At 57.2% G+C, this 57,201-nt stretch carries 53 protein-coding genes and 1 pseudogene (2 of these 54 cut by a window edge); 24 read left to right on the top strand and 30 right to left on the bottom strand.

Annotation, left to right across the window (positions count from 1 at the left end; translation table 11 throughout):
* Positions 1–320: the final stretch of a sulfotransferase-like domain-containing protein gene (locus ACR0LZ_RS12100; protein WP_480750065.1), read on the top strand. Its footprint begins 394 nt before the window's first position; only the last 320 of its 714 coding nucleotides appear in the window; its start codon lies off the left edge, out of view; it ends in the stop codon at positions 318–320.
* A 49-nt stretch (positions 321–369) separates the two neighbouring features.
* On the opposite strand, the gene ACR0LZ_RS12105 is transcribed toward ACR0LZ_RS12100, so the two are convergent.
* The 3 genes from ACR0LZ_RS12105 to ACR0LZ_RS12115 all read right to left on the bottom strand — a co-directional run bounded on the left by ACR0LZ_RS12105 (position 370) and on the right by ACR0LZ_RS12115 (position 2,391).
* Complete coding sequence (locus tag ACR0LZ_RS12105) at positions 370–654, bottom strand: SCP2 sterol-binding domain-containing protein (RefSeq protein ID WP_480750066.1); 285 nt, start codon at positions 652–654, stop codon at positions 370–372.
* A gap of 73 nt (positions 655–727) precedes the next feature.
* Positions 728–1,132, bottom strand: coding sequence for a DUF1810 domain-containing protein (locus ACR0LZ_RS12110; protein WP_480750197.1), 405 nt, complete (start codon positions 1,130–1,132; stop codon positions 728–730).
* Between the two features lie 32 nt (positions 1,133–1,164).
* A complete protein-coding gene (locus ACR0LZ_RS12115; RefSeq protein ID WP_480750067.1) occupies positions 1,165–2,391 on the bottom strand; it encodes an argininosuccinate synthase in 1,227 nt (408 codons plus the stop codon).
* Between the two features lie 138 nt (positions 2,392–2,529).
* Between ACR0LZ_RS12115 and ACR0LZ_RS12120 the strand changes: the two genes are divergently transcribed.
* Positions 2,530–3,297 (top strand): hypothetical protein, encoded by a 768-nt coding sequence (locus ACR0LZ_RS12120; RefSeq protein WP_480750068.1) that lies wholly within the window; start codon positions 2,530–2,532, stop codon positions 3,295–3,297.
* A gap of 60 nt (positions 3,298–3,357) precedes the next feature.
* Positions 3,358–4,584: a threonine ammonia-lyase IlvA gene (gene ilvA, locus ACR0LZ_RS12125; RefSeq protein WP_480750069.1), complete on the top strand. Its 1,227-nt coding sequence runs from the start codon at positions 3,358–3,360 to the stop codon at positions 4,582–4,584.
* A gap of 3 nt (positions 4,585–4,587) precedes the next feature.
* Here the strand turns inward: ilvA and ACR0LZ_RS12130 are convergent, their stop codons facing one another.
* The 3 genes and pseudogenes from ACR0LZ_RS12130 to ACR0LZ_RS12140 all read right to left on the bottom strand — a co-directional run bounded on the left by ACR0LZ_RS12130 (position 4,588) and on the right by ACR0LZ_RS12140 (position 6,457).
* Entirely contained in the window at positions 4,588–4,914 is a 327-nt protein-coding gene (locus tag ACR0LZ_RS12130) for an Hpt domain-containing protein (RefSeq protein ID WP_480750070.1), read from the bottom strand.
* A 77-nt stretch (positions 4,915–4,991) separates the two neighbouring features.
* Positions 4,992–5,527: pseudogene (locus tag ACR0LZ_RS12135) on the bottom strand (IS6 family transposase).
* A 63-nt stretch (positions 5,528–5,590) separates the two neighbouring features.
* Positions 5,591–6,457, bottom strand: coding sequence for a MurR/RpiR family transcriptional regulator (locus ACR0LZ_RS12140; RefSeq protein WP_480750071.1), 867 nt, complete (start codon positions 6,455–6,457; stop codon positions 5,591–5,593).
* 184 nt (positions 6,458–6,641) lie between these two features.
* Between ACR0LZ_RS12140 and ACR0LZ_RS12145 the strand changes: the two genes are divergently transcribed.
* From ACR0LZ_RS12145 to ACR0LZ_RS12160, 4 genes are all read left to right on the top strand, one after another.
* A complete protein-coding gene (locus ACR0LZ_RS12145) occupies positions 6,642–7,160 on the top strand; it encodes a TRAP transporter small permease subunit (RefSeq protein ID WP_480750072.1) in 519 nt (172 codons plus the stop codon).
* Positions 7,160–8,665 carry a TRAP transporter large permease gene (locus ACR0LZ_RS12150; protein WP_480750073.1) on the top strand — a complete coding sequence of 502 codons (1,506 nt, stop codon included), beginning with the start codon at positions 7,160–7,162 and terminating at the stop codon, positions 8,663–8,665. Before ACR0LZ_RS12145 ends, ACR0LZ_RS12150 begins: the two co-directional genes overlap by 1 nt.
* Positions 8,666–8,726: 61 nt before the next feature.
* Positions 8,727–9,758: a TRAP transporter substrate-binding protein gene (locus ACR0LZ_RS12155; RefSeq protein WP_480750074.1), complete on the top strand. Its 1,032-nt coding sequence runs from the start codon at positions 8,727–8,729 to the stop codon at positions 9,756–9,758.
* Between the two features lie 99 nt (positions 9,759–9,857).
* Complete coding sequence (locus tag ACR0LZ_RS12160) at positions 9,858–10,202, top strand: RidA family protein (protein WP_480750075.1); 345 nt, start codon at positions 9,858–9,860, stop codon at positions 10,200–10,202.
* 9 nt (positions 10,203–10,211) lie between these two features.
* Here ACR0LZ_RS12160 and hpaH read toward each other — a convergent pair whose 3' ends face one another.
* The 8 genes from hpaH to ACR0LZ_RS12200 all read right to left on the bottom strand — a co-directional run bounded on the left by hpaH (position 10,212) and on the right by ACR0LZ_RS12200 (position 17,928).
* Positions 10,212–11,012 (bottom strand): 2-oxo-hept-4-ene-1,7-dioate hydratase, encoded by an 801-nt coding sequence (hpaH, locus tag ACR0LZ_RS12165; protein ID WP_480750076.1) that lies wholly within the window; start codon positions 11,010–11,012, stop codon positions 10,212–10,214.
* Entirely contained in the window at positions 11,009–11,863 is an 855-nt protein-coding gene (locus ACR0LZ_RS12170; RefSeq protein WP_480750077.1) for a fumarylacetoacetate hydrolase family protein, read from the bottom strand. Before ACR0LZ_RS12170 ends, hpaH begins: the two co-directional genes overlap by 4 nt.
* Positions 11,864–11,875: 12 nt before the next feature.
* On the bottom strand, positions 11,876–12,730 hold the full coding sequence (gene hpaD / locus ACR0LZ_RS12175; RefSeq protein ID WP_480750078.1) for a 3,4-dihydroxyphenylacetate 2,3-dioxygenase: 855 nt from the start codon (positions 12,728–12,730) through the stop codon (positions 11,876–11,878).
* A 30-nt stretch (positions 12,731–12,760) separates the two neighbouring features.
* Positions 12,761–14,269 carry a 5-carboxymethyl-2-hydroxymuconate semialdehyde dehydrogenase gene (hpaE, locus tag ACR0LZ_RS12180; RefSeq protein WP_480750079.1) on the bottom strand — a complete coding sequence of 503 codons (1,509 nt, stop codon included), beginning with the start codon at positions 14,267–14,269 and terminating at the stop codon, positions 12,761–12,763.
* The gene (locus tag ACR0LZ_RS12185; protein ID WP_480750080.1) at positions 14,266–14,655 is read right to left on the bottom strand and encodes a 5-carboxymethyl-2-hydroxymuconate Delta-isomerase; all 390 of its coding nucleotides are present in this window, start codon (positions 14,653–14,655) and stop codon (positions 14,266–14,268) included. Before ACR0LZ_RS12185 ends, hpaE begins: the two co-directional genes overlap by 4 nt.
* Positions 14,656–14,735: 80 nt before the next feature.
* Entirely contained in the window at positions 14,736–16,286 is a 1,551-nt protein-coding gene (locus ACR0LZ_RS12190; RefSeq protein WP_480750081.1) for a TRAP transporter large permease, read from the bottom strand.
* A complete protein-coding gene (locus ACR0LZ_RS12195) occupies positions 16,279–16,779 on the bottom strand; it encodes a TRAP transporter small permease subunit (RefSeq protein ID WP_480750082.1) in 501 nt (166 codons plus the stop codon). Before ACR0LZ_RS12195 ends, ACR0LZ_RS12190 begins: the two co-directional genes overlap by 8 nt.
* A 63-nt stretch (positions 16,780–16,842) precedes the next feature.
* Positions 16,843–17,928, bottom strand: coding sequence for a TRAP transporter substrate-binding protein (locus ACR0LZ_RS12200; protein WP_480750083.1), 1,086 nt, complete (start codon positions 17,926–17,928; stop codon positions 16,843–16,845).
* A 167-nt stretch (positions 17,929–18,095) separates the two neighbouring features.
* Here ACR0LZ_RS12200 and pepT point away from each other — a divergent pair, with 167 nt between their 5' ends.
* A complete protein-coding gene (pepT, locus tag ACR0LZ_RS12205) occupies positions 18,096–19,331 on the top strand; it encodes a peptidase T (RefSeq protein WP_480750084.1) in 1,236 nt (411 codons plus the stop codon).
* A 199-nt stretch (positions 19,332–19,530) separates the two neighbouring features.
* Here pepT and torT read toward each other — a convergent pair whose 3' ends face one another.
* Positions 19,531–20,235 carry a TMAO reductase system periplasmic protein TorT gene (gene torT / locus ACR0LZ_RS12210; protein ID WP_480750198.1) on the bottom strand — a complete coding sequence of 235 codons (705 nt, stop codon included), beginning with the start codon at positions 20,233–20,235 and terminating at the stop codon, positions 19,531–19,533.
* A 138-nt stretch (positions 20,236–20,373) separates the two neighbouring features.
* Here torT and ACR0LZ_RS12215 point away from each other — a divergent pair, with 138 nt between their 5' ends.
* Positions 20,374–21,654: a PP2C family protein-serine/threonine phosphatase gene (locus ACR0LZ_RS12215; RefSeq protein WP_480750085.1), complete on the top strand. Its 1,281-nt coding sequence runs from the start codon at positions 20,374–20,376 to the stop codon at positions 21,652–21,654.
* An 80-nt stretch (positions 21,655–21,734) separates the two neighbouring features.
* Here ACR0LZ_RS12215 and ACR0LZ_RS12220 read toward each other — a convergent pair whose 3' ends face one another.
* The gene (locus ACR0LZ_RS12220) at positions 21,735–22,178 is read right to left on the bottom strand and encodes an NUDIX hydrolase (RefSeq protein WP_480750086.1); all 444 of its coding nucleotides are present in this window, start codon (positions 22,176–22,178) and stop codon (positions 21,735–21,737) included.
* 76 nt (positions 22,179–22,254) lie between these two features.
* Between ACR0LZ_RS12220 and hslO the strand changes: the two genes are divergently transcribed.
* The 8 genes from hslO to ACR0LZ_RS12260 all read left to right on the top strand — a co-directional run bounded on the left by hslO (position 22,255) and on the right by ACR0LZ_RS12260 (position 31,500).
* The gene (gene hslO / locus ACR0LZ_RS12225) at positions 22,255–23,241 is read left to right on the top strand and encodes an Hsp33 family molecular chaperone HslO (RefSeq protein WP_480750087.1); all 987 of its coding nucleotides are present in this window, start codon (positions 22,255–22,257) and stop codon (positions 23,239–23,241) included.
* Complete coding sequence (locus ACR0LZ_RS12230; RefSeq protein ID WP_480750088.1) at positions 23,234–23,830, top strand: CoA pyrophosphatase; 597 nt, start codon at positions 23,234–23,236, stop codon at positions 23,828–23,830. Before hslO ends, ACR0LZ_RS12230 begins: the two co-directional genes overlap by 8 nt.
* Complete coding sequence (locus tag ACR0LZ_RS12235; RefSeq protein ID WP_480750089.1) at positions 23,827–24,987, top strand: CCA tRNA nucleotidyltransferase; 1,161 nt, start codon at positions 23,827–23,829, stop codon at positions 24,985–24,987. The genes ACR0LZ_RS12230 and ACR0LZ_RS12235 overlap by 4 nt, the downstream gene beginning before the upstream one ends.
* A gap of 185 nt (positions 24,988–25,172) precedes the next feature.
* Positions 25,173–27,011: an ABC transporter ATP-binding protein gene (locus tag ACR0LZ_RS12240; RefSeq protein ID WP_480750090.1), complete on the top strand. Its 1,839-nt coding sequence runs from the start codon at positions 25,173–25,175 to the stop codon at positions 27,009–27,011.
* Entirely contained in the window at positions 27,008–28,840 is a 1,833-nt protein-coding gene (locus tag ACR0LZ_RS12245) for an ABC transporter ATP-binding protein (protein ID WP_480750091.1), read from the top strand. Before ACR0LZ_RS12240 ends, ACR0LZ_RS12245 begins: the two co-directional genes overlap by 4 nt.
* A 39-nt stretch (positions 28,841–28,879) precedes the next feature.
* Positions 28,880–30,112, top strand: coding sequence for a class I SAM-dependent RNA methyltransferase (locus ACR0LZ_RS12250; RefSeq protein ID WP_480750092.1), 1,233 nt, complete (start codon positions 28,880–28,882; stop codon positions 30,110–30,112).
* Positions 30,109–30,918 carry an ion transporter gene (locus tag ACR0LZ_RS12255; protein ID WP_480750093.1) on the top strand — a complete coding sequence of 270 codons (810 nt, stop codon included), beginning with the start codon at positions 30,109–30,111 and terminating at the stop codon, positions 30,916–30,918. Before ACR0LZ_RS12250 ends, ACR0LZ_RS12255 begins: the two co-directional genes overlap by 4 nt.
* A 63-nt stretch (positions 30,919–30,981) precedes the next feature.
* Positions 30,982–31,500 carry a L,D-transpeptidase family protein gene (locus tag ACR0LZ_RS12260; RefSeq protein WP_480750094.1) on the top strand — a complete coding sequence of 173 codons (519 nt, stop codon included), beginning with the start codon at positions 30,982–30,984 and terminating at the stop codon, positions 31,498–31,500.
* An 8-nt stretch (positions 31,501–31,508) separates the two neighbouring features.
* Here the strand turns inward: ACR0LZ_RS12260 and ACR0LZ_RS12265 are convergent, their stop codons facing one another.
* From ACR0LZ_RS12265 to cysQ, 7 genes are all read right to left on the bottom strand, one after another.
* The gene (locus tag ACR0LZ_RS12265) at positions 31,509–32,942 is read right to left on the bottom strand and encodes a sulfotransferase family 2 domain-containing protein (protein ID WP_480750095.1); all 1,434 of its coding nucleotides are present in this window, start codon (positions 32,940–32,942) and stop codon (positions 31,509–31,511) included.
* A 6-nt stretch (positions 32,943–32,948) separates the two neighbouring features.
* A complete protein-coding gene (locus ACR0LZ_RS12270; RefSeq protein ID WP_480750096.1) occupies positions 32,949–34,649 on the bottom strand; it encodes a DUF5927 domain-containing protein in 1,701 nt (566 codons plus the stop codon).
* A complete protein-coding gene (locus ACR0LZ_RS12275; RefSeq protein WP_480750199.1) occupies positions 34,646–35,632 on the bottom strand; it encodes a glycosyltransferase family 2 protein in 987 nt (328 codons plus the stop codon). The genes ACR0LZ_RS12270 and ACR0LZ_RS12275 overlap by 4 nt, the downstream gene beginning before the upstream one ends.
* A 207-nt stretch (positions 35,633–35,839) precedes the next feature.
* On the bottom strand, positions 35,840–36,874 hold the full coding sequence (locus ACR0LZ_RS12280; RefSeq protein ID WP_480750097.1) for a glycosyltransferase family 2 protein: 1,035 nt from the start codon (positions 36,872–36,874) through the stop codon (positions 35,840–35,842).
* A 7-nt stretch (positions 36,875–36,881) separates the two neighbouring features.
* A complete protein-coding gene (gene galE / locus ACR0LZ_RS12285; protein WP_480750098.1) occupies positions 36,882–37,865 on the bottom strand; it encodes a UDP-glucose 4-epimerase GalE in 984 nt (327 codons plus the stop codon).
* Positions 37,866–37,905: 40 nt separating this feature from the next.
* A complete protein-coding gene (locus tag ACR0LZ_RS12290) occupies positions 37,906–38,706 on the bottom strand; it encodes a 3-deoxy-manno-octulosonate cytidylyltransferase (protein ID WP_480750099.1) in 801 nt (266 codons plus the stop codon).
* A complete protein-coding gene (cysQ, locus tag ACR0LZ_RS12295) occupies positions 38,706–39,503 on the bottom strand; it encodes a 3'(2'),5'-bisphosphate nucleotidase CysQ (RefSeq protein ID WP_480750100.1) in 798 nt (265 codons plus the stop codon). Before cysQ ends, ACR0LZ_RS12290 begins: the two co-directional genes overlap by 1 nt.
* A 169-nt stretch (positions 39,504–39,672) precedes the next feature.
* Here cysQ and ACR0LZ_RS12300 point away from each other — a divergent pair, with 169 nt between their 5' ends.
* A complete protein-coding gene (locus tag ACR0LZ_RS12300; protein WP_480750200.1) occupies positions 39,673–40,446 on the top strand; it encodes an ABC transporter permease in 774 nt (257 codons plus the stop codon).
* Here the strand turns inward: ACR0LZ_RS12300 and ACR0LZ_RS12305 are convergent, their stop codons facing one another.
* Complete coding sequence (locus ACR0LZ_RS12305; protein ID WP_480750101.1) at positions 40,447–41,052, bottom strand: alpha-ketoglutarate-dependent dioxygenase AlkB family protein; 606 nt, start codon at positions 41,050–41,052, stop codon at positions 40,447–40,449.
* A gap of 213 nt (positions 41,053–41,265) precedes the next feature.
* Here ACR0LZ_RS12305 and dnaK point away from each other — a divergent pair, with 213 nt between their 5' ends.
* From dnaK to radC, 3 genes are all read left to right on the top strand, one after another.
* On the top strand, positions 41,266–43,173 hold the full coding sequence (gene dnaK, locus ACR0LZ_RS12310; RefSeq protein WP_480750102.1) for a molecular chaperone DnaK: 1,908 nt from the start codon (positions 41,266–41,268) through the stop codon (positions 43,171–43,173).
* Between the two features lie 75 nt (positions 43,174–43,248).
* Positions 43,249–44,397, top strand: a complete 1,149-nt coding sequence (gene dnaJ / locus ACR0LZ_RS12315; RefSeq protein WP_480750103.1) for a molecular chaperone DnaJ — start codon at positions 43,249–43,251, stop codon at positions 44,395–44,397.
* A gap of 114 nt (positions 44,398–44,511) precedes the next feature.
* Positions 44,512–45,267, top strand: coding sequence for a RadC family protein (radC, locus tag ACR0LZ_RS12320; RefSeq protein WP_480750104.1), 756 nt, complete (start codon positions 44,512–44,514; stop codon positions 45,265–45,267).
* Between the two features lie 9 nt (positions 45,268–45,276).
* Here the strand turns inward: radC and ACR0LZ_RS12325 are convergent, their stop codons facing one another.
* The 3 genes from ACR0LZ_RS12325 to secA form a co-directional block, all read right to left on the bottom strand.
* On the bottom strand, positions 45,277–46,836 hold the full coding sequence (locus ACR0LZ_RS12325) for a phosphate ABC transporter substrate-binding/OmpA family protein (RefSeq protein ID WP_480750105.1): 1,560 nt from the start codon (positions 46,834–46,836) through the stop codon (positions 45,277–45,279).
* A gap of 24 nt (positions 46,837–46,860) precedes the next feature.
* A complete protein-coding gene (locus ACR0LZ_RS12330; protein WP_480750106.1) occupies positions 46,861–47,796 on the bottom strand; it encodes a hypothetical protein in 936 nt (311 codons plus the stop codon).
* Positions 47,797–47,898: 102 nt separating this feature from the next.
* Positions 47,899–50,604, bottom strand: a complete 2,706-nt coding sequence (secA, locus tag ACR0LZ_RS12335) for a preprotein translocase subunit SecA (protein WP_480750107.1) — start codon at positions 50,602–50,604, stop codon at positions 47,899–47,901.
* A gap of 175 nt (positions 50,605–50,779) precedes the next feature.
* On the opposite strand from secA, the gene ACR0LZ_RS12340 reads away from it, so the two are divergent.
* The 3 genes from ACR0LZ_RS12340 to mutT are packed head-to-tail and all read left to right on the top strand — an operon-like array spanning position 50,780 to position 53,259.
* Positions 50,780–51,631, top strand: coding sequence for a foldase protein PrsA (locus ACR0LZ_RS12340; protein WP_480750108.1), 852 nt, complete (start codon positions 50,780–50,782; stop codon positions 51,629–51,631).
* 6 nt (positions 51,632–51,637) lie between these two features.
* Complete coding sequence (argJ, locus tag ACR0LZ_RS12345) at positions 51,638–52,864, top strand: bifunctional glutamate N-acetyltransferase/amino-acid acetyltransferase ArgJ (protein WP_480750109.1); 1,227 nt, start codon at positions 51,638–51,640, stop codon at positions 52,862–52,864.
* Entirely contained in the window at positions 52,861–53,259 is a 399-nt protein-coding gene (gene mutT / locus ACR0LZ_RS12350) for an 8-oxo-dGTP diphosphatase MutT (RefSeq protein ID WP_480750110.1), read from the top strand. The genes argJ and mutT overlap by 4 nt, the downstream gene beginning before the upstream one ends.
* Before the next feature lie 374 nt (positions 53,260–53,633).
* On the opposite strand, the gene infB is transcribed toward mutT, so the two are convergent.
* The 3 genes in view from infB to nusA are tightly spaced (at most 22 nt apart) and all read right to left on the bottom strand, a layout consistent with a single transcriptional unit that may run on beyond the window.
* The gene (gene infB / locus ACR0LZ_RS12355) at positions 53,634–56,135 is read right to left on the bottom strand and encodes a translation initiation factor IF-2 (RefSeq protein WP_480750111.1); all 2,502 of its coding nucleotides are present in this window, start codon (positions 56,133–56,135) and stop codon (positions 53,634–53,636) included.
* Between the two features lie 4 nt (positions 56,136–56,139).
* Complete coding sequence (locus tag ACR0LZ_RS12360; RefSeq protein ID WP_480750112.1) at positions 56,140–56,769, bottom strand: RNA-binding protein; 630 nt, start codon at positions 56,767–56,769, stop codon at positions 56,140–56,142.
* Between the two features lie 22 nt (positions 56,770–56,791).
* A protein-coding gene (nusA, locus tag ACR0LZ_RS12365; RefSeq protein ID WP_480750113.1) for a transcription termination factor NusA crosses the window boundary here: on the bottom strand, positions 56,792–57,201 show its end. Its footprint extends 1,207 nt past the window's final position; the window shows 410 of its 1,617 coding nt (coding positions 1,208–1,617); its start codon lies off the right edge, out of view; it ends in the stop codon at positions 56,792–56,794.

The following is a 57,201-nucleotide window of genomic DNA, read 5'->3' on the forward strand; positions in this document are numbered from 1 at the left end:
CCGAACTGTTCGACGAGGTGTGCGACTGGGGCGGTGAGCCAGTGGTGATCGACAGCCACGACATTCGCGAAGACCCGGCTGGGATGTTGGAAAAACTGTGTGATGCGATCGGCGTCCCGTGGTCACCGCATATGCTGAACTGGCCCAGGGGCGGACATCCCGACGATGGCGTCTGGGCAGCGCATTGGTATGGTTCGGTCTGGAATTCGACCGGTTTTGCGGGTCCCGAAGGGGAATTGCCATTGGTACCGGAAAAGTTGCAGCCGGTGCTGGACGGGGCACTGCCGTATTATGAGAAGATGAAGGCGGCCAAACTCTGAGTCGCGTTGGGGGAACAGCCGCTGCCACATTGTGGAAAACCGAGAGCAGTTATTTTAACAATTGCCCAAGCTTCATGGCAACGCTCATATCGCCCGTGATCTTGAGTTTGCCCATCATCACCCCGGTCATCGGATTGAGTTTACCGGTCAGCAGTTTGGTCAGGTTTTCGGCTGAGATCCGGATCGTGCAGTCGGTGTCGCGGTCCTGAGTTGAGGCTGCGTTTTCCGCCAGAACAATGACGCCATCTGCGCCGCAGTCGAATTTCAGCGTACCGTCGAAGGTCTTGCCGGTCAGACCGGACTGGATGCCGTTTGCAATGTCTTCAAGCGCCATGGTGACCTCTTGTCGTTTACGCAAGCGTTAGAAAGACACCGGGAACAAGGCAAGGATGACCAAGCGGCAGCGTTCAGCTGTGCTGGATCGCGGTCAGGGTCAGGGGGCAAGCTTCGCCATTGTAGAAGCAATCAAGGATATCCTGAAACTCGCCGGGCGCGCCGGGGACGGCGGTGAAGAGCGTCATGCAGGAGCGCAGTTTCTTGGCGTCGATGCCGCCGAGGATATCGGAGGCGTTCTTGTCTTTGTGGGTCAGCACCAGACGACTGACCTCGACAAGGCGGCGGCGCAGTTCCGGGTGATCGAGATAGGCGGTGGCCTCGTCCAGATCCTCGATCCCGTAGAGCTGCGCCATGTGGGACCGGCCCAGTTCGGCCAATTGCGGAAATACGAACCACATCCAGTGGCTGGTTTTCCGGCCCTCGGTCAGTTCGCGCAGGACAGCGGCCCAAACCGTGTCCTGCGCCTCGATGAACATGTCGAGTTCGTCGTTTATGCCGTCGTCGTCGATCACTTGGCAGTGCGCTTGTTGCGCGTGGCCAGCAGGCGCAGGCGCAGGGCGTTCAGCTTGATGAAGCCCGCCGCGTCTTTTTGATCGTATGCACCGGCGTCTTCCTCAAACGTCACATGCGCCTCGGAATAGAGCGAGTGTTCGGACCAGCGGCCCACGGTCGAAGCCAGACCTTTATACAGCTTCACGCGAACGGTGCCGGTCACGTGTTCTTGCGACTTGTCGATGGCGGCCTGCAGCATCTCGCGCTCGGGGCTGTACCAGAACCCGTTATAGATGAGTTCCGCATATTGCGGCATCAACTGGTCTTTCAGGTGCATCGCGCCGCGATCCATGGTGATCGACTCGATCCCACGATGCGCTTCCAGAAGGATAGTGCCGCCCGGCGTCTCATAGATACCGCGAGACTTCATGCCCACGAACCGGCCCTCGACAAGGTCCAGACGACCGATACCGTGTCTACCGCCATATTCGTTCAGCTTGGTCAGGATCGTGGCCGGGCTCATCGCTTCGCCATTGATGCTGACCGCGTCGCCTTTTTCGAAACCGATTTCGATGAACTCGGGTTCGTTCGGCGCGTCTTCGGGATGGACGGTGCGCTGATAGACGTAGTCAGGCGCCTGAACGGCCGGGTCTTCCAGAACCTTGCCCTCGGACGAGGTGTGCAGCAGGTTCGCATCGACCGAGAACGGAGCTTCGCCGCGCTTGTCCTTGGCGATCGGAATCTGGTTCTGCTCGGCAAATTCCAGCAGCTTGGTTCGGCTGGTCAGATCCCATTCGCGCCAGGGGGCAATCACCTTGATTTCGGGGTTCAGCGCGTAAGCCGCCAGTTCGAACCGCACCTGATCGTTGCCCTTGCCGGTTGCGCCGTGAGCGACGGCATCGGCGCCGGTGGCTTGCGCAATCTCGATCAGGCGTTTCGAGATCAGCGGGCGGGCAATTGACGTGCCCAGCAGGTATAGCCCTTCGTAGACCGCGTTGGCACGAAACATCGGGAAGACGAAATCACGGACGAATTCCTCGCGGATGTCTTCGATATAGATGTTTTCGGGCTTGATCCCCAGCAGCTCGGCCTTCTTGCGGGCGGGTTCCAGCTCTTCGCCCTGACCGAGATCGGCGGTGAAGGTCACGACCTCGCACCCATACTCGGTCTGCAGCCATTTCAGAATGATCGAAGTATCAAGGCCACCGGAATAGGCCAGAACAACTTTCTTGGGCGCGGACATCTGACTTCCCCTTATGCGTAAGACGATTGGCCCCTAACGGGTTTTGAACGTGGGGGCAAGCGGAGTGCATTGACGCATGATAGTAAATCGGGTGAAACAAGCAGGAACTTACAACAAATGGTTGAGGGAGCGGTTTTTATGTTGGGTTGGAGTATTTTTCTGCATTCGGTACGTATGGTTTTCGGCAATCTCAAGCAGGTTCTTCAGATCACGATTGGGCCGGTTCTGGTAGCGCTGGTTTTGATAGTAGGTGCCTTTTTTGCGTTGGGCATCACACCAGAGGTGTTTGACGAAGGCACCACCAAGTTGCCGCCAGGGGTTACGACTGGGAGCTTTTTCCTGTTCCTTTCGATTTTCATGCTGATCATCTGGACGGTCATGTTCTGGATTGCGGTATCCTGGCATCGGTTCATCCTGCTGGAAGAATATCGCAGCGGGATATTCCCCGAGTTCCGGTTTGACCGAATACTGGCCTATTTCGGGCGCGGTATTTTGCTGGGGTTGTTGGGGCTGATTGCCATTTTGCCAATGGCGTTTTTGCTTGCGGCCGTCAGCGGTGGGTCCGCCGGGCTGCCAATCATCGTGATGATCGCTTATATGCTGTTCATTCTCGTTGTTTTGTTTCCACTGGCGATCATTCTGCCTGCTGCCGCAATCGGCCAACCGCTGAGCATGTCGGCGGCGTGGAACAAAACGACCGGCACGGCAGGAACCGTCGTTGTTCTGATCATCGCTTCGTTCCTGTTTCAGGTGGTTGTTCAGCTTGTCAGCACGGTCCTGATGATTGTTCCCGTTCTAGGCCCGCTTTTGGTTCTGTTCGCCTCTCTGCTGATCCTTCCGCTGATAAATGTCAGCATCCTGACCACGATGTACGGCGTTTTTGTCGAGGGACGCGAGCTACGGTAAGCTGCGGGTACACATATGTATTCCTTGCCCTTTCAACGGTGATGGGGCAGGGAATTCGGCATGACTGATTTCATGACCCGCGCCCGCGCCGCCGAACAGGCGATGCGAACCGTTTTTCCAGCGACGCCGCTGCAGCGGAACGTGCACTTGTCCGAAAAATATGATGCCGATATCTGGCTCAAGCGCGAGGACCTTAGCCCGGTGCGATCCTACAAGATCCGCGGTGCCTTCAACGCCATGCGCAAGCAGGAGGGGCAGGACCTGTTCGTGTGTGCGAGCGCGGGCAATCACGCGCAGGGCGTCGCATTCATGTGCAGGCATCTGGATGTCAGGGGCGTGATTTTCATGCCGGTAACGACGCCACAGCAAAAAATCCAGAAGACCCGGATGTTCGGTGGCGACAATGTCGAGATCCATCTGACCGGTGACTATTTCGATCACACGCTGGCCTCGGCGCAGGAATGGTGCGCTCGGCAGGGCGGGCATTTCCTGTCGCCCTTTGACGATGAGGACGTGATCGAGGGGCAGGCTTCGTTGGCGGTCGAGATCGAAGAGCAGCTTGGCGGCGTGCCCGATCACGTTCTGTTGCCGGTTGGTGGCGGCGGCATGTCGGCGGGGGTATCGACATGGTTTGGCGACCGCACGCATTGCTTGTTCGTCGAACCCAAGGGCGGCGCTTGCCTGCGAGCGGCGCTGGCGGCGGGGCATCCGGTGTCGCTGGGCCGGGTGGACACGTTTGTTGATGGGGCTGCGGTAGGCCGGATCGGTGACAGGCCGTTTGAACTGCTGAAATCGCGCCACCTGTCGGACGTTCTGGTCCTGTCCGAAGACCGCATTTGCACCACGATCATGGAGATGCTGAACGTAGAAGGTATCGTCCTGGAGCCCGCAGGTGCACTGGCAGTCGAAGCAGTGGCGGATGTGCAAAGCTTCATCCGGGGCAAGACCGTAGTCTGCGTCACTTCGGGCGGCAATTTCGATTTCGAACGCTTGCCCGAGGTCAAAGAGCGCGCCCAGCGCTATTCCGGCGTGAAAAAGTATTTTATCCTTCGCCTGCCGCAACGTCCGGGTGCATTAAAAGAGTTTCTGGGAATTCTGGGGCCCGAGGATGACATTGCCCGCTTTGAATATATGAAAAAATCGGCGCGCAACTTCGGTTCGGTTCTGATCGGAATCGAGACCAGCAAGCTCGAAAATTTCGTGCGTCTGTTTGCGCACCTTGATGACGCAGGGTTCACCTATACCGATATCACCGAGGATGAGACGCTGGCTCAGTTCGTGATCTGACGGTTATTTATTCTGTGCCAAGCCGGTCAGGAATGCAGAATGGGAGACGGTAAAGGTTCTGGTGATCTCCTCTAGGTCCACCAATTCCGCATCGCCGGCGGCGGATTGACGTTCACCATCCTGGCACAGTTTGGAAAAGGCCTGAAATCCCAGGCTCAGGGCGCTGCCCTTGAGGAAATGCAGGTTTCGTTCCAGTTCGGACCGATCCGCATCGGCGCGGATGCGGTCGAGCATTTCCTGCACCTCTTCCATGAAGATCTGCACCACTTCGGGGAATTCGTCCGCGCCGACTTCGTCCCGCAACTGTTTGACCCTTGGCCAATGGATCATGGCGCACCCTTTTGTGGTCTCGTTCATGCTGTGGTAGGGCGTTTCGGGTAAACATGACGTTAAGGGATTTTGTCACGCTAACTTGCGATGCAGATAGAGATCCTGGCATTCGGATTGCAGGCGTCAAGTGCTTCGAGGCGGCGATATCGGATTGTGAGGGCGGAGCGACGGCGCGTGGGGGCACCATAAGAACGCAGTTTGTCCGTGATGATCCGCTTGGGAAGGAAACCAAGACGCTTTGTCAGGCGGGGCAACAGCCGTTTTGCCGCCCGTTTGTACGGTTTCTGTTGAAGGAGCTCGTCCAGAGCGACGCCATGCTGATCGACCGCGCGCCAAAGCCAATATTTGCGATAAGAGATTTTCACGACAACCACATCAAGATGCCAGACATTGCCTGGGCGACCCTGTTGGCGTCACAAGTTTCGAGCGATCAGCGGTCCGAACTTGATGACCTACGCCGGACAGTTTCGGACATATCTATCCCGCGCTGCAGCAGCATCTCTTCAACTTCCCGGAAGCTCAGGTTGAAACGAGCGTACAACCATACCGCGTGCGCGATGATCTGAGGTGGAAACCGGTAGCGCTTGTAGCTAATCGACGATGACCTCTTCAAAGTCACTTGCGTCCAACCGCGGACATGACCAGCCGAACGACCTTTGGCGTGACAACACCCTCTCTATCGCCGAAACAAGCGGGTCGAAGAAAACATCGCCTCCAACTCCTCGATCCGCTCCTTGCTTTCTTCCCATCGCGCGTTCTGAACCTGGGCGATCAGGGATTCGGAAATCAACTGCAACGCAATGGTCGAATCCCAACTCGAAGGTGCTTCGACCAGTCCGTGAAAGGTGATGTTTGCCCTGCGACCGATGGGAGATCCCCACTGGTCGGTGAACAAGACAACGGTCGCCCCACGCTTTGAGGCGATATCGGCCAGTTTTTCGAGATGGGCCTCATACCGGCGGATGTCATAGATGATCAGAACAGACGTGCCATCCATGTCCAACAGATACTGCGGCCAGACATTGGTGGAATTGCCCAGCATGGTCACATTGGGCCGGATGATCTGCATGTGGTTGAACAGATAATCGGCGTTGGAACGGGTAATTCGCCCGCCCACGACATAGAGGTGGCGGGTGGTGTCGGCCAGCAATTTGGCAACAGCATCGAATTCCGCCGTGTTGATGCGTTCCAACGTGTGGCGCATGTTTGCCCAAACGGCTTGCGCAAAACGGGGCAAGGGGTGTTCTGCGGTGTCCTCTTCAACCCACGGGCCGCGTTTGGAAAGCGGTTTCTTGATCCGGGCGGCCACCTCATTGCGCAGGGATTCCTGCAAATCAGGAAAGCCGTCAAATCCCAGTTTGCGCGCCATCCTGATTACCGTCGGCGTCGAAACCCCGGCAGCGCCTGCCAGTTTGGTGATCGATTGCAGCCCTGCCATCGGGTAGTCCTGCAGAAGTACCGAGGCAAGCTGCCGCTCGGACCGGGTAAGGTCGTCGATGCCTTCTTGCAGCATCTGTTTCACAAGCTTTGTCGTCGGGATCACGGGGTATCCTCAAATCTAGCTTTTTCTACAGAGTAGGCATTGATGTAGTCATGTCTACAGAAAGTTTGTTGACAACTGAGCGCCCAAGGCTCCCAATGTGAGACAAGAGCGCGAGTCACGTGCGCCGCAAAGATAACGGAACCGGGCCCATCCGAGGAACGGTCAGTAAAACAGGGAAACGGGCATGAATTTCATGCGGAGATACGTCTCGTTCATCGACGGGATAAACCGCTGGATCGGCCGGGTGGTGATGTACGGCATCTTCGTGATGATGGGCATCCTGTTGTGGTCGTCGATCTCCAAGACTTTCTTTCTACCGTCGTTGTGGACGCTGGAAGTAGCGCAGTTTGCGATGGTGGCCTATTACATCCTCGGCGGGCCGTATTCGATCCAGATGGGGTCGAACGTGCGGATGGACTTGCTTTATGGCGAATGGTCCAGCCGACGGCAGGCGTGGACGGATGCGTTTACGGTTCTGTTTCTGATCTTTTATTTGGGCGTGCTGATCTATGGCGGGTGGGATAGTCTGAGCTATTCGCTGCAATACGGTGAACGCAGCCCGACGGCCTGGCGACCCTACCTGTGGCCGATCAAGGTGATCATGCTGGTGGGCCTGATTCTGATGCTGCTGCAGGCGGTATCGGAGTTGTGCAAGGATATCCTGCGCATCAAGGGCGATGACCTCCCGAGGGAGGCGATCTGATGTCTTACGAGATGATCGCCATTGTCATGTTCTCGACCATGATGTTGATGCTGATGACCGGGCAACGGGTGTTCGGTGCCATCGGGTTTGTGGCCGTGGTGGCCTCGCTGCTTCTGTGGGGCGACCGGGGCGGGTACGACATTGGTTTCGCTGCGGCGATGAAGCTGATGAAATGGTATCCGCTGCTGACGCTGCCGATGTTCATCTTTATGGGATATGTCCTGTCGGAATCCAAAATCGCGGACGATCTGTACAAGATGTTTCATGTCTGGATGGGCGGCCTGAACGGTGGTCTGGCAATTGGTACGATTGCCCTCATGGTCCTGATTTCTGCTATGAACGGTCTGAGCGTAGCGGGTATGGCGATTGGCGCCACGATCGCCCTGCCGGAACTGTTGAAGCGCGGATATGACAAGCGCATGGTGACTGGTGTCATTCAGGCTGGTTCATCCCTGGGTATTCTCGTGCCGCCCTCTGTCGTGCTCGTTCTTTACGCGATGATTGCGCGGCAGCCGGTGGGACAACTATGGTTGGCAGGTGTCATTCCGGGGCTGATGATGGCGGCTATGTTCATTCTCTACATCGCCATCCGTTGCAAACTGAACCCTGCTTTGGGTCAGGCCATGGATCGCGAAAACCTGGCTGAATATGAACGAACTACGGACCATCCTTTGCGCCTGAACTATCTTGCCTTGCTGGGCGTTGTCGCCGTTCCGGCGTTGTTGGGCCTGGGTGCAGTGACGGCCAAGGCCGCAATCGGCATCGCTGCAGTGATTGGTGCGTTGTCTTTTGCCACCCGAAAAACCCCGGCCTTTTACAAGGATGTCTTCCTCAAGGAGAAATACCGTCTGCTTTTCGCAGGTGTCCTGCCGCTGGCGATTTTTGCCGCGATGATGATCCCGTTCGTGAACGGCTGGACTTCCCTAGTGGAAAGTTCCGCCATCGGTGCGCTGACGGCCTTTGTCGCGGCGGTTCTGAAAGGGCGGATGAATCGGCAGGTTTTCGAGACCTCGGTGCGCTCGACGCTGGGTATTTCGTGCATGTTCATGTGGATCATTCTGGCGGCGCTGGCTTTTGGCGCCGTGTTTGACGGGCTTGGGGCGGTGCGCGCCATCGAGAACCTGTTCACCGAGCGTCTGGGGCTGAGCCCCTGGATGATCCTGATCCTGATGCAGCTGAGTTTCATCGTAATGGGCACGTTTCTTGACGATACGGCTATGCTGGTGATCGTGGCGCCGCTTTACGTGCCGTTGGTGCAGGCGTTGGGATTCGACCTGATCTGGTACGGTGTGCTGTACACGATCACGACTCAGATCGCCTATATGACACCGCCATTTGGCTATAACCTGTTTCTGATGCGAGCCATGGCGCCGCCAGACATTACTCTGCGCGATATTTATGGGTCGATCCTGCCCTTCGTGCTGGTGATGGCGCTGGCGCTGGCGATCATCATGGTGTTTCCGCAGATCGCACTGTGGTTGCCGGAGGCCGTTTACAACAAATGATCCCGGATCGAACCGGGGCTTATGAGAGAGCAATTCGTTGATTTCAACTGGGAGAGAGAAAATGACGACAAGACGTAAGTTTTTGAAAGGGGCCGCAGTTGTTCCTGCGGCATCGCTGGCCGCACCGGCGCTGGCGCAATCGACGATCAAGTGGCGGATGCAGACCTATGCCGGCCCTGCGCTGGCCGAACATGTGGTCGATCCGGCGATCAACCTGTTCAACCAGATTGCCGGAGACCGGATGCAGATCGAGCTGTTTTATGCCGATCAGCTGGTGCCCACCGGCGAGTTGTTTCGCGCCATGCAGCGGGGCACTATCGACGCGGTGCAATCGGACGACGACTCGATGGCCTCGCCCACCGAAGTGACAGTTTTCGGCGGGTATTTCCCCTTTGCTTCGCGTTATTCTCTGGATGTGCCTGTACTGTTCAATCAGTACGGCCTGAACGAAATATGGGACGAGGAATATTCCAAGGTCGGCGTCAAGCATATCAGTGCCGGTTCGTGGGACCCTTGTCATTTCGCCACCAAGGACCCGATCAACTCGCTGGCCGATCTGCAGGGCAAGCGTGTCTTTACTTTCCCGACCGCAGGCCGGTTCCTTAGCCAGTTCGGCGTGGTGCCTGTCACCCTCCCGTGGGAGGATATCGAAGTTGCGGTTCAGACCGGCGAACTGGATGGTATTGCCTGGTCCGGGATTACCGAGGATTACACCGTCGGTTGGGCGGATGTGACCAACTATTTCCTGACCAACAACATTTCAGGGGCGTGGATTGGCCACTTCTTTGCCAATAACGAACGTTGGGAGGAATTGCCGGAGGATCTGAAGCTGTTGTTCAAGGTATGCTGTGAGCAATCCCACTATTATCGCCAGTGGTGGTATTGGGGCGGCGAGGCATCGCTACGGGTCAACGGAACCAAGATGCAGCTTACCTCGATTCCGGATGCGGAATGGGCGCAAGTCGAAGCCGCCGCAACGAAATTCTGGGACGAGATCGCCGCCGAATCCGAGACCAAGGCCAAGGTGGTCCAGATATTCAAACAGTATAACGCCGACATGCAAAAGGCCGGGAGGCCTTATCGCTACAGCTGACCAATCTGCCCTGACCTGCGCGTGTGGGTCAGGGCAAAAATCGCATTGACCGGTGGGGTTGCAAGGTTCATAGAGCCGAAAAAACCAGGAGCTTTCGGAATGACCATCACACGCATCGAAACCGGCCAGCGCATGAGCAAGATCGTCAAGCACAATGGCACCGTCTACCTGTGCGGTCAGGTAGGAGACGGTGAGACCGTCGCGGATCAGACGCGCGATTGCCTGTCCCGTGTCGAGGCGCTGCTGGAACAGGCGGGAACGGACAAAACCCGGATTTTGCAGGCAATCGTCTGGCTGGCGGACATGGCCGATTTTGCCGAGATGAACGCTGTATGGGATGCTTGGGTGCCCGAGGGCCACGCCCCCGCGCGCGCTTGCGGCGAGGCCAGGTTGGCGCGCGACACACTGCGCGTCGAAATCATCGTCACGGCCGCCGAGAAGTAACGGGCGTTTTCACTCAAAGCCGATTTCGACCGAGCCGAAGCGACCGAAATCCGCATGAATCTCGGAACCGGAAGGGCATTCCACGGGTCGAATGAAGCTGCCCGATAGAATGATGTGACCGGGTTCAATCCTCTGGCTGAACTCCGCCATGCGGCGGGCCAGCCAGACGACGCTTTCGACGGGGTCGTTCAAAACACCGGCGCCAAGCCCGGTTTCCTCGATCTCGCCATTGCGGAATGTAAGGGCGCCAACCCAGCGAAGGTCAAAGGCGTTGATGGCGTGTCGTTCGGCACCCAGAACGATCCCGGCATTGGCGGCGTTGTCGCTGATCGTGTCGCATACGTTGCGGGCTGTTCCGGTGTCCGGATCGACCCGCAGAATTCGGGTATCAAGGATTTCGAGTGCAGGCACGACACAGTCAGTGGCGGCAATGACTTCTTCGCGGGTGACATTTACGCCGCCGATGGCGGATTTCATCACAAACGCGATCTCAGCCTCGATCCGGGGCTGGACGAACCGCCCTTTTGGCACCGTGCTTTCGTTTTCGAACGCCATATCGTCGAACAAAATTCCACTGTCGGGAATATCGATGTTCAGCGCATATTGCATGGCCTTCGATGTCAGGCCGATTTTCCAGCCGATCACCTTTCGGCCCTGCGCCAGTTTGGCGCGCTGGATTTCATTTTGTATGGCATAGGCGTCATCCATGGTCATGTCCGGATGGCGCAGGCTGAGCAGGCCGATCTGGGTACGCTCGCGTTCGGCGGTCAGCAAATCGGCGGCGGCACGGGCGTGATCTTGCGGAGTCATGGCTGTTCGTCTGCCACACCGTTGCGCAGGATGCCAATGCCGCCAACTTCGACTTCGACCACGTCACCCGGTTCAAGGTAGCGTGGTGGATCGAACCGCGCGCCCGCACCGGTTGGTGTTCCGGTGATGATGATGTCACCGGGCCGCAGCGTCATGAAGGTAGAGATATAGGCGATTTCCTCGCGGATCGGGAAGATCATGCGGTTGAGGGTGTCGTTTTGGCGTTCTTGGCCATTCACCCTCGTTATGATCCGGGCATCGTCCAATTGGGCAGGATCACGGAAGGGGACCAACCAAGGGCCAAGCGCGCCGGATTTGTCCCAATTCTTGCCTTGCGTGACATTGAACTTCGCGTGCCGGACCCAATCGCGAATGGTGCCTTCGTTGCACAGCGTCAGCGCGGCAATGTGTCCGTATGCATCCTCAGCCTTGATGCGACGTCCGGTCTTGCCGATGACAATTGCCACCTCGCCTTCGTAGTCCAATGTGTGGTTCTCCGGCGGGCGGATCAGAGGCAGATTGTGTCCGGTGAATCCGCTGGCGAAACGTGGGAACAGGGACATATACTTGGGTTGCGCACTGCCGTCTTTGTATTCTGAATTTCGGTCGGGAAAGTTCACCCCGACACACAGGATGCGAGGCGCGTTGGGCAGCGGAATATCGTAAGAGAAATCGGTGTGTGTGACCGGACGACCCTGTGCGGCGGCTTCAAGCTGATCCAATCCGCCATCCCGGATGACGTCAAGGAGTGTGGGCCAATTGGGGAAGTTCGGCGACAGGGCTACCGCGCCGCCGTCGGTGATAGCGCCATAGTATGTCTTGCCCTCGGCAATGAAACTCGCAAATCGCATGGTTTGCCTTTGCTATTGAACCGGAAAGATGACGTTGGTTTGCCCGGTGCCGGATGAGGGGAAATACTCGGTCACGACCTCACATTTGCCTGTGTAGTCGTCCCATCCCAGCGCACCGTACAGCATCGACGTGTCATGCATGGATCCCTCGCCACAACAGAAGGTCGCATAATCACCCAGCATCTTCAGGAAGGTCGCGTGATCGCCATTCTTCCACATCTCCAGTACATGCAGGTCGACTTGGCGGTTGAACTCGGAACTGATGGTAAAGGTGCCGTTATTGGCGGCATAGTCCTTGTTGGCCCAGATCTTGTGAGACAAAGAGCCAGAGGCGACAAGCAACACCTTGCTGTCGCTGGCTTCGACGGCCTCGCGGATCGCCTCGCCGATGAGGCGGCTTTCGGAATGGTCATGTACGGTGGCCCAGGCGGCGACCGAGACGACCTTCATGTCGTGTTCGCGGCTCATGAACCGCATTGGCACCAATGTGCCATATTCCAGTTCCAGACTGTCCAGGTGATGCGCAAGTGTATAGACACCCTTGTCTGATGCCACTTTGGCAATGGCGTCGCCAAGCTCCGGATTGCCGTCGTAGGAGTACGGCAAATCCTGAATGAATTGTGGAAACTCATTCGAGGTAAACAACCCTTCGAACCTGGCGTTCGCATTGATGTGAAAGCCTGCGTTGATCACCCAATGAGTGTCGCAGATCACGACGGTATCAGCGCCCAACGCCTTGGCGCGGCGGGCGATTTCGCGGTGGCCGTCAATGGCGGGCTGCCTTTTGCCCTTGATCGGACCTTCCTGCTCCGACATCAACAATGTCGGCACGTGGGTCATCTTGGCGGCGAGTACGATTTCTCCCATTTTAGGTTCCTCCCGAAGTGTCGCTGGTAGTCAGGCGCCCAGCCGCATGATCTTGTGCTGGCCGGTTGCGAAGCCGATATGCTTCTGTTCCATGTAAAACTCAAAACTCCAGTCGCCGCCATCGCGGCCGATACCACTGGCCTTGACCCCCCCGAACGGTGTGGGCAAGTGGCGGACGTTTTCCGAGTTTACCCAGATCATCCCTGCTTCGAGCCTGTCGGTAAAGCGCAGGGCGCGGGTCAGGTCGTTGGTCCAGACATATCCTGTCAGACCATAGGGCGTGTCGTTGGCAATGTGCAGCGCTTCTTCTTCGCTCGAAAAGGGTATTGACGTCAGGACCGGGCCGAAGATCTCTTCTTGCGCAATACGCATGTTGTTGCTTGCATTGGTGAAGAGGGTAGGGCGGACGAAAAAACCCTCGTCGCCAACGGTGGTTCCGCCCGCAGCGATGGTCGCGCCGTCTGATCTGGCGATGTCAAAATAGGATGTGACCTTTTCGAAATGTTCTTCGGTCACCAGCGGGCCGATTTCGGTTGTCGGGTCGAGCGGATGGCCGACCTTGATTGTGTTGACGCGTTCGACCAGCCTGGTCTCGAATTCCTCCTTGATGGTGTCCTGCACCAACAGACGTGAAGATGACGTACAGCGCTCACCATTGATCGAGTAGATCATGAAGATCACCGCGTCCAGCGCGCGGTCAAGATCGGCGTCATCAAAGACGATGACCGGGTTCTTACCGCCAAGTTCCAGGTGCATCCGTTTGAGCGTATCCGCGCCCTGTTTGGTGATGATCGACCCGGTGCGGCTTTCGCCGACAAAGGCGATGGCCTTGATCAGAGGGTGCTCGGTCAATCGTTTCCCGGCCTCTTCGCCAAAGCCGTTGACGGTGTTCAGCACGCCGGGCGGCAAGCCGGCCTCCTCAGCGATCTCGATCAGCAGGCGGGCGGTCAGGGGACTGGCCTCTGCGGGCTTGTGAACCACAGTGCAACCTGCGGCCAGCGCCGGAGCGATTTTCCATGTCGACAGCATGAACGGCGTGTTCCACGGTGTGATGACACCGACCGGGCCAATCGGCACGCGTGTGGTGATGTTCATCAACGTGGACGATTTCAAGTGCTGGCCGTCGCGGGCCTGCACCACCTGATCGGCGAAATAGCGGAAATTCTCGGCCCCGCGCAACGCCGCCTTGGACATGAAGCGAAGGGTTTGACCGGTGTCCCAGCATTCGCAAAGGGCGATTTCCTCGGCCCGCGCTTCGATACACTCCGCGATGTTCAGCAGGATTTTCCGCCGCTCGGTCGCGGCCATGTCACGCCAGCTTTCGAACGCGCCTGCCGCAGCTACGGCCGCCGCATCTATGTCGGCGGCTGTCCCGTGGGCGACATCGCAAATGACTGACTTGTCGACTGGAGACACAGTCCGAAACACGCCACCCGACCCGTTTCGATCCTGACCTGCGATCCGGTTGCGAATACCGGTTTCGCGAAAGCGGGAAAGGTAGCTGTCGAGTTTCGCGAGGTTGTCGTCCAATACGGTCATTGCGAGTGCTCCAGATGGTCCCGGATGGTCCCGGTCTTTGCAGAAAGGTCCGGGTCTATGTCGCGTATCTCCAGCGACAGGGCGATCGAGTGGTGCGCCATGGCTGGTGCAAGAAACGCTTGGGCAGCCTCGAATATGCGATGTGTGGCGCCCTTCTTGACATCCAAAGTTCGGCCCGCACGAAGACGGACGGAAATGTCAATGAACCCGTGTTTCGGATCACCGTCCGCGATCGAACAGAAATCGCAGGCAAAGGCGCGCACCCTTATCCCGGCCAGGGGAAAAACACCCGTTTCAATCCCTGCCAGCCGAAGCGTGTTGCACAGGGCCGCCATATCGACGATCTGCTCCAGGTTTCTGGAATACTCGATGTTGAAATGCGGCATAGTACCTCCTCACTACTTCACTTGTTAACTAAAATTGGCAGAATGTCAACCGTCTACAGCACCAAGCCGCTTGGGCTTGTTCAGAACAATAGGGCAGGCAGGACTGTGGCGATTTGCGGAACGAACCAGATGATTGCGACCGCCACGGCTTGCAGCAGGATGAAGGGCGCCACTCCGGCATAGATATGTGCGGTTGTCACCTCGGGTGGAGCTGCGCCCCGCAAGTAGAACAACGAAAAGCCGAAAGGCGGCGTCAGGAACGATGTTTGCAGATTGATTGCGATCAGAACTGACAGCCAGATCGGATCGTGCCCCATGACGATCAAGGTCGGCAATACAAGCGGCAGTACGATCACTGAGATTTCGACAAAATCCAGAAAGAAGCCGAGAATGAAGATAAACAACATGCAGAAAAGAAGTGCGCCATTCGCGCCCCCCGGAAGTTTCTGCAGAATAGCCGCCACGCGGTCTTCGCCGCCCAGCCCGATGAATACGAGTGAAAAAACCCCGGCCGCCAAGATTGTTGCGAAGATCATCGAGGTCATCGTCAAGGTCGACGTCAGCGCAGGCTGAATGATCTTATGTGCAGTAAGCGAGCGGACTGCCGACAGGATGGAAACACCGCCGACAACGGCAAGGGCAAGATAGACAATTCCGACACCAGCCTCGAATCCGGTAAGGTCACTGCGTTGAAACCGAACGGGAAAAAGGCCGGCGCCAAGTGCCAAAAGGGTCAGCGCGGTAACCCCAATAAACAACAGACGCTTGCGCTCGCCAGTTCTTTCCGCGGCCAGAAGCGCGGCGCCAATTCCGCCGACCGAAGCTGCCTCGGTCGGTGATGCGATGCCGCTGAGGATTGCGCCCAACACTGCAAGAATGAGAAGGAACGCGGGCAGGATCGCGCGAGATATTTCGTTCAGATCAGGCTTGCGACCATTTCCCGGCGATGGCGGTAAATCGTTCGGGCGAAGCATACCGCGCGCAAGGATATATAGAATGTACAGGGCGACCATTGTCAGACCGGGAAGCAGAGCCGAGGCAAAGACCTGACCGACAGAGATGGTTTCGATGGAAAACTTGCCAAGTTCATACTGGGCTTGCTGATAGGCGTTCGACACCACGTCAGACAGGATGATCAACAGTGTCGAGGGCGGGATGATCTGCCCCAGGGTTCCGGCGGAACAGACGATGCCTGACGCAACACGGGGATCATACCCGGCCCGCAGCATGGAGGGCAGGGCGATCATCCCCATCGCGACAACTGTCGCCCCCACGATTCCCGTCGAAGCGGCCAGAAGCATGCCGACCAACACCACCGAGATACCCAAACCGCCCCTGAGCTGCCCGAAGGATCGGCCCATCGTGTCCAGCATGTCTTCGGCGATCCGGCTTTTCTCAAGGACTGCTCCCATCAGAACAAAGAGCGGAATCGCGATCAGGACGTTGTTGGTCAAAAGACCATAGATACGCTGCGACATTGCGCCAAGCAGGGACAGGTCCATCACGCCGAGGACCCACCCCAACAGCGCAAACAGAATGGCGGTGCCTGCGATGCTGAACGCCACCGGAAAGCCAGACAGGATGACGGCGACCAACCCCGCGAACATGATCAGGTCCAGGTATTCAGCCATCGCGTGGCCTTTCCGCCAAAAGCCGCAGGACGCAGGCCACAGATTGAAGCAGGACGAGGACGCAGAAAAGCGGTATCAATGACTTCAGCAGAAACACTGCTTTGATCCCACCGACCGAGATCGGGCCTTCCATAATCTTCCAGGAATTTCGGACCGCAGGCCAGGACCAGTAGAAGATCATGATCATCGCGGGCATAAGCAGGAAAACATGCCCCGCAAGGTCGATACGCCGACGGCCCGTCGGCCCGAGCTTGGCATAGAAAATGTCGACCCGAACGTGACCGTCCACCAAAAGCGTGTAACCCGCCCCCAACATGAACAGGGTTGAATGCAGATAAAGAACTGACTCTTGCGTTGCGATAGTGCTGAAACCGAAGGCATAGCGCGCGACGACAATGGCAAATTGAATCAGTAGCATTGCCAGTGCGAACCAGCGCACCGCCAGACCGGTTGCACGATTGATGCCGTCAAGCGTCTCGATGAGCCTTTTCATCACCACCTCAAAAAGAACCGATGCGCATGTTCACGCATCGGTTCAGGCTGATCGCCCGATGACTCAATAGCCCAGAACGCTTGCGCGGGCGTTCATTTGCCCGTTGTCGGCAAAGGTCATGTAGGCCCCGACAGAATCGCGGTAATCTACAAAGTTCTGAGTGATGCGGCGCACCAGTTCGTCGTCGTCATTGGCAAGGTCTTCCATGACCTCTGCCGCGGCAACACCCATGGCAACGACCACGTCGTCCGGAAGCTGCCTGACCTGCACCCCTTCGTTTGCGACCATGGCCGCAAGCGCCTGTGCGTGCTTGGTGGTGTATTCGGTCCAGACCGGATTATAGAGGCTTTCGCAGGCAAAACTGACGGCCTGCTTCAAATCGTCCGGCAGCCCAGAATAAACCTCGAGATTGACCGCACATTCCTCCGCTGAAGACGGCTCACCCACGCCCGGCCAGTAATAGTTCTTGGCAACCTGGAAGAAGCCGAGCGCGCTGTCCGTCCACGGGCCGATGAACTCTCCGGCGTCCAGCGCACCGGTCTGCAGCGCCTGAAACATGTCGCGCCCGCCCATGGCTTGCACCGCCATGCCGAGCTTGGAGCACATCTCGGACGCAAGACCGGTGGTGCGGAATTTGAGCCCCTTGAGATCATCGACGGAATTGATTTCGTCCCGGAACCAGCCCTGCCATTGCGGGCCGGAGTTGCCGCACAGAAATGGCTTTAATCCGAAACGTCCGTACATTTCGTCATACAGGGCCTGACCGCCACCGTGATAAAGCCAGCCGAATTGCTCGTCGGCCCTGAGGCCAAACGGCTGCGACCCGAACAACAGGATGCCCTTGGACTTGGACCCCCAATAGGCTGGAACCGCGTGGTAAAGCTCTGCCGTCCCCTCCGAGACCGCGTCGAACACACCGCGCCCCGGCACCAGCTCTCCGGCGGCGAACAGTTTCACTTCGATGCGTCCGCCGGACAGGTTGGTGATCCGATCCGCCAGCATCTGCGCAGCAACGCCCGGCCCCGGCAGGTTCTTGGGCCACGCGGTGACCATCTTCCATTGCCGGATATCCTGTGCAATCGCCGGGCTTGCCAATGCCGTGGCCGCAACGCCCGTTACACCCGCTTTCACAAAATCTCTGCGTTTCATTGTCTCCTCCCCGTTCAATACTTGTTATGCGTACCATATTCACTTTCAGGAATAGACATAATTCCGTCAACGATTAGTTGCGGGTCTGCCCGCACGTAGTGACATGGCTTGACTTGTTTGCTCTCCAAGCGCCTTGTTCGCGAAATGCAGAAGGAGGCGGGGCGAAGATGCAATTCGATCAGGAACTTGAAGACCGGCTTGTCCGTTATGCGGCCATCGACAGCCAAAGCGATGCGGAATCACCGAACTCTCCCAGTACAGACATTCAGTTGGATGTCTTGCGTTTGCTGCTGGCCGAACTTGCCGGAATGGGCGCTCAGGATGTCGAGTTGACGGACTATGGTGTTGTTCTGGGAACAATTCCGGCAACGACGTCCGGTCCGACCATCGGGTTTCTGGCCCATGTCGACACGGCGCCGCAGTTCAATGCCAGCGGGGTCAAACCAAGGGTGATCAAAGGCTACAATGGTGGCGATATCAGTTTTCCGGACAATCCCTCACTTATTTTGTCCCCTGACGATTGTCCTGCTCTGGGTGAAAAGGTTGGGCATGACCTTGTCACCGCGTCGGGTACGACTTTGCTGGGGGCGGATGACAAGGCCGGCGTCGCAATCATCATGACCGCCGCGCGGCATCTTTTGAAGAACCCGCAGATACCCCATGGCCCCATTCGTATCGCATTTACTCCGGACGAGGAAATCGGGCGCGGGGTAGGCGAGCAGCTTCCGAAGGATCTGGCTGCCGAGTTTGCATATACTTTCGACGGCAGCAATGTCGGAGAAATCGAGTACGAAAGCTTTTCCGCCGATGCCGCAGAAATCACAGTTTCAGGCGTGTCGATCCATCCTGGCTGGGCCAAGGGAAAGCTGGTCAACGCAATACATCTGGCATCCAAGATCGTTTCGATGCTGCCACAATCGACAATGACGCCAGAGGTGACCGACGGTCGAGAAGGGTTCATCCATGCGACCGACATGACCGGCGGATCGTCGGAGATGAAAATCAAACTGATCCTGCGCGACTTCGAACTTGACGGCCTAGAGGCCAAGGGGCGACTTTTGCGACAGGTCTGCGAAGCGGTGCAAAGCTCGGAGCCACGCGCAAAAATCGAATGCAAGGTCACGCCGCAATATCGCAATATGCGGTATTGGCTGGAAAAAGACATGACGCCGGTGGCCCTGGCCTGCGCCGCCAGTCGCAGGATAGGTGTCGAACCGGTCTCGATTCCAATTCGAGGCGGTACGGACGGTTCGCGTTTGACCGAACTTGGGGTACCGACGCCAAACTTGTTCACTGGAATGCAGAATATTCATGGCCCGCTGGAGTGGATATCGGTTCAGGACATGTCAGTCGCGACCAACCTATGCCTGACCCTGGTCGAGCTTGCCGCCACGGATTCGTGACGACGCACAGCCAGCCTCTCGGCCCTTGCTGCACCAGGTCAACGCGTTCAAACCTGAGCGCAATGATCGATACGATCTGCAGCTTGGTTCGCCAGTCTGCCACACAACCGAAACTGCCGTAAAATCCTGGTGAGCAGGTGGGTTCCAAACACTGGTTCGAGCAAATTCCTATTTATGCAAAAGCATATTTCGGGGCGAATCAATGAATGCTCTGAAAGTATTCAGAGGGAGAGATCCGGATATCGACAAGATCATTGTCGGACGCTGTAAGCAATGTGATTTTCGGCCCGACCAGTCCGGCGGGTCGACCCGATGCCAGGACCGAAACCGCTTGATTAAGAGCCATGACCCCCTGCAATTCGGGATCGTCGAAAGGAACTGCCAGAACGCTGCTATTCATCAAGCCGCGCAGAACGGTCTGGCTGATGTATGTCGAGATCAGTTGCGGTTGCATTGGTGCACGAGAATTTGCGAACAAACCAATCGCGGCTTCAGCCGCCGCTGCCCTGCCGATCAAGTAGTCGATGTCGGGGTAGAGCGCGAGCGCGGTTTCGACGAGCGCCAGTTGCTGGCGCAACCCCGTGTCCGCCCCAAAAACGTCGATGACGTCAACGGAGCTCTCGGTAAGACCATCGCGCAACCCTTGATCCAATGGCCCGGTCCAGCCAGCTTCGGTGGGTCCAGAGATAATTACTGCGGTCTTGGGTGGTGACCCGGTGTTGTGCCGTTCCGCGAGATACTTCCCGACGGCATACCACATATCCTGCCAGTCCACACCAATACGCCCGCTGAGCGCCGTAGCATGCAGTTCATTTACCAATCCGAATACGGGGATATCCTCGGCGGCTTGTGCGATAGCCGTCGTCAAGTCAGTATGATCGGAGGTAACCGCACCGACCAAGATTGCGTCGACACCTCAAGCGTGACAACACCCGTTAAGGGGTTTGGCGTTTCGCAGACACAATCGCGTTTCATCATATGTTAAATAGCGGCGCCTAGTTTCAACCCGATCCGAGTTGAGGCAGGCAATGGGGTTTTTTCGGTGCTGAATATCAAGGATTCAGAAGCCCAGGCCGGGAAAGGATTCGGAGCAATTCGAAAGGTTCTGGTGGTCGATGACAGCCGCCTGCAACGCCGCATTCTCGTTGGTTCTCTGAGAAAATGGGGTTTCGAGGTGATCGAGGCGGACAGTGGCGAAACCGCGATCGCGGTGTGCCGCCAGAACCCGCCCGATCTGGTGCTCAGCGACTGGGTGATGCCCGGCATGAGCGGGTTGGAGTTTTGTCAGGCGTTCCGGTCGTTGGAGCACGAGGAGTACGCCTATTTCATCCTGTTGACCTCAAAGAGCGAAAAGAACGAAGTGGCGCAGGGGTTGGATGCAGGGGCGGATGACTTCCTGATCAAGCCGCTGGGCGCGGATGAGCTGCGCGCCCGTATCTCTGCAGGAGCCCGCATCCTGGGCATGCAGCGGGAATTGTCCGAAAAGAACCGCATCATTGAAAAGGCGCTGGGCGAGTTGCGGCTGGCGCATGATGCCATCGACAAAGATCTGATTCAGGCCCGAAAGATACAGGAGTCACTGGTGCCTGAGCTGACTCGCGAATTTGGCACGTCGCGCGTCAGCCTGTTGCTCAAACCTTGCGGTCATATTGGTGGGGATCTGGTGGGCGTGTTTTCTCCGGGGGTGAACCGGTTGGGGTTTTACAGCATCGACGTGTCCGGGCACGGGATCACTTCGGCGATGATGACGGCCCGGTTGGGCGGCTATCTGTCCAGTACTTATTTTGACCAGAACGTAGCGATGGAAAAGCGGTTTGACCGTTTCTATGCGTTGCTGCCGCCCGAGGAGGTGGCTGCAACCCTCAATTCCCGTCTGATCGCTGATACCGGGGTCGAGGAGTATTTCACCATGGCCTATGCTATCATCGATCTCAGGAATGGCCATCTGAAGATGGTCCAGGCGGGCCATCCGCATCCTCTGGTGTTGCGTCGCGACGGACAAGCAGAGTTTCTTGGCGAAGGCGGCGTTCCGATTGGGTTGCTGCCGAACGTGACCTATGAACGTGTGGAAACCTATCTGGAACCCGGTGACAGGCTGTTGTTGTACTCGGACGGCTTCACGGAATGCCGTCTGGAGAATGGCGGAATGTTGGAGCCGGAAGGGTTGCTGGATCTCGTGCGGCAATGCGGGCCGGATCTGAGCGGGCAGGAATTCTTGGACGATCTGTTCTGGAGGTTGACCCAGGTCATGTCGCCCGAGCACGGGCTGGATGACGATGTTTCAGCCGCATTTTTTGAGTATAACGGCGTACCGCAACCATAGGAAACAGGCGTAGCCTCTTTTGCCCTTCGGGAAATCGACTCTGGGTATAATAAACCAGAATGCAGCAGAATACCCGCCGGTCAGAAACCCTGAGCGTGCCAGTCGGCGAAATGGCGGTCGCCAGCGTTGCCCAGACGGTAGGAGGCTTCGTCCGCCTCCATCCACAAAGGCTCGTGAAACGATTCGGTTGGCGGACCCATGCGGCGCACGGGGCGGGCGCGGTAGATCAGACAGATTTTTTCGGCCCACAGGTCGTATTCCGGCATGTAGGCGAAACGTCGAAAGGCGCCGACGCGTTTGGGCGTCGCGATCACCCAGCCGGTTTCCTCATAGACTTCGCGATGCAGGGCGGTGATTGGCGATTCTCCGGGATCGATACCGCCGCCCGGCAGTTGCAGGTCGGGGCCGGGTTCCATCTGACAGGTCAACAACAGTGCATTGCCACGCGGCAACAAGGCATAAACCCCGACGCGGCGGGTGTATGTCCTGCCCGGTTCGGGGGTTTCACCGAAACGCCTGATCATGTATGGCCCCTTTCAACCAAATCAGTTCGACTTATATGGTGGCGGTATGCCAACCTGCGGCGTTTAAGGAAACCCCATGTCTCTTGGAACGAAAATCGCGTGGGACGACACTGTCCTGCCCTTTCAGCTTGACCTGCCTGACATGCGTGGTCGGGTGGCCCGGCTGGACGGGGTGTTGGACGGCATTCTGAAGCAGCACGACTATCCCGTTCAGGTCGAAGCGCTGGTGGCCGAGATGGCCTTGCTGACCGCGTTGATCGGGCAGACCATCGCGCTGCGCTGGAAGTTGTCGCTGCAGGTGCAATCCAAGGGGCCAGTGCGGATGATCGCGACCGATTACTATGCGCCGAAAATCGAGGGAGAACCGGCGCAGATCCGGGCCTATGCCAGTTTCGACCGTGATCGGCTGAGCGAGGGCGCGCCTTTCGATCAGGTCGGCGAGGGGTATTTCGCGATTCTGATCGACCAGGGCAAAGGTACGCAGCCTTATCAGGGGATCACGCCATTGTCGGGTGATTCGCTGAGCGCCTGCGCCGAGGCCTACTTCGCCCAGTCTGAGCAGTTGCCGACGCGTTTCTCGCTGAGTTTCGGCAGATCGATGGAGCCCGGCGTGAACGAACATTGGCGTGCCGGCGGGATCATGTTGCAGCACATGCCCAAGGCGTCGCCCTTCGTGGCCTCTGGCGGCGGGTCGGGTGAGATTCTGAGTGCCGATGACCTTGTGGATGGCGAGGAGGGTGAAAACTGGAGCCGGGTCAACATCCTGCTCGATACCGTTGAAGATCTGGAGCTGATCGGCCCGTCGGTACAGCCGACCGAACTTTTGGTACGCCTGTTTCACGAGGAACAGCCGCGCGTCTATGACACGCAACCGGTCAAGTTCGGGTGTACCTGTTCCGAGGAACGCGTACGGCAAAGCCTGTCGATCTATTCGGCCAAGGATATCGCGAAGATGACCACGCCCGAAGGAACTGTGACTGCAGATTGCCAGTTTTGCGGTGCGCATTATGTGCTTGATCCTGCAACGGTCGGCTTCGAAGCGGACCCGGATACCGGTGCGTGACGCGGTCGACCTGCTGTTGGCGGCGCTTAGCCGTCCGGGCCCCGGGTCAAGCGATTTCGATTTGAACCCGGACACGGTTCTGCCTGAGGGGCGCAAGTTGCGCCCTGCGGGAGTTCTGGTGCCTGTGTCTCTTATCGGCGACGGCCCGCGCGTAATCCTGACGAAACGGTCTTCGGCCCTGAAGCATCACCCCGGCCAGATCGCCTTTCCCGGTGGCAAGCAGGATGAGGGTGATGTTGACGTCACCGCCACCGCCTTGCGAGAAGCGCAGGAAGAAATCGGGTTGCCGCTCGATTTGCCGCGTATTCTGGGGCAACTGCCCGCGCACGAAACGGTAACGTCGTTCACCGTCACTCCGGTTGTTGCGGTTTTGGAGCGCGGGTTCGACCCGATTCCGGAGCCTGGTGAGGTTGAAGAGGTGTTTTCAGTGCCGCTGAGCCATGTGTTGAATCCGCAGAACTACATTGTAGAATCGCGGCGTTGGCGGGGCCAGCGGCGGCACTATTTCACCGTTCCGTTCGGCCCCTACTACATCTGGGGTGCAACCGCACGGATGTTGCGGGGGCTGGCGGCACGGGTGAATGAATGACGCGGATTACTGACGCGTGGGTGCATGATCCGGCAACGCAAAAGGTATGTGCGGCGCTGACTGGCGGTGGTGCACAGGCCCTGTTTGTCGGGGGATGCGTGCGCAACGCTCTGCTGGGCGCGCCGGTTGCCGATATCGACATCGCCACCGACGCAAGGCCTGAACGCGTTGTCGCCCTGGCAGAGGCTGCGGGGATCAAGGCGGTTCCCACCGGTATCGACCACGGCACCGTGACCCTGGTAAGCAACGGCATCCCACATGAGGTCACCACCTTTCGCCGTGACGTGGAAACTGATGGCCGCCGGGCTGTAGTGGCCTATTCCGATACGGTCGAAGAGGACGCTGCACGCCGCGATTTCACCATGAACGCGCTTTATGCGCGGCCCGATGGAACCATTATCGACCCGCTTGGAGGATTGTGCGACCTGCAGGCGCGACGGGTAAGATTTATTGGCAAAGCCGAGGATCGTATTCGCGAGGACTATTTGCGCTCTCTGCGCTATTTCCGGTTTCATGCTTGGTATGGCGACGAGGAGGGGGGCTTCGACCCCGAGGCAATGTCGGCCATCGGAAGCGCTCTGGATGGTTTGGAGAAGCTGTCGCGTGAGCGGGTTGGAGCGGAATTGATGAAACTTCTGGCTGCGCCCGATCCGGCGCCTTCGGTTGCCGCAATGCGGATCACTGGCGTTTTGGGCCGCGTGCTGCCTGGCGCGGATGATCGCGCGCTTGCGCCCCTCGTGGCGATCGAAGCTCAGGCCGGGATTTCTCCAGATCCGGTAAGGCGTCTTGCGGGGCTGGGGCAACAGGCGATGGTGTCGACACTGCGATTGAGCAAGGCGCAGATGCAGCGCCTGACCCGTATGCATGATGCGGCGACAAATGCAGCTTCACCGGCCGAACTTGGGTACAGATACGGGTGGCAGGGCGGCATGAATGCCCTACTGCTGAGATGCGCGTTCCTGGAACGGCCATGGACACCCGATCTGGATGAGGCGCTGAAAACCGGAATGAATGCGCAGTTTCCGATCAGGGCGCGGGATCTGATACCTGACTACCAAGGCCCCGCGCTGGGCGCGAAACTGGCCGAGTTAGAGACGGTTTGGATCGACTCAGGTTTTACGCTGGGGCGAGATGAGTTACTGTCCCGGACGCGATAGTTCCTAAGGGGGTGACAGGCTGGTATCTTTCCGGCTAGGGTGCGCCTGTCACATGGATGGAGGAATGCGAATGTACTTCGGGATCTGGTTCACCTGAATCTGGAACGAACGACCCCGTGAGGGTGGTGTTCCGACACTGCCTTGTTTCGCATTTCTGATCTGACGGCTCAATTGGAGCACCGCCCATGTTTCGATATTTCGAAGATCTCGTTGACCCATTTGTACCCTATGCCGAGAGGGACGTGCCGCCGACGCAGCTATGGCCTTTCCTTCGCGACTATTCGCAACCGTTCCGCCGGGTGTTTGTTTTGGCGGCGCTGATGTCGGTGATCGTGGCCGCGGTCGAGGTTGTGCTGATCTTTTACATGGGGCGGGTTGTAGACCTGATGGGTGGTACGCCCACCGAGGTCTGGGATGCGCACGGGACCGAGTTGTTGCTCGTCGGTGCGTTCATCTTGCTGTTTCGTCCCTTACTGCATGTGGTTGATGTGCTGCTGCTAAACAATGCGATCCTGCCGAACTACGGCACGCTGATCCGTTGGAGGGCGCACAAACACGTCTTGCGGCAGTCGGTTGGCTGGTTCGAAAACGATTTTGCAGGACGCATTGCCAACAGGATCATGCAAACGCCGCCTGCTGCAGGAGAGGTGGTCTTTCAGGTTTTCGATGCGATCTCGTTTTCACTGGCCTATGTAATCGGAGCGGCAATTCTGCTCATGGCGGCTGATGTGCGGCTGATGGTTCCATTGCTGATTTGGTTTGTTCTGTACGGGTTTCTGGTGCGCTGGACGATCCGGCGTGTTGGTCCTGCGTCCAAATTGGCATCGGATGCACGTTCAACTGTGACCGGGCGGGTGGTAGACAGCTATACCAACATCCATTCAGTCAAGATGTTCGCGCATGACGATCATGAACTGGATTATGCGCGGGAGGCGATCGAGGAAACGCGACGCACATTCCAGGTCGAGATGCGGATTTTCACCGTGATGGATACAGTTCTGGTGACGCTCAACGGCCTGCTGATTGTGGGCGTTGTCGGCTGGGCCATTGCGCTGTGGATGCAGGGGCAGGCCTCGGTCGGGGTGGTTGCGGCGGCGGCGGCGCTGACGTTGCGCCTGAACGCCATGACCGGTTGGGTCATGTGGGCAATGACAAGTTTTTTCCGCCAGCTTGGCGTTGTGGCCGAAGGGATGGAGACGATTGCGCAACCTATTGCGCTGGTCGATGCACGGGATGCCAGACCGTTGCAGCTAAGCGACGGGCGGATCGAATTGCGGAACCTATCGCATCATTACGGACGCGAGGCCGGTGGGCTTGACCGTCTGAACCTGACCATCGAGCCGGGTGAAAAGATCGGTTTGATCGGGCGGTCCGGGGCGGGAAAGTCAACGCTGGTCAAACTGCTTTTGCGGTTCTACGACTCTGATCGGGGGGCAATTCTGATCGACGGCCAGGACATCGCGAAAGTGACGCAGGACAGTCTGCGTCGCCATATCGGGATGGTCCAACAGGACAGCGCGTTGTTGCACCGGTCGGTGCGTGACAACATTCTTTATGGCAAACCAAACGCCTCGGAGGCTGAGGTTATCGCGGCGGCAAAGCAGGCCGAGGCGCATGAATTCATCCTTGATCTCGAAGACCCGCAGGGTCGCAAGGGCTATGACGCGCATGTGGGGGAGCGGGGCGTCAAGCTGAGCGGAGGGCAGCGGCAGCGGGTTACGCTGGCGCGGGTGATCCTGAAAGATGCGCCGATCCTTCTCTTGGATGAGGCGACGTCTGCCCTAGATTCAGAGGTTGAGGCAGCGATTCAGGATACGCTTTACGGCATGATGCAGGGCAAGACAGTTATTGCGATTGCACACCGGTTGAGCACTATTGCGCAGATGGACCGCATTCTGGTGCTGGACCGCGGTCGTATCGTCGAACAGGGGGCGCATAGTGACTTGCTGGCGCAGGGGGGGCTTTATGCTCAGTTCTGGGCGCGACAGTCTGGCGGCTTCCTGAATCCTGAGGCTCCAGAATGAGAATTGCCGACCTGATCGAACCATTCCATCAACCGGAAACGCCCCCACCACAAACGCTGGGGGCGTTCATCCGATGGTGTCTGGCGGGCGCTTGGCCCGCGCTGTTTCTGGCGGCCTTCTTTTCGGCTGCGGGTGGCGCGATGGAGGCGGCCACAGCCTGGATACTGGGTCGGGTTGTCGACACGGCGGTCAACAGTGGGCCCGAAGCAATCTTCAGTGTAAGCAACGTTGCACCCATACTCGGGGCGGCGGCGTTTTTCATGCTGCTCCGGCCAACTGTGGCCGGGCTTTCGTCGGTGCTGAACAACTATGTCGTCATGCCCAACATTCAGCCACTCGTTTTGTCCAAGCTTAACCGGTGGACGCTTGGGCAATCGGTGACTTATTTCGACGATGATTTTGCGGGCCGGATTGCGCAGAAACAGATGCAGACCTCCAGCGCTCTGACATCCGTTGTATCAGACGCGATCAGTGCCGTGGTGTTTGCGCTGGCCTCCTTGGTTGGATCATTAGCCTTGTTAGGGTCTATTCATCCGTTGGTAATGTTGCCGTTCGTCTTGTGGCTGACCGTCTATTTCGGGTTGGTTCGCTGGTATTTGCCGCGCATCCGAAAACGGTCGGGTGCGCGCGCGGGTGCGCGCGCGATGGTGTCGGGGCAGGTGGTGGATACGATCACCAACATAAAGACGGTCAAACTGTTCGCCCATGCTGAAAACGAGGATCAGGCTGCGCGAAAATCTATGGTCGAACTGCGGGAACGTTCGCTCGATTTCGGGCGTCTTTCGGCGAGTTTCCGGTTCATCCTGATGACGCTGGCAGGAATTCTGCCGGTGTTGCTTTTGGGATCGACGCTTTTGCTGTGGCAAGCGGGCACGGCGAGCGCGGGCGACATTGCGGCGGCGGGAGCCGTGTCGATCCGTATCGCCCAGATGACCGGTTGGGTCAGTTTCACGCTCATGGGCATGTATGCGCACGTGGGTGAAATCGAAAACGGCATGAAAACCCTGACGGCCCGCAGACGCATACTGGACGAAGCGAACGCAACCGAGTTGGGCGTAACCGGCGGACGGATCAAATTTGACAATGTGACCTTTGCCTATGGGCGCGAAGAGGGTGGTGTACAGGATCTTACGCTGACGATCGCACCGGGCGAAAAACTGGGTATCGTTGGTGCGTCCGGAGCCGGAAAATCCACGCTGGTTTCGCTTTTGTTGCGGCTCTATGACAGGGAAACCGGCGATATCAGCATCGACGGGCAAGATGTATCCGCGGTCACGCAGGACAGCTTGCGGCGCCAGATCGGCATGGTCACGCAGGAAACTGCGATGTTCAATCGTTCGGCTCGGGACAACATTTTATACGGGTGTCCCGAGGCAAGCGAAGACGAGTTGATCGCAGCGGCGCGAAAGGCCGAAGCTCATGAATTCATCCTGAACCTGCAGGATGCGCAGGGCCGCATAGGTTATGACGCGCATCTGGGCGAGCGCGGTGTAAAGCTTAGCGGCGGGCAGCGACAGCGGATCGCTTTGGCGCGCGCCATTCTCAAGGATGCGCCAATTCTGGTGCTGGACGAAGCCACCAGCGCGCTTGATTCCGAAGTCGAGGCCTCGATTCAGGCCGCGCTTCACCGGGTGATGGAAGGAAAGACGGTGCTGGCCATTGCGCACCGTCTGTCAACGCTTAGCGAAATGGATCGGATCATCGTACTGGATCACGGGCGGATTGTGGAAACGGGTACGCATGAGGTACTGCTGACTAAAGGCGGCCTTTACGCCCGTTTCTGGCATCGCCAGTCGGGCGGTTTTATTCGAACCGAAGCCGCAGAATAAGGCTTTTGCCTGCGCCCTCGTCCCGCTATCAGGCCATGCATGAGACAGGAATACACCATTCAGCGGCTTGGGCATCAGGGCGACGGAATTGCCGCAGGCCCTGTTTATGCCGCGCGTACCTTACCCGGTGAGGTGGTTAGCGGCGTTCTGACCGGGGCGCACCTGACGGATATCCGGATTGAGACACCTTCGGATTACCGTATCAAACCGCTGTGCCGCCACTACAAGTCCTGCGGTGGGTGTCAGTTGCAACATGCCTCGGATGAATTTGTGGTCGAGTGGAAGGTTGGCGTGGTCCGCACTGCGCTAGCGGCGCAGGGCCTAGAAGTATCGATGCGGCCGATCCATACGTCGCCTGAGCGATCGCGCCGCCGGGCCGTCATTGCTGTGCGCCGGACCAAGAAAGGAACTCTGGCCGGGTTTCATGGCCAGGCCTCAGACGTGATCACCGAGATACCGGACTGCCACCTTCTGGACCCCACGCTGATAACAGCAATACCTGTTGCCGAGGCGCTTGCGGTGTTGGGCGGTAGTCGCAAGGGTGTGCTGGCCGTGACTCTGACGTTGTCAGAAGCAGGATTGGACGTGGCAGTCAGGGGCGGCAAGCCGCTGGACGGCCCGTTGGAACTGGCACTTGCGCAGGCGACCGAACAACACGGCTTGGCTCGGCTGACGTGGGATGACGAAATCATTGCCACGCGCGTGTCGCCCGTACAGAGTTTCGGGTCGGCTGCGGTCGTGCCGCCGCCCGGTGCGTTCCTGCAGGCGACAAAGGACGGTCAGGACGTTTTGTTGCAGGCGGTGCAGGACATCTTGGCGGATGCCGGAAAGGTTGCCGATCTGTTTGCGGGATGCGGGACCTTTTCCTTGCCTTTGGCGCAGAAGGCCGAAGTGCACGCGGTCGAGGGCGATGCTGCTATGATCCGGGCGCTGGATCAGGGTTGGCGTAAGACGCAAGGTTTGAAAAGAGTCTCTACCGAAGCGCGTGACCTGTTCCGTCGGCCCCTGATGCCAGATGAACTGGCAAAGTTCGACGCCATCGTTCTGGACCCTCCTCGTGCGGGAGCCGAGGCGCAAGTGGCGGAAATCGCTAGGGCAAAGACACCGGTCGTGGCCTATGTTTCGTGCAACCCGGTGACCTTTGCACGCGATGCAAAAACATTGAAAAGCGCCGGGTATGTATTGGAATGGGTGCAGGTTGTAGACCAATTCAGATGGTCGGCGCATGTGGAACTTGCGGCGTCCTTCAAACTGAAAGAGGCAGGAACATGAGCAGTCTGGAAAGTGACACCATCGGGTTTCGTCAGCGTTTGGACGCATTCACAAGCGCGCCCGGATTCGGGCGGTTCATCACCGCTGTGATCATTTTCAATGCCATCCTTTTGGGGATGGAAACCGCGCCTAGCCTGATGGAGCGGTTCGGCCCGTTAATCGAAACGCTGGATGCGCTGTGCCTTGGGGTTTTCATCTTGGAAATCGCAATGAAGCTTGCAGCACGCGGGCGACGGTTTTTTCTGAATGGGTGGAACCTTTTCGATTTCACCATCGTCAGCATCGCCCTGATACCAGGTGCGCAGGGTTTGTCGGTGTTACGAGCCTTGCGGATTTTGCGGGTTCTTCGGGTCATATCCGTAGCGCCAAGCCTGCGCCGCGTTGTCGAAGGATTCATCAAGGCGCTTCCCGGTATGGCCAGTGTGTTCTTATTGATGGCGATTATCTTTTATATCGGTGCAGTGATAGCAACCAAGCTGTTCGCCAATTCCTTTCCGGACTGGTTCGGTGATCTGGGTCTGTCGGCCTATACGCTTTTCCAGATCATGACGCTGGAAAGCTGGTCGATGGGAATCGTTCGCCCGGTGATGGAGGTTTATCCGTATGCCTGGGTGTTCTTTGTGCCATTCATCATGGTGACGACTTTCGCGGTGGTGAACCTGCTGGTCGGCTTGATCGTAAATTCAATGCAGGATGCCCATCACGCCGAGGATGAAGAGAGAACCGACGCCTACCGTGACGAGGTGCTGGAACGGCTGGAGGCGATAGAACAGCTGATCACAAGCCAAAACCCGACAAAAAAGTGATTTTGGATTTTGGCTTTTGTGGCATAATGGATGACAAAACAAAAAAGAGCAGGCAGTGAAACAATGGACCGTCGAGCATTTGGATTGGGCGCATTGGCAACGTTGGGTGTTTCAGCGTGTGGCGCGTCTCCATCGAAATTTAGCACCTATCATGGACCTGAGGTAACATCTCTGGTCGTCAATAAAAGTGCGAGAAAACTCTATCTGTTGCACAACGAGCAGATCCTGAAGGAATACAAGGTCGGTCTTGGTTTCGCCCCGGATGGGCACAAGGCCATCAAGGGCGATGGCAAGACGCCCGAGGGAACCTATCTGATCGACCGGCGCAACCCCCGCAGCAGGTACCACCTGTCGATTGGAATTTCCTATCCGAACTCGCAGGACGTAGCGCTGGCCAAGGCGGCGGGAGTTGATCCGGGCGGTGACATTTTCATTCATGGCGAGCCGCAAACGAAAAGCGACCGTCAGCGCGCTCGCAAGACGGATGATTGGACTGCCGGATGCATCGCCGTAACCAACGAAGAGATCGAAGAGATCTATGCTATGGTCAACGAGGGTACAATTATCACCTTGCGGCCCTGAGGCGGTGCTCAGACCGGCCTGAAAGGTTCGAACCCGAAAAGCAGAAAGTCGCGCTGGTACAGGTCTTGTGCCAGCGCCTCTAGGTCGGCGTCGTAAATGTCTGACAAACCGTAGGGTGTGTCAGTGGTGCCCTGAGGAATGGGAGGTGGGTTCGGGTGTCCGAGATGTCGGGCAAGCGCGGGCAGGGCTTTGGAAGCTTCAGTTTCCCGGATCACGTGATCGGGTGGGGCAAAGCCGGAGAGAGCGGTCAGCACGCTGGATTGTGGGCCCCAGCTTCCGTCCAAACGGATCCCTGTCTGACCGGCCAAGTTCAGTTGCAAAAACCGAAGAAACGCTTCAAATGCTTCTCGGTGTCGCGTGACGGTATACCCCTTTCCTGGGCCGTCTGCAGGAATTGGTAGCTGAAACCTTCGGCGCAGCGTGTTGCGGATTTGGCTGTAGCTACCCGGACCGTTGGGCAGAATGTGGCGGCAAAATGCAGTGTGCGCGCGCGCCAGAGGGTGACGCAGGATCGTAAATCGTCGGTGACCGGGGTGTTCACGCATCCACTGTCGCGCGTTTTTCTGCGTCATTCCGTGTTGAAGATCCGGAACCGTGACACCATCCAGATCGGCCAGCCATTTTGCCACATCATCTTCCAGGCCGCACTTGACGGGCTGGAACATCAAAGGCGTATGCAACCCGGCGACGTAGCTTGGAACTGCCGGGCCGCGACGCGGCTCGAAGCTCGGCGTCCAGGACAGGTTGAAGATGTCGAGGTCGGCGACAGCTTTTGACATGACTTCGGGATTGGCAACCTTGTCGGATACTTGCCCCGGATTTTGCCGTTTGAGACCGTCATCTAATTTGTCGATCCGGGAATCAAGGCCCAGCCAATGCACCAACCCATTGATGACCTCGACATCCTGCAGATCTTCGTAGTCAAGATAAAACGCGGATTGGCCGCTGCGTTGCATGCTGTTCAGCAGAAAAACCTGAAAGGCCTGCAAGTCATGAACACGCCGCGTGAACTCAGCGGTATCGAAATTCGCTTTGGCATCCTTGCGGCGTTTGGCATTGGTCAGCTTCCACTGGCCGGTCTCGCGTGCGATTTTCCAGGAAACGTAGCTGTCCAACGGATTGCGGGTCAGGATGATCTTGGCGCAATGTAGGTCGGGCAGAGTCAAGTCCAGTACCCTTGAATCGTGGTCGTGAAAAAACCGGAACCCATTCAACTTGCCGGGCGCTTTTTTTACCGCTTCGATCAGTGACAAGGGGTTTTCGTCGCGCATTTCCTGCGTGATCCCAAGAATATTTTCGCGGTTCGGATAGCCGATGAAATGCGGATTGAACGCTTCGCCATGGCAGTGCAGCCCATCCACCGTGTTCAGATTGGATTCGAGAAAATTGGAGCCGGTCCGCATTTCAGCGAATACGACAAAGTAATCGAATTTGGCGTTCATACCGGACTACTGTACCAGATAGGGTTTTTTGGCGGGCATGGATGAGGGTGTCGGATGATGATCGACCGGGAAATCGCCCATCAGATAAGGATGCATCCCTTGGTTCTTGAGGTTTTGCAGGAACCGCCCAAACCCGGTGAGATCGGTCATGGTTGGCGCTTGAGACAAATGTCGGCGGTTGGAATGACCAATTTCGTCAACAAGCATTTGCAGAGGTTCCATCGGCGATTCCACGAATTCTGCCATTGTCCAGATGCGAACACGTGCCTTGACGTTATTTTCCCGCAGAAGATCCAACTGCTTGCTTTCGATCTGCTGTAATCTGGCCGCCTCTTTGCGCAAATCGGCGAAATCCCGATTTGATTTGAACAAGGGCACCGCCCATGCACCGGATATGATCGAAACCTGGGCGTTCTTGTCACGTGCGATGAAGGGGTTGATCTTCTGGTTGTCGGCTGGGCCGAATTGAAAACACTGGTATTCCCCTCGGGTGTTCCAGATCAGGTTTGTTAGGAATGCGGTGGGATTATAGTCGCGCTGGGCGGCACTGTTAGTTAATGCGCCGTTAATGATAGTTTCGCGGTCCGCGAATTCCGCGTGGTCAGGATCATAAAGATGACCATGTACTCGGGCGCCGGTCACTTTGGCGAGCCAGTTTTCGAAATCTTCGAACACATCCGAAAACCCCTGAAACACTGAATATGGACCAGCCGTCATCCCGTTTTCGCGCCCAGGATGTGGAAAGCGGCTTTGCATGTAAAGCCCGCTGCGCCCGCGCGTCCGGCGCTCGACCGCTTTGACAAAAACCCGGTCGATCTTACCAGGGTTGGGTTCTGCGGGCTTCATGGCATTTGTCTGATCGGTCAGAAATACCTGATACAGCCGATTGGCGTGCGGCCAGATTTTGCGGGCGACAAAGCAGTCCGACCGGCGTAGCAGTTGCAGGTGATCGTCATAGAAGACGTGCGGCTTGCCTTGGTAATCGAACTTGGACAACGTCAGCGACCTACTTTCGATATTGGATGAATACACCCGGGCCAGAGTTTGGAAATAGCTTTCATCCGGAATCCAGACCTTGCGAAAATACCGGTCGTGGATCTTGCGGCCTGGATCTTGAAGGATGGCGGACAAGGTTTGACGTGTCAGACACCACCACTGGCTGCCCATGTGTGGTGTCAGACCATCCGGAATGTTGCGCCGGATTTTCAGGCGGCGCTGCAGATTAACGTAGCTGTCGAATAGTCGGCGCTGTTTTTTCCAAGAAAACGGAAATCGCAGAGTGAACCGCTCGGATTCCAACCCGCCAACAGTCCAGGGTACATCGGCGGTGGTTGCACTTTCGATGAAATCGGTTCTGGGGCGGGTCGCCAAATAGTCGATCAGTTCGGAGACCGGTCGTAATGGTAGGCAGGCGCCCGACGCCAGGTAGATATGGCTCACGTCCAGATTTTGCGACAGCATCAGTTCCGCAGCTGATTGCGAGGCCGCGACGATGCCCCATCCGCCCCATTCGCAAAGATGGCGTTTGGAAAAGGAGATCAGAGGGTCATTGGCGCAGGACGTTGCAAACCGACTATAAAACTCGGATGGAACTTTCTTGTCGACATGAATGACAACAGGACAACCGGAAGCCGTCCAGTGCCGCGCGACCTGCTCGGCGCGGTCGAGATCGGTGTGAACCAGCATGATGACACCCAGTGAACTCATGCCCAGTTTCCTTTGGACATGAGGCCCAAAATCTCAAGCTGACGCCAGTTGATATATTTCTCGGACCATTGACACCAGAAATCTGTCTGGCCTAGCGGGTCTGTGGCATAGCGCTTGTATTCGCTGGATTCGGCATAGTGTTGTCCGCGTTGCAACTCCTCCTGCGCCTTGGCGCCGAATGTATCGATCAATTTGGCGTGCAGCAGCGCGCCACTTGGCTTTTCTCCGCCCCAGTCATCATAAACCTGATTCAGGCCGCGGGGCATAAGGGAATGAGTGGAACTGACATAGGTGTTCCGTCTTGACCACTTGACCAGCGGTATCTTGTTCAGTGCGGGCGCTTTTCTTGGAGTGTCCGCAAAAAACGTCCGGGCGCGGGGACCTCCCTGGATCCACAGATTTCCATACTGGGGGTTTTTGGAGATTGTATAGTTACCGGGGTCGAACCAGTTGGCAATTTCCAGCGGGTTCTGCCCTTCGGTATAGGGCGTCTGGTTGATGGGGCCTTTGGGATAGACGTCAATCAGCATGGCGCTGAAGCTGCGGATCGCGCTGTTGTCCAGCCAATCAGTTAGGGCGCGGATGGGGCGCGAATCGCAGAAGGGGTAGACAAAAAACTCATCCGGGTCGACCGTCAAAGCCCAGTGTTCGCGGGCATAAGTGCGAAGCAGATAGTTTATCCAATCCACGCCAAACGTGGCGCTCTTGTAGCTGCTGGACGTGTGCCAGAGTGACACGTCCGGTTGTTCGGAAAGGAACTTGGCAGTGCCGTCATCACTGTCATTATCGACGAACAGGAAATGATTGATCCCAAGGCTGCGGTAGTATTTCAGGAAATATGGGAGCCGGATTTTTTCGTTCCGGACCACACTGGCCAACAGCACCGCACCGGGGCGAATGTTGGATGTGTTGTTTCGGATGGGCGCCAATTCTCGGGACTTGCGAAGGCAGCGCAAAACCCGGCGCTTGCGCCGCAACCTCATGCGATAAGAGTCCAATAAACTCACGCGTCCATCCAACTATTACATACGCGAGCATGTTCAGGCGAAAGTCCGGGATTTGAGCGATCCGGACATTTGCAGTGTTATGTCACCTTTTCCTTCATGCGATCAATGAATTTAGAAAAGGTTATGCCTGGGCTGACATTTCAGCCACGCGTCGTTCTCTTTATGGTTGTAGGTCGATTCATTTTACCATCCACCTGAGGACATCAAACCCAATTCTTCCAATTGCTGCCAGTCTCGCAAGCGAGTTGAAGAATGGGTCCATAAACTCGGGTCCTGAGCGATCCCATCGTAATAGTGATCGAAAAGGTCGGGGTTGTGAAAATGTTGACCACGCAACTTTTCGACTGTCGATTTCCAGACAATTTCCGGAAGGAATTTCGTGTGCAGCAAAACACCCGAGGGCGATTTTCCTTCGGGGCCGTCATAGGTAAAGTTCAACCTGCGGGGCAGGGCCGAGTGGCAAGAATTGACATAGGCATACCGCCGGGACCACTTTACCAAAGGTATCTTGTTCAGGGTCGGAGACCGACGCGGATTGTCGCTAAAAAAGGCGCGCTCTCGCATTCCTCCCTGAACCCAAAGATTGCCCAGCGGCTGTTGGCGTTGACTGCGATAGGGGCTGGCGTCGAACCAGCAAAGCTCTTTCATGGGGTCCGCGCCAGACATATAGTTTGGTTGGCTCAGACTGCCTTTGGGATAAAGGTCCAGCAGGTGCGCGCCAAAAACATGTTGGCCCGAGGTTTCCAACCAACTGGTTAGATCGTGCAGCGACCGGGACTGGTGATGGGCATAAATCAACAACTCGTCCGCATCGATCATCAGCATCCAGTGATTGTGCCCGTACCGCATCTGCAGCCAGGTCATCCAATCCAGCCCAAAGCGCGCGGCGCGATAACTGGCGTAGGTTTGCCATAGAGATACGTCGGGTTGTTCGAGAAGCCATTCGTCGCTGCCATCGTCACTGCCATTATCGATCATCAGAAAGTGGTCGACGCCAATCCGGCGATAGTGCTCGAAGAACCAGGGCAGGCGCGCAACTTCGTTGCGCAGTGTCGTGACCGCTAGAATGTCGCCAGGTCTGATTTGCGTTGTGCGGTTCGAAAGTGTCTTGAGTTGGTGCCGGCTGCGAAACGAGCGCCACAGCAAGCGTCGTCGTTTCCAGAGCAGCTTATAAGCGCGGAGCCACCCTGGATGTTCTGGGCTATCAGCGGCAGACATCGTAGGGTTACCGTTTGTAGTGGCCATTCTGATGCCAGCGCCAGGCATCGGCGATCATAGTCTCTAACATTGACCTTTTCGGGGTCCAGCCAAGTTCGACCTCGGCCCTAGTCGAGCCGGAAACCAGCTTGGTGCAATCTCCCGCGCGGCGTGGGCCAATGTTGAAGGGCACTTCGCGGTTGGTGACAGATTTCGAATGCTTGATCACTTCCATGACCGAGAACCCCGATCCGGTTCCCAAGTTGAATACCCGGCTGCCTTTTCCCTGTTGCAACCATTTCAGCCCCAGAACATGAGCATCCACCAGATCGCAGACATGCACAAAGTCGCGGATGCAGGTGCCGTCGGGTGTGTCGTAATCGGTGCCGAACACGGTTAGCGCGTCACATTTGCCGTCGATTGCATCCAGCATCAATGGCACCAGATGGGTTTCGGGACGGTGGAACTCGCCCACCTCGCAGTCGGGGTCGGCACCTGCCACGTTGAAATATCGAAATATGACGTGCTTCAACCCATGCGCGGCTTCGAAATCGCGCAGGATGTCTTCAATCGCGCGTTTCGAGGCGCCATAGGCGTTCAGCGGCAATTGCGGTGTGGCCTCATCCAGCACAACGTTGTCATGCTCGCCATAAGTGGCGCAGGTCGAAGAGAAGACGAAGTTCAGGCAACCAGCCGCCACGGCCGCCTCGATCAGTGACAGTGACCCGTTGACGTTGTTGGTCCAGTATTTTCCCGGTTTCGACATTGCCTCGCCCACCTGGCTTAGGGCGGCGAAATGCATGACTGCGGCGGGTTGGTATTGGGCGAATACCTCGTCAAGCTGAGCACGATCCAGCAGGTCGCCCTGCACGAATGGCCCAAACTTGACCGCATCCTGCCAACCGGTGATCAGGTTGTCATAGGTGACGGGCGTATACCCGGCCTGCCTTAGCGCCTTGCAAGCATGAGAGCCAATATAGCCAGCGCCACCGGTCACGAGGATGTTGGTCATGATAAGCTGCTCTTTTCTCCTGGTTTAGCCGGTTTCCTGTTTACTCCAGCCCCATGGCCGTCATCATTTCTTCGATCTTGGGCACGTCCTGTGGGTTGTTGAGTTCCCAGAACTGCCGGCCTTTGGCTTCGACTTCGACGCAAAGAACCTTGCGGCCATTTTCCATGAAACGAAGCTGTTCGAGCCCTTCGAGCTGTTCAAGCGGGCCAGTGGGCCAGGTGGGGTAGGCGCGCAGCGCGTCGGGGCGATAGGCATAGACGCCAACGTGGTGAAAAACTGGTGTATCTTCGGCGTCATGGTAGATCTCGGAGGTGTACGGGATCACCTCTTTGGAGAAGTACATGGCGCTGTGGTCGGCAGCGAAGACGGCAGTCGTTCCGCCGACACGTCCGTTCCTTCGGTCAATCAGCAGACTGTTCAGCGCAGCTGCGTCACACCGCAAAACCGGAGTGGCGACACCCGCATCGGGTGACGCCCGCAAACCGGCGACAAGATCTTCGACGAACCAATGAGGGGTCAGAGGGGCATCGCCTTGCAGGTTGACAACGATGTCAAACCCGCCACCCAGACTGTCATGGGCCTCGGCACAGCGTTCGGTTCCGTTGCCGCAAGTTTCCGAGGTCATCACCACCTCAGCCCCGAACCCTTCCGCCACTTCGCGGATGCGGTCGTCATCGGTTGCTACAACCACACGGTCCACGCCCGACACGGCGGTTGCCGCCCGCCAGGATCGTTCGATCAGGGTCATCGAACTCCCTGTTGCCCCGGTCAGTGGCACCAGCGGCTTGCCGGGATAGCGGGTCGAAGCATAGCGGGCGGGTATGGCGATCAGAACGGACATCAGGCCTCCTTCAGGTCAACACCCGGAGCGTAGGCGATAAAGAACGGGTTGGCATAGCCTTCTTTGCCGTAGGTCAGCGGCGAATGATCGTCAAAACGCACCACCTTACCCCCCGCACCAGCCAGCACGGCATGGCCGGCGGCGGTATCCCATTCCATCGTGCGGCCAACACGTGGATAGAGATCGGCCTCGCCAGTCGCGACCAGACAGAATTTCAGCGAGGAACCGGCGCTCTTGCTGTCCCGTACTTTGTATTTGCCGATGTAATCGTCGGTTGCTTGATCTCGGTGCGATTTGGACGCGACCACCAAAAGGGCAGAATTATCCGGTTTAGAGACAGATATCGGGTTCAGATTGCCGGACGCAACCTTGTCTAGAGCGCCCGTTTCCTCCACCGATTGACCGTCGGGCCGAGTATAGAACATGCGCCCTTTTGCCGGAGCGTAAACCACTCCACGAGTGGGTATGCCGTTTTCCACCAAAGCGATGTTGACGGTGAAGTCCCCACGCCGTTTGATGAACTCCTTGGTCCCGTCCAGTGGATCGACGATCAGAAACGTTTCGCCGGATTGCGAATGCGAGGCGGCCTGCTCTTCGGTTATCAGCAGGAAATCTGGGAATGCGGCGCGCAAGCCGGTCGAGATCAGCGCGTCTGCTGCTTCGTCCGCTTCGGTTACAGGACTGGCATCGGATTTGACCTTCACATCGAAATCGTCGGCGTTGTATATTTCCATGATCTTGTCGCCTGCTTCCAGCGCAAGTCGCCGGATTATCGGAATTAGGTCTTCGTAAGTCACAAAAAAGCTCCGATCCTGTGATTTGTTGAACTAACGCATTGCCGACCTTATGCTGCGATGAAAACGGATCGGCAAGATTTCCGTGTCAGTTTTCAGGCAATGAAGCAATAAGGACGGTCGGGTGTTTCGCTACAGACAGAACAAGACCCTGTTGGGTGGGGCCGTCACGATGGCCGAGATTACCTTTCACGAGGTGGTCCGTCATGTCAGATCCAAGCACAACAATGCATGGGTTGCTTTGGGCCTCAACATTCTACAGGCAATGGTGTTTGTCGGTGTGTTTTATGCCATGTTCACGCTCTTGGGCATTCGGCGTATGTCCGTGCGCGGTGACTTTTTGCTGTACATCATGTCCGGCATTTTTCTGTTCATGTGCCACGTCAAGGCAGTGGGGGCGGTGTCGGGGGCGGCGGGCGCGAACAGTCCGATGATGAAGCACGCGCCGATGAATACACTAGTAGCGATTGCCTCGGCCGCGTTCGGAGCGCTATATACACAGCTTTTGACCCTATTTGTGATCCTGTTCATCTATCAGGTCGCTTATAAACCGCTGGTGATCTCTGATCCGGTCGGAGGCTTCGGCATGCTGTTGCTGGCGTGGTTCACCGGATGTGGTGTCGGTCTGGTGTTTCTGGCAATCAAGCCATGGGCGCCGGCGGCGGTTTCGATTATGGCCACGATCTATCAACGGGCCAACATGATCGCATCAGGCAAAATGTTTGTGGCGAACATGCTGCCGCCGACGATGCTTGCCATGTTCGACTGGAATCCGTTGTTTCACGCCATCGATCAGTGCCGCGGTTTTGTGTTTCAGAACTATTTTCCACGTAACAGCAGTTGGGAATACGCGTTATGGGTCGGCATAGTACTGATCATGCTGGGTCTGATGGGTGAATTTTATACCCGCCGCCATGTTTCGGCCAGCTGGTTTGCGCGCCGCTGACTAGTCTCCGGCCACCCGTAGGGTCAGGTTCAGCCGCCCGCCCTTTGGCAATAGTTTCGATGATCCGAATCTGATCCGATCGACGCCATGGTAGGTCAGTCGTGCCGGGCCAGCCATGGTCACAACGTCACCTGAGTTCAGCCAGATCGACTCGGTCTTTCCGCCGCGGGTGGCATTCCCGATCCTGAACAGCGCATCGTCGCCGAGAGAAACGGACACCACGGGCCAGGAAAAATCGGCCTCGTCTTTGTCCTGATGCAGGCTCATACGGCTGCCATCTCCATAGTAATTGATCAGGCAACAATCAGGCAGGCGGCTCGCACCCGATACACTGCGCCAGATATTCAGGATCTCGTCAGGGATCGCGGGCCATGGCACACCACTAGGATGCTTGTCCTGATACCGATATCCTTGTCTGTCCGTTACCCATCCAAGAATCCCTGCCGAGGTCATGCGCACCGACATTTCCCTTCCTGAGGGTGTTGTTGGGCGCACCAGCGGCGCCAGCTTGAGTACCGGGCGTAGAACCTCGATCAAGCGGTTCTGGCGAGCGGAATCGAGATACCCTTTTCGAATGTCGAAGCCGCGCAGTATCAACCGAGTCATGGGTAAACGTCCGTTCCTTACCAAATCGTTGCCAAAAAGGTCCAAGATTCCTGAAAACCTGCGATTTACCATGCTTGCAGGCCTCCATTTCGGCCCTTATATACGCCGGGACGCGCGATGGTGTAGTGCCGTCGCGCACCACTGATCGGGGCCGGGATGCCGTAACGGGTTCGGGCCTCGGGACATCGCCTTGAAGAGAAAGGGATCGAACACATGGGAAAAGTAATCGGTATTGACCTCGGCACCACCAACTCGTGCGTTGCCATCATGGACGGATCGCAACCGAAGGTTATCGAAAACTCCGAAGGGGCGCGGACCACGCCTTCGATCGTCGCCTTCACCGAAGACGAGCGACTGGTTGGGCAGCCCGCAAAGCGTCAGGCGGTCACCAACCCGGAAAACACCATCTTTGGCGTCAAGCGCCTGATCGGTCGCCGGGTCGACGACGCAGAAGTCGAAAAAGACAAGAAAATGGTGCCCTATGCCATCGTTGATGGTGGCAACGGTGATGCATGGGTCAACGCCCGCGGCGAAAAGTACTCCCCAAGCCAGATTTCGGCCTTCACGCTGGGCAAAATGAAGGAAACCGCGGAATCGTATCTGGGTGAGGAAGTCACGCAGGCGGTCATTACAGTTCCCGCCTATTTCAACGACGCGCAGCGGCAGGCCACCAAGGACGCCGGCAAAATCGCCGGGCTGGAAGTACTGCGGATTATCAACGAACCGACGGCTGCCGCGCTGGCCTATGGTCTGGACAAGCAGGAAACCCAAACCATCGCGGTCTATGACCTTGGTGGCGGTACCTTCGACGTGACCATTCTGGAAATCGACGACGGCCTGTTCGAGGTTAAGTCGACCAACGGTGACACCTTCCTGGGTGGTGAAGACTTTGACATGCGCATCGTCAACTACCTGGCCGACGAGTTCAAAAAGGAACACGGTGTCGACCTGTCGAAAGACAAGATGGCGCTGCAGCGCCTAAAAGAGGCTGCTGAAAAGGCCAAGATCGAATTGTCGTCGACCTCGCAAACCGAGATCAACCAGCCTTTCATCTCGATGGGTTCGAACGGCCAGCCACTGCACATGGTCATGAAGCTGACTCGCGCCAAGCTGGAATCGCTGGTGGGTGATCTGATCAAGAAGTCGATTAAACCCTGCCAAGCGGCCCTGAAAGACGCGGGCATCTCGGCAGCCGATGTTGACGAAGTGGTCCTGGTCGGCGGTATGACCCGCATGCCCAAGGTCATCGAAGAGGTGACCAAGTTCTTTGGCAAAGAGCCTCATAAGGGTGTGAACCCTGACGAAGTCGTTGCAATGGGTGCTGCTATTCAGGCTGGTGTTCTGCAAGGCGATGTAAAGGACGTGGTTCTGCTGGACGTGACCCCGCTGTCGCTGGGTATCGAAACGCTGGGTGGTGTGTTTACCCGCCTGATCGACCGCAACACCACGATCCCGACCAAGAAATCCCAGGTGTTCTCGACTGCCGAGGATAACCAGAACGCCGTTACCATTCGCGTGTTCCAGGGTGAGCGTGAAATGGCCGCAGACAACAAGATTCTCGGCCAGTTCAACCTTGAAGACATCCCGCCCGCACCGCGTGGCATGCCGCAAATCGAGGTGACCTTTGATATTGATGCCAACGGCATTGTTTCCGTGTCGGCCAAGGACAAGGGTACCGGCAAGGAACAGAAGATCACGATTCAGGCATCGGGTGGTCTCAGCGACGAGGACATCGAAAAGATGGTCAAGGACGCCGAGGAAAATGCAGAGGCTGACAAGGCCCGTAAAGGACTGGTCGAGGCCAAGAACCAGGCTGAAAGCCTCATTCACTCGACCGAGAAGTCGATGGAAGAGCATGGCGACAAGGTCGACCCGACCACTATCGAGGCGATCGAACTTGCCATTGCGGCGCTGAAAGACGAGATCGAAACCGACAATGCCGACAAGATCAAATCTGGCATTCAGAACGTGACCGAAGCCGCGATGAAGTTGGGCGAGGCCATATATAAGTCGCAGATGGAAGACTCCGATGACGAACCGGCTGCGGCGGATGCGGGTCCGGATGCAGACGACATCGTGGATGCCGAGTTCGAAGATCTGGATGACGACAAGCGTAACTAACGGGTAAACCGGGCCAAGACGGGCCGGTCCGGTTGCCGGGCCGGCCCGAATTCGTTGAGGCAGAAGGGATATCGGATGTCAAAACGTGACTATTACGAAGTGCTCGGTGTGTCCAAGGGCGCTGCGGCGGATGAAATCAAGAAGGCCTATCGCAAAAAGGCCAAGGAGTTTCATCCGGACCGAAATAAGGACAACCCGGATTCTGAGGCGAAATTCAAAGAGGCCAACGAGGCCTATGAAGTACTGAAGGACGCCGACAAAAAGGCGGCCTATGACAGGTTTGGGCATGCCGCGTTCGAAAACGGTATGGGCGGCGGTGGGCGTCCGGGCGGCGGTTTCGGTTCGGGCGACTTTTCCAGTGCGTTTTCCGATGTGTTTGACGACCTGTTCGGTGATTTCATGGGCGGTCGTGGAGGCGGTGGCGGCGGACGTCGCGCCGCACGTGGTTCGGACCTGCGCTATAACTTGCGGGTATCGCTGGAAGATGCGTATTCGGGCCTGCAAAACACGATTAACGTTCCCACGGCAGTGGCCTGTTCGTCATGTGAAGGCACTGGCGCAGAAAGCGGTGTCGAACCCGCAACGTGTCCGACTTGTTCCGGTATGGGAAAGGTTCGCGCGCAGCAGGGATTCTTTACCGTTGAACGCACCTGCCCTACTTGCGCTGGCATGGGGCAGATCATCAAGAACCCGTGCAAATCCTGCCACGGTCAAGGTCGCGTCGAAAAAGAGCGTGCGCTGAGCGTCAATATCCCGGCTGGTGTTGAAACTGGCACCCGCATCCGACTGGCGGGCGAGGGTGAGGCCGGAATGCGTGGCGGTCCTCCGGGTGATCTCTATATCTTTGTCGAAGTGACCCAGCACAAGCTGTTCGAACGTGACGGCGTGAACCTTTATTGCCGGGTGCCTGTCAGTATGTCCAAGGCAGCGCTGGGCGGCGCGATCGAAGTACCGACCATCGATGGCGGGCGTGGTCGCGTGCAGATCCCGGCTGGCAGCCAATCGGGTCGCCAGATGCGCCTTCGAGGCAAGGGCATGCCTGCATTGCGTGGGGGTGGTATCGGAGACATGCTGATCGAACTGGCGGTCGAGACGCCGGTCAACCTGACCAGCCGCCAAAAGGAATTGTTGCGTGAGTTTGATGAACTGGCAGATGATAACAATCCCGAGACAAAAAGCTTCTTTTCCTCGGTGAAATCCTTTTGGGACGGGATGAAGGGCTAGACCTGAAGTTTGCTCTCAGGCGGGAGGCGCAGAATATCGTTCTTCTGGGATGAGTTGATCGGTAGTGGAAGGCTGTTAACTTCTCAGAAACCGGTTCTGCGTCAACCTGTTTGGATGACACAGGATTCACTTCACGAGTCTCCCATGCTTTTTGACATGGATGAAGCGCAAGCGGTGCCACTACAGCTTGGACGACTGCCATCCTATATCAAAGATCACCGAAAGCGGCTGCGTGAGAGGTTCATGACCGGCGGCGCGGCGGCCATGCCAGACTATGAGTTGCTGGAGCTGATCTTGTTTCGCTCTGTCCCGAGGCAGGACGTAAAGCCGCTCGCCCGGCTGTTGCTGGATACTTTCGGCGACTTCAGCCGAGTACTGTCAGCACCGGTTGATCGATTGCGAGCCGTTAAGGGGGTTGGTGACAGCGTTGTCACCGACCTGAAAATCCTGGAAGCGAGCGCTCATCGTATGGCGCGGGCGCGGGTGATGCAGAGGCAAGTTATTTCCAGTTGGGATGCTTTGCTGGACTATTGCCATACGGCTATGGCGCATCGGGAGACTGAGCAGTTCCGGGTGTTCTACCTGGATCGCAAGAACGTTCTGATCGCGGATGAAGAGCAGGCGAGCGGCACCGTCGACCATGTTCCGGTCTATCCGCGGGAGGTGGCGAAACGTGCGCTGGAACTGAATGCCTCGGCACTGATCCTTGTTAACAATCATCCGTCGGGTGACCCGACTCCCTCACAGTCGGATATCGATATGACACGGCAGATTCAGAATGCATGCGTGGCGCTGGGGCTGACCCTGCATGATCATCTGATCATCGGAAAATCGGTCGAACTAAGTTTCCGTGCTGACGGATATCTCTAACCGAGCAGGCTACTTGACCCAAACCTCGACCCGGCGGTTCACCTTTCTTCCCCAGTCGCTGTCGTCGCATGCCATTGGCAGCGCCTCACCGAATGCGTCTACTTCGATTTTCACGTTATCCGGCACCGCAGTTTCAATCGCCGAAAGAACGGCTCTGCGAACCGAATCCGCGCGCCTGCGTGCGATACGGGTGTTAGCAGCGGCCGACCCTTCGCTATCGCTGAAGCCAATGAAGAAAAGTTCGCGCCCGTCATACGATCCGGTTTCCAGCGCCTTGGCAAATTGAAGGATGTTGGAGCGAGATTGCGCGTCGGGGCGGGCTGATCCCGTCTCGAACCGGAACGAAATGGTCAGCCTTTGCATCGGAGCCAGCGTGGATATCAACCTCTGCATTTCTTGCAGAGTGACTTCGTCCCCGGCCGCCGAAATGGCGTTTGCCAACCTATCGCCCTGCGCGCCCAAGCGAATGTGTTCGGCCGTTTGATCGACGAAACCGGCGCGACGGATAACGATTTGCGCAGCAGGGCTTTTGGCATAGGATAAAAAATCGCGGGCGATCTTGGGCAATCGCCGCGCGGGGAGATAAAGGAACATCGGCGAGGACAGTGGATAGTCTTCGGTTTTTATGCTCCAACGCGAAGCAGACAAGGAAAATCCGCACTTTCCCGTTAGAGTCAATGCGCGCGTCGATCCGGTCTCAGCAAAGCTTGTCATACCGAGGCCGAACGGATCCGACGCCACTGCATGCGCCAATTGGCTGCCGCGTCCATGGCGTTGCACCGACGAGGCGACTTGTAATCCTGCAGGCTTGAGCAACTTGTCCTCAACTGCTTGTGCCAGACCTGAGCCGGAGACCGGCAAGTGCAGAGAAATCGGAGCGTCCGGGCCGCCAAGTTCGACCCAGTTTGTAATACGGCCAGCGAATACCCTTGCGAGGTCAAAGGTCGAAATACTCTGAATAGGGTTTTCCGAGGACACTACGGGAACCATCGCGTCCAAGGCCAAAACGAGGCTGCGAGCAGGATCGTTCAGATCACCGAGGCCGGTTTCGGATATCCTCTGGTGTTCATCGGGCCGAACCTCGCGCAATGCCATCACAATATCGGCCTCCAAGGCGAGAAGATCAGCGAAGCCCTCGTCTGTGGTGTTGACGTGAAATGTAAACCTCGCAAGTGGAGCTGAACGGCGCGGCTGGAACAGGCTATAGACAAAACTTGTTTCGTCCTGTGTTTCGCGTTTCGTTCGCAAACCATTGCGCGCGGCAAAACCTTCGACCAGAGGGGGCAGGAGGGATTCCGCCATTGTGGCCGAGCCAGACAGGACGATTTCGGCTACGTACTCGGTTAGATTGGGGCAGGCCGGGCCATCACAGGTGACGCCTGACCCGTCCACAGTAAGTTCTCCGAATTGCGTCTGAATACGATAGAATTCGCCGTCGAAGCCCAGAAAAGCGCCGGAAACAGAAACTTTACCATCGTGGGAAATCAACGTGATGTCCTGCGCAAAAGCGCCATCCATGGATATGCAATATGAAAGTGCGGCGATTGTCGCCGCACGAAGCCAAGTCATGTGATACCTGATGTCGCCTGTTGCCTATTTGGCCGCGATCTTCAGGTTTTGAAACAGATTATTCAACACCAGAAAATCACCGACAGACGAACAATCCGGCATTGATACCGACAGGTCGCGTGAGGTCATTGAGTCGTCACCATGCATCATGAAGGATTGAGCGTTCAACGTGCGTCCACAGTTTTCTTCTGTGACCTCAGCTTCGACTGTCATCTCGATGGTGCCAGATTTCTTTGCGCCTCTGGAAGGAAATGAATACACCTCGACCAACTGTGCGTCGCTCAAGGTTGTATTGCCAAGCCGATCGGTGTTGCCCAATCCATGTGAACTCTCGTTGGCCCATACATGCCCGTCTTCACCATAGGCGGCACCGAACTCTAACGCGTGCAACTGCAGATCGGGACCTCCCCGCCATTGCAAAGCAACACGATCATAGGCCTTGAGATCTGGGATCACGGTTGAGGCAACCGAGCCTTTGTTGTTGGCAAACTCAACAATGAATATCGCTCTTTCCGACATTGCCGGGATCGTTACGGTCAACCGGCCTTGGGTATCGGTTTTCTCGGTAAACATCAGCCCGTTGTGATGAACCGTCAACCGTTCGCTTTTGTGACAAGGTGCGTTAACAAAGAGCGTCGCGTTTGCCAGAGGTGCAGGTTCTGCATTAGCCGTGACCTTGCAACTCACTGGCGACGCTGGTCTGGCTCGCTTTTCATTACCCAAGGTCTGCTCAGGTTCAGACGCTTCGGTCTTGGCGTCAACAGAGGTCAAAGAGATTTTTTTCAGGGCCTTGACCTGAATGTTCTGGCTTAAAGTGCTTTCGAGCGGCAGCAACGAAGCGGTGCGCGCCGAGGGCTCAGAACTGTAATCCCGGTCAGCGCTTTTTTGCATGAAATAGCCGGTCGCCAGCGCACAGCCGACGGTTCCGCCAATCATAATTAGTCTTCTCCAAAGCTCCATTGGACATCCCCTTTGTTTCCGGAGCGGAAATCAAAGTCGTTAAAAAAGGCGGCCAATCTATGGCCGCCTTTGGGAGTAATTTTGTCCGTTTCAGGGCGGGCGTCAGGTCAGCCGCCCGTGGCAATGCTTGAATTTCTTTCCGGACCCACAAGGGCATTGATCGTTGCGCGATGGGTTGCCCCAAGTCTCCGGATCGTCTTCGACAAATCCAGGGCGGGGATCACCCGAAGCCTGAGCTTCGGCAATCGCTTCGGCCTGTTTGGCGGCCTTTTGCATTTGCGCCTGCTGTTCAGCGTATTGCGCCAGCATCTGCCGTTGTTCTACCTCGGTCAGAGGGCGAATGCGGGACAGTTGCTGTGTCACCGCCTCCCGCAATCCGTCCAGCATGCTTTCGAACAGTTGGAAACTCTCGTTCTTGTATTCATTCAGCGGATCGCGCTGTGCATAACCACGGAACCCAACCACTGACCGCAGATGCTCCAGCGTTAAAAGGTGTTCACGCCATTTTGTGTCGATGGTTTGCAGAAGCACCTGTTTTTCGATGTTGCGCATATTCTCGGGGCCGAAATCCACGGCCTTCTTGGCCATCATCTCGTCGGTGGTCTTGATCAGGCGCTCGCGAATGTCGTCATCATCGACACCTTCTTCTGCCGCCCAACTCTGGACGGGGACGTCGACACCAAGCTTTTCAATGACGGCAGAATGGAGGCCATCTGTGTCCCACTGATCGGCATATGTCTTGGGTGGCATGAACTCGTCGATCAGATCGTCGATAACCTGTTCGCGCATATCGGAAACGATTTCGGACAAATCCTCGGACGACATGATTTCGCGGCGCTGGTTGAAGATCACCTTGCGCTGATCGTTCATCACGTCGTCGAATTTCAGAACGTTCTTGCGCATATCGAAATTGCGGCCTTCGACCTTGGCCTGGGCGCGTTCGAGCGACTTGTTCACCCATGGATGGATGATCGCCTCGCCCTCTTGCATTCCCAGCGTGGTCAGCACCTTGTCCAAACGCTCCGAACCAAAGATGCGCATCAGGTCATCTTCGAGGCTGAGGTAGAAAACCGTGCGTCCGGGATCGCCCTGACGGCCTGAACGACCGCGCAACTGATTATCGATACGGCGGCTTTCATGTCGTTCCGACGCCATGACGAACAGGCCGCCGGCGTCAAGAACCTTTCTCTTTTCTTCAGCGTGACGCGCTTCTTCGGCAGTGCGCAGTTCGGCTGGGTCGGCTTCGGGATTGGCGGCGATAGCTTCGAGCACTTTCATCTCGACATTGCCGCCCAATTGGATGTCGGTTCCGCGGCCTGCCATATTCGTGGCGATGGTCACTGCGCCCAATCGACCGGCATCTGCCACGATCTGGGCTTCCTGCTCGTGCTGGCGAGCGTTCAGGACATTGTGTCCGATGCCTTCCTTGCTCAACATCTGGCTGAGCATCTCCGATTTTTCGATTGACGTCGTTCCGACCAGTACAGGTTGCCCTTTCTCGTTCGCTTTTTTGATCTGTTCGATTATGGCGGCGTACTTTTCCGGCGCGGTTCTATAGACCTGATCGTCTTTGTCTTCACGTGCGATGGGCTTGTTCGTGGGGACCTCGACCACGCCCAAACCGTAAATTTCGCCAAATTCCTCAGCCTCGGTTAACGCGGTGCCGGTCATACCGCTCAGTTTGTTGTACAGGCGGAAAAAATTCTGGAAAGTGACACTGGCGAGCGTCACGTTCTCGGGCTGAATCTGTGCACCCTCTTTGGCTTCGATGGCTTGGTGAAGCCCATCAGACAGACGCCGGCCGGGCATCATACGGCCGGTGAATTCGTCAATAAGAACAACGTTACCGTCGCGCACGATATAGTCCTTGTCGCGCTGGAAAAGCTTGTGCGCGCGCAGGCCCTGGTTGACGTGATGCACAATGGTCGTGCTTTCTGGATCGTATAACGAATGTCCCTCGGGCAGCAGGTTGCGATCCAGCAGGAGCTGTTCAAGAAATTCGTTGCCTTCATCGGTAAAGGTCACATTGCGAGATTTCTCGTCCAGCGAATAGTGATCGTCCTGTAGCGACGGGATCAAGGCGTCGATTGCGGTGTAAAGGTCGGATCGGTCCTGTGAGGGGCCGGAAATGATCAGAGGTGTCCGTGCTTCGTCAATCAGGATCGAGTCCACTTCGTCCACGATCGCGAAATTGTGGTGTTTTTGATAAACTTCATTCAAATCTGCTTTCATGTTGTCGCGCAGATAATCGAAGCCGAGTTCATTGTTTGTCGCATAGGTAATATCGCAGGCGTAGGCGGCCAGCTTGTCAGCATCGGCCTGTCCCGACCAAATGACACCGGTGGTCATGCCGAGGATGCCGAACACTTTACCCATCCATTCCGCGTCGCGCTTGGCAAGGTATTCGTTGACAGTCACCACATGAACGCCCTTGCCGGTCAGTGCGTTCAGATAGGCGGGGAAAGTCGCGACCAAAGTCTTTCCCTCACCCGTCTTCATTTCCGAGATGTTGCCCTGATGGAGAAAGATCCCGCCCATCAGCTGTACGTCGAACGCCCTGAGACCCAAAGCCCGTTTGGCACCTTCGCGCACATTAGCAAAGGCTTCGGGCAGCAGGTCGTCCAGTTTTTCGCCATCCAGCGCTCGTTTGCGCAACTCTTCGGTTTTCGATTTCAGGTCGTTATCCGAGAGTTTTTCGAACTCCGCTTCCAGCGCGTTGATCTTTTCGACCAGCGGGCGGGTCGCCTTGATCTTTCGGTCGTTCGGCGTTCCGAACACCTTTTTGGCGAGCGTTCCGAGTCCCAGCATGTTCACTCCAGCGGATCTGTTCTTGTCGTGGTTTCGACAGGCTTGCCCGCCCTGCGCGCAACCCATAGATACGGGGGGTGAAAGGCGGTCCTGTCCAAGGCTTCAAGCGATGTAAGCGGCAGGCCGTAGAGTGTCAACGCCACGCACCGTCGCGGCAAAGAAATAGGATGATTCAATGCCCAAAGGCCTCACATTTCTGCCATCTCTGGCGCTTGCCGTCGGCCTGGCCCTGCCTCTGATCGCCGAGACGACAACTGACGCCGACACGGTGGTGGCAGTCGTCAATGGGGATGAAATCACTTTGGGCCACATGATCATCGCGCGTGCGACGCTGCCGAGGCAGTATCTGGAGCTTGAGGATCAGGTTCTGTACGATGCCATCCTCGACCAGCTTGTTCAGCAGACGCTTTTGAAACAACAGCAGAATGGCGAGCTTCCCAAGCAGGTGGCGATTGCGCTGGAAAATGAGAGGCGTTCGCTACTTGCAGCGGAAACCATCGAGGATATCCTGCGCTCGGCCTTGAGTGAAGAGGCGGTTCAGGCCGCCTATGACGCCGAATACGGCGACGGGTTCGGCGGCGATGAATACAATGCCTCACATATCCTCGTGGAAACCGAAGAAGAGGCCATGGCGGTCAAGGCCGATCTGGACGGTGGTGCGGACTTTGCGGAAACCGCCAAGGCGAAATCAACCGGCCCCTCCGGCCCGAATGGCGGTGAATTGGGCTGGTTCGGCCCGGGCGCCATGGTTCCCGAATTCGAACAGGCTGTTGTCGCTTTGGAAAAAGGGCAGATCTCTGAACCGGTTCAAACCCAGTTCGGCTGGCATATCGTGACGCTGAATGATCAGCGCAAGGCGGAAGCACCGGAACTGGAAGCGGTGCGCGGAGAGCTTGCATCCAAAATCCAGCAGGAAGCCATTCAGGCGCGCCTGGACGAATTGACGGATGCGGCGACCATAGAGCGCCAGCCCTTGGACGGTGTGACGCCGGACGTCCTGAAACAACTGGATCTGGTGCAGGAGTAAGCCGCCATGGCAAAGATCACCAATGTCTCGCCACTCGCCCCGAGCAGCTTTCCGGATTTGCCGGTCATCGCGGGCGTTCGGTTTGCAACTGCTGCCGCGGGTGTACGGTATCAGGGACGGACCGATGTCATGCTGGCGGTGATGAACGCCGGCACGTCGGTTGCGGGCGTATTTACCCGGTCAGCAACGCGTGCCGCCCCGGTCTTGGATTGTCAGACCAAGATTGGTGGAGCAAGCGATGGACCGGCCGCGATCTTGGTCAATTCCGGCAATGCCAATGCCTTTACCGGGCATTTTGGACAAACCTCGGTGGCCGAGGTGGCCAAGGCGGTTTCAGACGCGACAGGGGTTCCTGCATCTCGAGTTTTCACGTCCTCGACTGGAGTGATCGGTGAACCGCTGCCGCATGAGCGGATCGTGGCAAAACTGGAAGATCTGAATGCGGCCCTCAGCCCTGATGCAATTGAGGATGCAGCCACGGCAATTATGACCACCGACACTTTCCCAAAAGGTGCCAGCAGGACCGTCGGGATCGACGGCAAGATGGTCAAAATTGCGGGAATTGCCAAGGGGTCGGGCATGATCGCGCCGGACATGGCAACGATGCTGGTCTACATCTTTACCGACGCAAAAGTGGAACAGGCCGTCTTGCAGCAGATGCTGGGTGAGATTACCGATCGCACCTTCAACTGTATCACTGTGGATAGCGATACTTCGACTTCGGACAGCCTTTTGCTGTGCGCTACCGGTGCGTCAGGAGCTGATGCTACCGGAAACCCCGGGTTCACCGAGGCGCTTGAGGCAGTGATGCTGGATCTGGCGCAACAAGTAGTCAGGGATGGCGAAGGCGCGTCCAAATTTGTCGAGATTCGTGTGACAGGCGCCGCCTCGGACGCTGATGCAAAGGTGCACGGATTGGCGATCGCAAATTCTCCGCTGATCAAAACGGCGATAGCGGGGGAGGACCCGAACTGGGGCCGCGTCGTCATGGCCATCGGTAAGTCTGGGGCAGCAGCAGACCGGGACCTGTTGAGCATTTCATTTGGCGATATTCTAGTGGCCGAAAAAGGGTGGGTCAGCCCTAACTACCGCGAGGCGGACGCAGCGGCATATATGAAAGGTCAGGAACTGGTGATCGGCGTCGATCTGGGATTGGGGGACGGTAATGCAACGATTTGGACCTGTGATCTGACCCACGGTTATATTGAAATCAACGCGGATTATCGCTCGTGAGAACGGTATTGGTATCTGCCGTTGCGCTAATTGATGTGGATGGCCGGGTGCTGTTGGCGCAGCGCCCGGAAGGTAAGTCGATGGCCGGTCTTTGGGAGTTTCCCGGGGGCAAGGTTGAAGTCGGGGAAACCCCCGAAGCCGCTCTGATCCGCGAGTTGGAAGAGGAGCTGGGTATCAACACCTGGGCTTCTTGTTTGGCCCCACTGACTTTTGCCAGCCACAGTTATGACGACTTTCACTTACTGATGCCCTTGTTCGCCTGTCGGAAATGGCAGGGCACCCCGCGGGCACAAGAGGGACAGGCGCTGAAATGGGTGCGAGCCAACGAGTTGCGTAGTTACCCGATGCCGCCTGCGGATGTCCCTTTGATTTCAATTTTGCGGGACTGGTTGTAAAATCCAATACTATCACATCGCGCGAGTTCGTTTGATCAGGCTGCTGAAAAATTAACCTTATGGGATAACAATTTAATTTTTACATTCGATTTTTCGTGTATGATGAGCCTGTCTTATTCCTTTTTGGGGAGGATTGGGCATGTTGCGGACAATTGCACTGGGAAGTTGCGTTTTCGTGCAAGGCACATTTGTTCGAAAATTGGCAGATGGGCGTATCGTGGTACGCGTAGAGAAGAAGCTTTATTTCGGGCGACCTGTCGCGGCATCGACTTGAATGCGGCAGAATACACCACTCACGTGAGAGCGACACGCGACGTCCTCTCAAAAAAACGGCGGCCACAATGGACCGCCGTTTTTTGTCAGTTCTTGTCGTATCAATCGAGCGTTCTGGTAACTTCTTCACGCTCGAATATTTCGATCACATCGCCGGAGCGGATATCGTCGTAGTTCTCGAATGCCATTCCGCATTCCTGACCTGACTGAACCTCGGCCACCTCGTCCTTGAAGCGCTTGAGCGTCTTGAGCGTCCCTTCGTGGATGACCACGTTGTCGCGCAGCAGACGGACGCCGGCCGAGCGGCGTGCTACCCCTTCGGTCACCAGACAGCCCGCAACTTTGCCGACGCCGGAAACCTTGAACACTTCCCTGATCTCGGCGTAACCGATGAACTTTTCGCGGATTTCAGCGCTCAGCAGGCCAGATGCGGCCGCTTTCACGTCATCCACAAGGTCGTAGATCACTGAGTAGTAGCGGATCTCGACGCCTTTCTGGTTTGCGGTATTTCGTGCCGAAGCATTGGCGCGGACGTTGAAACCAAAGACTGGCGCACCAGATGCTTCGGCCAGGCCGATGTCGGTTTCGGTGATTGCACCAACGCCAGAGTGCAGAACGCGTACGCGAACCTCGTCGTTACCGATCTTTTCCATCGCCTGGACGATGGCCTCGGCCGAACCCTGCACGTCCGCCTTCACCAGGATCGGAAGTTCCGAGACGTTTTCGTCTTCCTTGGCCTTGGCCATCAACTGTTCCAGTGTGGTCGCGGCTCCGGCCGCAGCGCGTTTGTCCTTGGCGGCTTGTTCGCGGTATTCGGCAATTTCGCGGGCCTGCGCTTCGGTCTCGGTTACGTTCAGAACGTCGCCTGCTTCGGGCGTGCCATTGAGGCCCAGAACTTCAACTGGTACCGACGGACCCGCCTCTTTCACCCTCTCACCCTTGTCGTTGATCAGTGCGCGGACCTTGCCGTATTGCTCTCCCACAACGAAGATATCGCCCTGACGCAGCGTACCTTTCTGAACCAGAACGGTCGCGACGGGACCGCGGCCCACGTCAAGCTGCGCTTCGATCACGGCGCCCTGGGCGGCGCGGTCGGGGTTGGCCCTTAGTTCCAGAATCTCGGCTTGCAATGCAATCGCTTCGAGTAGGTCATCCAGACCCTGACCGGTCATGGCGGACACTTCGACATCTTGGACTTCACCCGACATCGCTTCGACAACCACTTCGTGTTGCAGCAGGTCGGTGCGAACTTTCATCGGGTTCGCGTCGGGTTTGTCGATCTTGTTGATCGCCACGATCATCGGCACCTTGGCCGCCTTGGCGTGATTGATCGCCTCGACGGTCTGCGGCATCACCGCGTCATCCGCAGCCACCACCAGCACCACGATGTCCGTTACCTGCGCGCCGCGCGAACGCATCGAGGTAAAGGCGGCGTGGCCTGGTGTGTCGAGGAAGGTCAGAATAACACCGTCGTTGGTTTCCACCTGATAGGCGCCGATATGCTGGGTGATTCCCCCGGCCTCGCCCGAGACGACCTTGGTGTTGCGAATTGCATCCAGCAGCGAGGTCTTGCCGTGGTCCACATGACCCATGATGGTGATCACCGGTGGACGTGGCAGGAGATCCTGTTCTTCGTCCTCGATATCAGCGATGACGTCCTCGACATCCGCATCCGAGACGCGCACAACGTTGTGGCCGAATTCCTGAATGATCAGTTCGGCGGTATCGGCGTCAATGGTCTGGTTCTGCGTGACCATCATGCCCATTTTCATGAGTTCCTTGACCACATCCGAGACCCGTTCGGCCATACGGTTGGCCAGTTCGGAAACCATGATGGCCTCTGGCAGTTGAACGTCACGGATCACCTTTTCCCGCTCGACCGAACCACCCATCGCTTTTTGACGCGCACGCTCCTGCTTGCGTTTCATCGCGGCCATCGAGCGCTGACGCCCGCCTTCGCCGCCTGAGAGAGCCTGATTGAGGGTCAACTTACCAGAGCGACGGCCATCGTCGCGGCCTTTGCTGCCGCGCGTGTTGCGTTGATCGCGATCGCGGTCAGCCGCGCCACTCCGGCGCGAGTCGTCGGCAGGCGCGGTTTGCTTGGGCGCAGGCGCTTTGGCCTTGGGCGCTTCTTTGGCCGCAGCGGCCTCTGCCGCCGCGCGTTTGGCGGCCGCTTCGGCTTCCAGCCGCTGACGTTCTTCGTCTGCGGCTTTCTGGCGAGCCTTTTCTTCGGCCTCGCGCTGTTCGCGTTCCTTGGCCTCTTGTTCCGCACGGCGGCGTTCACGCTCTTCCGCACGGGCTTTTTCTTCGGCCTCTCGCTGCGCGGCTTCTTCGGCCTCGCGGGCCTTTGCGGCCTGAAGTGCCTTCAGGCGTCGCTCCATCTCGGCGTCCGAAATCCCGGCAGGGCGCCGCGAAGGATCACCCGCAGATGCAGCGCTGCTGGCACCCGGTTTGGTCGCACCCGGCTTGGGGACCACCACGCGTTTGCGTTTGGTTTCCACCACGACATTCTTGGTCCGTCCGTGGCTGAAACTTTGTTTCACATTCCCGGGGCGCGCCCCGCCACGCAGACCCAATGTCTTTTTGCCGTCATTATCGCTCATAAAGCTACTTACCCTTCCGAGCGGCCCCGTTGCCGCCGTCATCCGTTTCGCGCACACCACGCAAGCGTTGCGCTTCCTCTACAACACGTTTGGCGAGTCCACCAGAGGCCAGCGCCGCATGTATCACTGTTTGGCGTCCAAATGCCATGCCCAATTCGTCAGCCGTGAGCCAACCGATGTATTTTCCAAAGTGCGGCGTGCTCAATTTCGATTTGCCACGCCCGGACCCATCGGCTGCCTGAAGCAGAACCTGCGCCTCTTCCTTGTCGAGCCAGGTCTTAACTTTCTCATAGCCAGCCACCGCGTCGCCCGATTTCCGAGCGAGGCTGATCAGTTCGACCACGCGTCGCGATATTTGGCGTTCGACCTCGTTGATAAGGTCATCCGAGGCTTTGACCTGTGCCTTGAACGCGCGGCTGAACAGTTTCTTGCTGATCGCCTGCTTTAAAGCAGCCCGATCCGCAGCCACATACACGCCCCGACCGGGCAACTTGCCCGCGACGTCAGGAAAGACCTGACCGTCAGGCGACGCCACGAACCGTATCAACCCATACCTAGGTTGAACCTCGCCCGTGGCGATGCACTTCCGCTCGGGCCCCTCCGAACGATCCTTATGGACGCCACCGCGACCCATGAGCGCCACCCAAGGCCTGAGATCAGGCCTCGGCCTCCTCTTCAGAAAGTTCATCGTCTTCTTGGCCATCGGCTTCGAGATCGGCAGGATCAACCCAGCCTAACATGACGCGGGCAGTCATCACCAAATCCTGAGCCTCTTCCAGCGACACACCGAAGGGTTCCAGAATACCGTCATCCTTGACACGCTGTCCGTCAACCGTGGTCCAGCCGCCAGCCAGTTCCCAGTCGGCGCAAGTGGCAAAATCCTCGAGTGTTTTCACGTCATCCTTTGCCAGTACTTCTACCATCTGGGGCGTCAGTCCCTCAAATTCAATAAGGCTGTCCTCAGCGCCCAATTCGCGGGCACTATCCAGTGCCGCCTTGGCTTGTGCCTCCAGATAGTCGCGGGCGCGAGCCTGCAATTCGTTGGCGGTCCCTTCGTCGACACCGT

It is taken from the genome of Ruegeria sp. CI1 (assembly GCF_056536925.1).

Bases quoted from the DNA above. Each gene is read 5' to 3' on its own strand.
- dnaK (WP_480750102.1), top strand. From the start codon at position 41,266: ATGGGAAAAGTAATCGGTATTGACCTCGGCACCACCAACTCGTGCGTT.
- ACR0LZ_RS12185 (WP_480750080.1), bottom strand. From the start codon at position 14,655: ATGCCGCATTTCAACATCGAGTATTCCAGAAACCTGGAGCAGATCGTC.
- galE (WP_480750098.1), bottom strand. From the start codon at position 37,865: ATGACCAACATCCTCGTGACCGGTGGCGCTGGCTATATTGGCTCTCAT.
- ACR0LZ_RS12360 (WP_480750112.1), bottom strand. From the start codon at position 56,769: ATGGGTCGCGGTGGCGTCCATAAGGATCGTTCGGAGGGGCCCGAGCGG.
- ACR0LZ_RS12220 (WP_480750086.1), bottom strand. From the start codon at position 22,178: ATGATCAGGCGTTTCGGTGAAACCCCCGAACCGGGCAGGACATACACC.
- ACR0LZ_RS12330 (WP_480750106.1), bottom strand. From the start codon at position 47,796: ATGGAGCTTTGGAGAAGACTAATTATGATTGGCGGAACCGTCGGCTGT.
- ACR0LZ_RS12195 (WP_480750082.1), bottom strand. From the start codon at position 16,779: ATGAAAAGGCTCATCGAGACGCTTGACGGCATCAATCGTGCAACCGGT.
- ACR0LZ_RS12275 (WP_480750199.1), bottom strand. From the start codon at position 35,632: ATGAGGTTGCGGCGCAAGCGCCGGGTTTTGCGCTGCCTTCGCAAGTCC.
- secA (WP_480750107.1), bottom strand. From the start codon at position 50,604: ATGCTGGGACTCGGAACGCTCGCCAAAAAGGTGTTCGGAACGCCGAAC.
- ACR0LZ_RS12325 (WP_480750105.1), bottom strand. From the start codon at position 46,836: ATGACTTGGCTTCGTGCGGCGACAATCGCCGCACTTTCATATTGCATA.
- pepT (WP_480750084.1), top strand. From the start codon at position 18,096: ATGCAATTCGATCAGGAACTTGAAGACCGGCTTGTCCGTTATGCGGCC.
- dnaJ (WP_480750103.1), top strand. From the start codon at position 43,249: ATGTCAAAACGTGACTATTACGAAGTGCTCGGTGTGTCCAAGGGCGCT.
- hslO (WP_480750087.1), top strand. From the start codon at position 22,255: ATGTCTCTTGGAACGAAAATCGCGTGGGACGACACTGTCCTGCCCTTT.
- ACR0LZ_RS12155 (WP_480750074.1), top strand. From the start codon at position 8,727: ATGACGACAAGACGTAAGTTTTTGAAAGGGGCCGCAGTTGTTCCTGCG.
- ACR0LZ_RS12245 (WP_480750091.1), top strand. From the start codon at position 27,008: ATGAGAATTGCCGACCTGATCGAACCATTCCATCAACCGGAAACGCCC.
- ACR0LZ_RS12305 (WP_480750101.1), bottom strand. From the start codon at position 41,052: ATGACTCGGTTGATACTGCGCGGCTTCGACATTCGAAAAGGGTATCTC.
- ACR0LZ_RS12280 (WP_480750097.1), bottom strand. From the start codon at position 36,874: ATGTCTGCCGCTGATAGCCCAGAACATCCAGGGTGGCTCCGCGCTTAT.
- ACR0LZ_RS12235 (WP_480750089.1), top strand. From the start codon at position 23,827: ATGACGCGGATTACTGACGCGTGGGTGCATGATCCGGCAACGCAAAAG.
- ACR0LZ_RS12145 (WP_480750072.1), top strand. From the start codon at position 6,642: ATGAATTTCATGCGGAGATACGTCTCGTTCATCGACGGGATAAACCGC.
- ACR0LZ_RS12190 (WP_480750081.1), bottom strand. From the start codon at position 16,286: ATGGCTGAATACCTGGACCTGATCATGTTCGCGGGGTTGGTCGCCGTC.
- ACR0LZ_RS12270 (WP_480750096.1), bottom strand. From the start codon at position 34,649: ATGAGTTCACTGGGTGTCATCATGCTGGTTCACACCGATCTCGACCGC.
- argJ (WP_480750109.1), top strand. From the start codon at position 51,638: ATGGCAAAGATCACCAATGTCTCGCCACTCGCCCCGAGCAGCTTTCCG.
- ACR0LZ_RS12120 (WP_480750068.1), top strand. From the start codon at position 2,530: ATGTTGGGTTGGAGTATTTTTCTGCATTCGGTACGTATGGTTTTCGGC.
- ACR0LZ_RS12170 (WP_480750077.1), bottom strand. From the start codon at position 11,863: ATGCGATTTGCGAGTTTCATTGCCGAGGGCAAGACATACTATGGCGCT.
- ACR0LZ_RS12290 (WP_480750099.1), bottom strand. From the start codon at position 38,706: ATGTCCGTTCTGATCGCCATACCCGCCCGCTATGCTTCGACCCGCTAT.
- ACR0LZ_RS12115 (WP_480750067.1), bottom strand. From the start codon at position 2,391: ATGTCCGCGCCCAAGAAAGTTGTTCTGGCCTATTCCGGTGGCCTTGAT.
- ACR0LZ_RS12340 (WP_480750108.1), top strand. From the start codon at position 50,780: ATGCCCAAAGGCCTCACATTTCTGCCATCTCTGGCGCTTGCCGTCGGC.
- ACR0LZ_RS12240 (WP_480750090.1), top strand. From the start codon at position 25,173: ATGTTTCGATATTTCGAAGATCTCGTTGACCCATTTGTACCCTATGCC.
- ACR0LZ_RS12160 (WP_480750075.1), top strand. From the start codon at position 9,858: ATGACCATCACACGCATCGAAACCGGCCAGCGCATGAGCAAGATCGTC.
- hpaH (WP_480750076.1), bottom strand. From the start codon at position 11,012: ATGACTCCGCAAGATCACGCCCGTGCCGCCGCCGATTTGCTGACCGCC.
- radC (WP_480750104.1), top strand. From the start codon at position 44,512: ATGACACAGGATTCACTTCACGAGTCTCCCATGCTTTTTGACATGGAT.
- ilvA (WP_480750069.1), top strand. From the start codon at position 3,358: ATGACTGATTTCATGACCCGCGCCCGCGCCGCCGAACAGGCGATGCGA.
- ACR0LZ_RS12110 (WP_480750197.1), bottom strand. From the start codon at position 1,132: ATGTTCATCGAGGCGCAGGACACGGTTTGGGCCGCTGTCCTGCGCGAA.
- infB (WP_480750111.1), bottom strand. From the start codon at position 56,135: ATGAGCGATAATGACGGCAAAAAGACATTGGGTCTGCGTGGCGGGGCG.
- ACR0LZ_RS12250 (WP_480750092.1), top strand. From the start codon at position 28,880: ATGAGACAGGAATACACCATTCAGCGGCTTGGGCATCAGGGCGACGGA.
- ACR0LZ_RS12200 (WP_480750083.1), bottom strand. From the start codon at position 17,928: ATGAAACGCAGAGATTTTGTGAAAGCGGGTGTAACGGGCGTTGCGGCC.
- ACR0LZ_RS12265 (WP_480750095.1), bottom strand. From the start codon at position 32,942: ATGAACGCCAAATTCGATTACTTTGTCGTATTCGCTGAAATGCGGACC.
- hpaE (WP_480750079.1), bottom strand. From the start codon at position 14,269: ATGACCGTATTGGACGACAACCTCGCGAAACTCGACAGCTACCTTTCC.
- ACR0LZ_RS12130 (WP_480750070.1), bottom strand. From the start codon at position 4,914: ATGATCCATTGGCCAAGGGTCAAACAGTTGCGGGACGAAGTCGGCGCG.
- ACR0LZ_RS12105 (WP_480750066.1), bottom strand. From the start codon at position 654: ATGGCGCTTGAAGACATTGCAAACGGCATCCAGTCCGGTCTGACCGGC.
- ACR0LZ_RS12300 (WP_480750200.1), top strand. From the start codon at position 39,673: ATGGCCGAGATTACCTTTCACGAGGTGGTCCGTCATGTCAGATCCAAG.
- hpaD (WP_480750078.1), bottom strand. From the start codon at position 12,730: ATGGGAGAAATCGTACTCGCCGCCAAGATGACCCACGTGCCGACATTG.
- ACR0LZ_RS12150 (WP_480750073.1), top strand. From the start codon at position 7,160: ATGTCTTACGAGATGATCGCCATTGTCATGTTCTCGACCATGATGTTG.
- ACR0LZ_RS12260 (WP_480750094.1), top strand. From the start codon at position 30,982: ATGGACCGTCGAGCATTTGGATTGGGCGCATTGGCAACGTTGGGTGTT.
- ACR0LZ_RS12255 (WP_480750093.1), top strand. From the start codon at position 30,109: ATGAGCAGTCTGGAAAGTGACACCATCGGGTTTCGTCAGCGTTTGGAC.